The organism is Phocaeicola massiliensis B84634 = Timone 84634 = DSM 17679 = JCM 13223 (assembly GCF_000382445.1).
GTDB lineage: Bacteria > Bacteroidota > Bacteroidia > Bacteroidales > Bacteroidaceae > Phocaeicola > Phocaeicola massiliensis.
This window is the reverse complement of the sequence record NZ_KB905473.1, coordinates 187,802-230,320: the sequence shown is the minus strand read 5'-3', so window position 1 is coordinate 230,320 and position 42,519 is coordinate 187,802. Positions and strand designations below refer to the sequence as shown.

The window sequence follows — 42,519 nt, the reverse complement described above, 5'->3', positions numbered from 1 at the left end:
AACATCTCCAGTGGAGTGGCAGGGGGTTGAAGGTTCTGTTTCATGCCACAAAGATAGTGTTTTTAACTAATTCCCCCAAGTTTTCAAACTGAGCCGTAGGCAGGCTATGTTAATAAACGAAAGTAAGCTATCTTTTGCTAAATCTGCTTGAAGGTGGGTACAGCGCAGTGTTATGCACTACCATCTTGTATGGTTATCGCTTCGGGCTATCGCGTTCAGGAACATACGTCCTACTACAGTGGAACGTAATAACCTGCCGTATAAAACAGCTTAGTCTAAAGGAAGGAAACGCTTGGTCTGCCCGGGAAAACGACTTAGGAGTGCTATAAAGAGAAAAACAGACAGAATCAAGGCATCCATTCCACAATACCTGTCACCGGATGCTGCCTTCTCCAGTTTTCAAACTCTGCATACGTCCGCACTCCGTCCCGAAGGACAGCCTGATAATATTCCACTCCCATGCAATATTCCGTATCCGGCGTTTCATATTTCAAACGCAGAATCGCTTTCCTCGTCTCCTCAGTCAGGACTGCCTTAATCCGTTCAGCCATCTTTTCAAAATAACCGTCATAACGGGAGTGCTTCAATATATGAATCATATCCATCTTCCAGGCACCGTTCTCCGGGTCTTCATACCAGGCATGCCACTCAATACATGCTTCTTCCGTATCCAAAAGATTGTTATAAGTTATCCGCTTGACAAACGGGTTTTCCGCCAGCTTCGCCATCGCCATGAAGCTGCCGGCCGGAGTCAGAGGAGAAGAATAAATATGGAAATCCACATCCCGGTTCTTCACTAATAATCCCATATTCAATGAACCCACCAAATTAATCTCTGCCCCGACAGACTTCCAAATATTCATAACATCGGTCTTGCGTATCACTTCCCATGCTTCCCGCTGATTCTTTTCGGCTAATTCCAATATATGCTCCATAAATCTTTTCTTGTTTTTGAAAATGCAAAAATAAAGAAAAACCGTCACATAGAGGCAGGAAATGTGGTCCTATTCTCCTATACGGCAAATCGGTTTAACCTACATATTTTTTTAGAAATAGAAAACAAAACAATATATGGTAGGTATTATTCTAAAAAACTTTTTTATCTCCTCACAGCAAACAATTCAGCTTCCACCGTCCAATGCTCACCGTCTGTGCGCACCAAACGTTGCCAATGAAAAGAAGTCTGTGTTATTTCGGAGAATACCCAACGCAGATTGTCATTATTTACCACCGTCTGGACAATTCTGTCTTTCTCCCATCTAGCCTCCAATTGGGTGGCTCCTCCCAATTCCGTATATAAAATATCCCAAGCCAACGTATCCGGATTATACATCCGCACCGTTGTCCCATAAGCAGCATCCGGTTGATAATTAGTCAAACGCTCCTTACGTGAAGGACAGATAAAAACGTCTTGAATAGCCGTTCCTTCCAATATCCACTGAAAAATCCACTCTCCTTTGATATGCCTCTCTTCAGCAGTTCCATAACAATCAATCCATTCAAAATCCCATTCTCCCACGAAATGCCCGAAAAGGTTGTGCTCGGCAGGCACAATATTACTTTTGTTTTTGCTGACCAAAGCTTTGATAAATTCTTTCATACTCTCTATTATATATGAAAACAAATATAGAATAATTCCTTATCATTACCCATTAAAAAGTAAACTTTTCCCTTGCCATGAACAAATTATTTATATATTTGTCGGCATTACTAATTATATATCATTTAAGTCACAAAACATGAAAAAGCTATCATTCATTATTACATTTGTATTTCTGTCCATCCTGTTCGTACAGGCCCAACAGGCTAAATACGTTTTCTATTTCATTGGCGACGGGATGGGTGTTAACCAAGTATTAGGTACAGAAATGTATCGCTCCGAACTAAAAGGAGAGATTGGTATCACCCCACTGCTTTTCACACAATTTCCCTTTGCTACTGTTGCCACCACATTCTCTGCCACCAATGGCGTAACCGACTCAGCAGCTGCCGGGACAGCACTTGCCACAGGCAATAAAACCAAGAACGGAACATTAGGAATGAAGAAAGACTTGGAGACTAAAATAAACAGTGTGGCGGCATGGGCAAAAGACAAAGGATGCCGGGTAGGTATCAGCACAAGTGTCAGTGTAGACCATGCTACTCCGGCCGCTTTCTATGCACATCAGGCACAGAGAAGCAGTTATTATAATGTAGGTCTTGATCTGATTAAGGCCAATTACGACTTCTATGCCGGCTCCGACTTCCTTGATCCTACCAATAAAAAAGGAGGCGATGGAAGCTCGGAAAGTCTATATACCCTGGTAGATAAAGCAGGATACAGCGTGGCACGCGGTTATAAAGACTATCAAAAGAAAGCCAAGAAATCAGACAAAATGATTCTGCTGCAACCATCTTCTGCCATCGATGTCAGTGCTATTCCATACGCTATAGACCGTAAGAAAGGTGACATGACCTTAGCCGAAATAACCCGTGCCGGTATCAATTTCCTGTCCAAAGATCTTTCCAAAGGTTTCTTCCTGATGGTTGAAGGTGGAAAAATAGACTGGGCTTGCCATAGCAATGATGCGGCAACCGCATTCAATGAAGTGGTTGACCTGGACGATGCCATCAAAGTAGCTTACGAATTCTACGAACAACATCCCGACGAGACACTGATAGTGGTGACAGCCGATCATGAAACCGGTGGCATCGTATTGGGCAAAGGCCCCTACACACTCAATCTTCAGGCTTTGAAATCACAAAAAGTCAGCGAAAGCGACTATACCCGAATCATTAATAATTTAAGAAAAAAATATAAGAACCAGGTATCTTGGGAAGTAATCAAACAATCACTGAAAGATAATTTCGGTTTTTGGGATAGCATCCAATTAAATGAAAAACAGGAAGCGCGATTAAAGAAAGTATATGATGAATCGTTCGGTGGTCAGAAAGTAGATTTACAGAAGAGTGAATATCAGCAAGACGAACCTTTGGCCTCTGAAGCCAAAAAGATTTTGAATGATATTGCCCTTGTAGGCTGGACCAGCGGCGGACACTCCGGCGGCTATGTTCCCGTATTTGCCATCGGTGCAGGTGCAGAGTTATTTCAAGGCCGGATAGACAATACCGAAATTCCGGTGAAAATAGCAGAAGCAGCAGGCTATCCGAATTAATCGAAAGTAAGATAGTGCGATAATCGTTTTAAGTCTTTCTCGGTAAACTCTTCATAAAGGGATAACTGAGAAAGGCTTTTTAATTTATCCTTCTTTCTCCGAAACTCAATAATAACCCGAGCCTGATAATAGTTAATATAAGGATGTGCACGCAGTCTGTCTAACCCTGCTTTATTGGCATTTATCCGATGAATTGGACCATTTTCTACTTTAAACCAACGCTGCATATCAGAAGTAATCCATTTGAGTTCCTGTAATTGACCTACATCATAGAATCCTCCCAACTGATTCCGATAGGCAACAATAGCCCGTGCAATTCCAATCCCTATTCCCGGAATTTTCTTCAGTTCCGTAGTATCCGCCCGGTTCAAATCAATCAAGGTCCCTTCGGGATATTTATAAAAAGCCAACGTATCACGCTTCTCTACTTCCGCATAACGCAAAGTATCAGATTTCTTCTGAAATGATTCGGATATATAAATATAAGGTTCCAAAATATGAAACTGCTCTTCCGTCATTCCATAAATACGTGAAAAAGCTTCCGCAGTGGCAAACTTTCCACCTGCCTGCCTATACTTTATTATATTGTGAGCAATAAAAGGAGGCAACCCAAGTTGTAAGAACTCGATGGAATCGGTTAAATTAGGTTCGAACGGTGCTAATATCACCTTCCTTTTTACAACCTCTTTCTTTTTGAATGAGGCATTCCTTTTATGCTCGATTGTCTGAATACCGGCTAGGAACCGTTCCATTTCTTCAAATGATTCCTGACCGGTTTCTTTACTCGATTCTTCTATCAGATAAGGAGAAACCAGCCAAACTCCGATTATCGTAACAATCATTCCAAGCAAGAAAACTATAGCCTTGCGTTCTCCTTTAGAGAAATAGAAAAAATCTTTCCACATTATTGCACTAAATCAAGCCCAATTCATTGATGAAAATCAAGGCAATACCAATGGGTGCAATGAATCTCAGAATAAATATATAGACATTAAAGAAACCCGCTTTCAAAGTACCTTCATTGGTCAACTCAGCATAAGAGACCGAACGCTTCAAATACCAGCCGACAAATATACATACCAACATTCCACCCAACGGAAGCATAATTTTGGCAGTAACAAAATCCAGTAAATCAAAGAAACCTTTGTCAAACAGCGTATATTTCTGCATCACACCCAATGACAAGGATGAAAGTGCTCCAATCAATATACATCCGAAAGTTACCATCTTGGCCGCACGCCCACGAGTAAAAGCAAACTCCTCATGCAAAAAAGCTGTAACCACCTCATGCAAAGAGATAGTGGATGTCAGTGCTGCCAAAGCCAATAACACATAGAACAATACAGAAAAAACATACGCCAGGAAAGGTATCCCGCTAAATGCTTGCTGGAAGACATTAGGCAGAGTAATAAATATCAAAGAAGGACCGGCATCGGGCTGAATGCCAACCGAAAATGCCGCAGGGAAAATAATGACACCTGCCAATACTGCAACAAATGTGTCGATGACTCCTACACTCAACGCCGTATTCCCCAACTTTGTCTCTTTTCCAAAATAAGAGGCATAAGTGGAGAGACATCCCATCCCCAAGCTCAGGGAGAAAAAGGCTTGTCCCATGGCACCCAAAAATACATCACCGGTCACTTTACTAAAATCCGGCTTTAACAGGAACTCTAATCCCTTTTCCGCATTTGGCAAAGATAATGAACACACTGCAAGCAGGATAATAAGAATAAAAAGTACCGGCATCAAAATCTTAGAGGATTTCTCAATGCCATCTTTCACCCCTTTTACAATAACAAAATGGGTAAGCAATAGAAAGACCACCAACCAAATCAACGGACGAACCGGGTCCTGAGAGAAAGCTTCAAAAGCCAGAATAAAATCATCCGGTCTTTTGTTCGCAAATTCATTCGTACCTGCTTCCAAAATATATTCCAGTGTCCATCCTGCCACAACAGAATAATATCCCAAAATTAGAAATCCCGCCAATACTCCTAAATAACCTAACCATTTCCAATGAGTACCCGGTGCTAAAACGGAATATGCTTTACCCGTACTCGCCTTTGAATGGCGTCCTACTGTAAACTCGGCCATCATAATCGGCATGCCTAATACAAGGACACACGCCAAATATATTAAAATGAACGCCGCGCCGCCATGATTTCCCGTTTCGTAAGGGAAACGCCATATATTACCCAGCCCTACTGCCGAACCGGCAGCCGCCAGTATCGCTCCTATCTTACTCCCGAAATTTACTCTTTCGCTTTTTTGCATAAAAAACTATCAATTTATTATAATTCGAAACCTATTGGGGTGCAAAAGTATAAAATTAATCGTACTTTTGCGATGAATAACTAAAATTTTAAAGTATGCTATATTATTTTAGAAGATATCCGCTATCCTTGGTAATTATGGCTGTTATCTTTTACTTATCTTTTTTCACTCCTCCGAAAAGTAATTTGGAAGAGATTCCCAACATAGACAAGTTAGTTCATGTCTGTATGTATGGAGGGCTTTGCAGCATTTTGTGGTTCGAATATTTAAGAACCCACAGAATGATAAACTGGAGCCATATTCTATGGGGAGGTATCCTTGCACCGATAGCCATGAGTGGATGCATAGAGCTGATGCAAACTTATCTCACGACCAATAGAAGCGGAGACTGGCTTGATTTTTTAGCTAATAGCACAGGAGTATTGTTAGCTGTTGTGTTCGGATATTATGTGATCCGCCCGTTTTTGTGGCGTAAGTTCTAAAAAGAAACGCCGGCGATTCTTCACGAACAGCCGACGTAATGATAAAAGTCAAAGTTATATAATAAAGATAGAGAGTCAACTTAACGAAAATCCTTCAATTCATTCTGTAATCTTTGACGTGTAAAGAAAATACGGCTCTTTACGGTTCCTAATGGTAATCCCAGCTTCTCTGCAATTTCTCTATACTTGAAGCCTGATACATACATGGCAAAGGGGACGCGATAGTCTTTTGGCAAAGCATTGACTACACGGTGAATTTCTTTTAAATCATAAGCACCTTCGGTAGAATCAAATCCACTTTCTTGCGAAAAGTTCAAGTGAAACAGATTGTCTGTCTGGTCAACAAAAGTCTGATCACGTACGGTCTTACGGTAATTATTAATAAATATATTGCGCATGATGGTATACATCCATCCTTTAAAATTTGTATCGGGAGTAAATTTCTCCTCATTATCTAATGCTTTCAATGATGTTTCCTGCAACAGGTCATTTGCTTCTTCTCTATCAGCTGTCAGTTTAAATGCGAAACGGAATAATTCCGATTGAACATTCAGTAAATGCTGTGTAAAGTCGACTGTCTTCATACCATTTTATTTTTAAGTTGTTATTTTTTCTGTTTTTAATTTCTGTTGCAATATTAACGACTTCTTGTAAAAGAGATAACAGAAAAACTAACAACAAAAGGGGCAAAAACTGCCAAGTAACAGTTTTTACCCCCTAATATAACAGTTAACAGGTGGTTGAGAATTAACTTTTATGCACCTCCCTGACCGCCACCGGTACTACCGGAACCGCTTCCGCCACCTTTCAAATCATCATTATTGATACTACGAGCTGCTTTTTTCACCTGCGCTTTTAGCTCACCAAATCTCCAACTGATATTGATGCCATAATAGCGGTTGGGGGATTTACTCTTGCTCCACGAAATAAAAGTAGAAGTCGTAGTAGAATTATCATAAGTATTATATTTACTAAAGATATTAGACGCATTCATAGAGACCGTCAGGCGTTTCTCTTTCAAGAAAGAACGACTCAGGCTAAATCCATAGTAAGTATAAGATGAACCCTTTCCTTGTAATGAAATATAAGGAGTGCCTCCACCGCCATACACACTAAAACGAATATCCCACGGTAATGTCTGTTGTGCATTACCAAAGAAGTTACCTTGATAACCATGGTTACGAGCTGTGAACTCTTCATTATCACTCTTATAATCAGAGTAAGAGCCACTGGCATTGATAGAGATTCTTGTCTTAGAGCCCGGATTCCAGTTCATCCACAACGAAAGACGTGTGCGGTTTGTATGACCAATATTGCCATAGGTATTATTCTGTACACCGTTCTCCATAAATGAATAACGCTCAATACCATTATTTACAAACGAATAGTTCAAACTTAAGTTCATATTAAACTTTTGTGAGAAAGAACTGTAAGTCATTCCCACTGAATGAGACTTCTCACTATCCAAGTCAGGATTACCATAGCTGATGCTTGTCGGATTACTTGTATCTCTAAACGGATTCAAATACCAAATACTCGGACGACTGATTCGCATGTTATAATTTGCACGAATGGTTTTGGTAGGTGCAAGCTGATAAGTAAAGCTGGCCGAAGGAACTAAATCATCGAAATTACTGTCGAAGTTTCTGTCAGGCATATACTTATATTCCACATCCATAATAGTATGTTCGAAACGTACACCCGCCTTACCGCCAAACTTACCCAATTTCAACTGGTAATCGGCATAAGCAGCCAAGATATCTTGATCTTGATTAAATTTGCTGGTCAAATCATTATCCGGCTGATAGATATTATTGTCATCGGCTTTAAAATACTTACTGTCACTCTGATTTCTACGTAAAATGTACTTAACACCAGCATCTATCTGATGTTGCTTGGTGATTGGATTGGTATAGTCAAGCTGGAAAGTATGTTCATCAGTACGAGCATCATTGTCATAATGCTGATCCCTCAAATAATCCATGCTGTAAGGATAATCCTTCACTTCTTCATATTCTGTATAAGCCTCACTATTATCGGGAGAACCGTTATAACGATATGAGAAAGTCAGAAATTCGCCTTTTTTCTTAAAAGAACGCTGATAGTCGAAATTAAATCCCACACTGGCCCATTCCGATTCATTACGGCTCAACGTATTATAACTGTAAGCATGTTCTTTTTGGGCGTTCAGCATGTTCGTGCTTCCATAGCCATTGTTCTTAAACTTTCCTCCAAACATATTCATAGAAAAAGTAATAAGATTCAGAGTATCAATTTCATAACTACCCTCCATACTGCCATATTGGAAATTGCCTTTATGCTTGGAAGAGCTTTCCGAACTCAAATACTTATAATCATCCGAAGTGAAATCTTCGCGACCACTTGAACTATAAGAACGCGGACTGGTATTATGATTATAAGCATAATTTCCGGTAACAGTAAATTTACCGATCTGAACTGTTCCATATCCGCTGGCATTATAACCGCGATTGCTGACACCACCATTCAAAGTGACTGTATAACCTTCCATTCCGCCACCGGTAGTAATGATGTTCAAGATACCACCGACACCTTCCGCATCATATTTTGCACCCGGGTCAGTAATAACTTCAATAGACTTCACAGAGTTGGCCGGCAAGCTCTTCAATACTTCAGTGGGATTGTTACTCATCATATTATTCGGCTTCCCGTTTACATGCACTTTAAAGTTGCTGCTTCCGTTTACCTGAATTTTATCTTCCCCGTCTACGGTTACCAAAGGTACCTTACGGAGCATTTCGAGAGTAGAATTCGTTTTTGAATCCGGGTCATCTTCAATGCTGTAAGTAACCTTATCAATTTCTGCTTTCACAAGTGGCTTCTGAGCGACCACTTCCACTCCTTTCAGCATTTCGGTTGCTTCTGCCATTTGAATATGACCTAAGTCCGCTACCTTCTTTGTATCAGATACAGTGAATTCTTTCTGTACGGTCCGCTTGCCGACAGAAGAAAAACTAATCAGATAAGTGCCCGGAGAAACGAGACGTTCACTAAACTTTCCATTCGTGTCTGTCACAGCCAGTTTTACCGGTTTGGCCGGATTACTCTTCAACGAAATACGAATGGTTGAATAAGGTTCTCCTTCATTTGATAAAGAATCTACTAAAACTCCTTTTACTGAGAACTGCCCTTGAGGACTTTTTTGAGCGTTTGCATTAAATGTCACACTGACAAAGAGCATGATAAAGATGCATAGAATGTTGTCTTTCATATATTAAAAAAGTGTTTGTTTGGTGCAAATATAGGCAAACTATAATATGTAGTTACTTTTATTACGTTAAATAAACTATAATGTTTCCCATCTACAAAATGGAGTTTTCATAAGGGATGAGTTATAATAACGAACATCTCCGGTTACCTCCTGTCCGATGAAATGGGGCTTTTCATATGATTCATCCTCATATTTCAATTCTACTTCCGCAACAACAAGGCCCTCATTATCACCATAAAATTCATCTATCTCAAATGTATGCTTTCCGCTTTTTACCAGATAACGAGTCTTGTCTATCACACCCGGTTCACACAATTTCATCAATTCTTCCGCTTCTTGCAGAGATATTTCTTTCTCCCATTCATAACGACTCATACCGGATGCATTAGAAGCCCCTTTTATAGTAAGATACCCCTTATCGCCCCGGATACGAACACGCACCGTACGTCCGCGGGCACTACAAATGTATCCTTGTACAATACGACTTTGCGAATATGCCTCCTGCTTATAACTATCATCGACAACCAAAAATTTTCGTTCTATTTCCTGTGCCATCTTATTTCCTTATTAATATAACAAAAAAGTCCCGCACGGATTTTCCGGCAGGACTTCAGTTATTTCTTGCGGTTTTATCCATAGACAGCATACCCTACCATAGTGATCAGAGCCAGTACTATCAAAGCGATAAATATGCCTTTTACTATTTTGTTTGCTTTCTCCTCTTCGCGCTTGCTATGATTAGCTTTCTTATTCTTTCCCATAAATATTTTATTTTAAGATTAAACTTTCTCTTTTGTGACCTTCAAAAGTACAAAGTTTCCGGGAGAAAACAAATAAATTACTTACTTTTTACGCATTCTCCGAACCCGAGAATTCCATGAGATACGCTTTAATAAAGTCGTCAATCTTTCCATCCATCACGCCATTTACGTCCGATGTCTGGTAGTTCGTGCGATGATCTTTCACACGACGGTCGTCAAATACATAACTTCTGATTTGCGACCCCCATTCTATCTTCTTCTTTCCGGCTTCTACCTTGGCCTGTTCTTCCATGCGATGCTGCAGCTCCTTGTCATAAAGGATAGAGCGCAACTGGCGCATTGCATTTTCCTTATTCTTCGGCTGGTCACGAGTCTCGGTATTTTCAATCAAGATTTCTTCTTCTTCTCCTGTATAAGGATCTTTATACTGATAACGCAAACGTACACCGGATTCTACCTTATTTACGTTCTGTCCGCCGGCTCCACCGCTTCGGAATGTATCCCAACTCATACGTGCCGGTTCAATATTTACCTCAATACTGTCGTCAACCAACGGAGTTACGAATACAGAAGCAAAAGACGTCATACGTTTTCCCTGAGCATTATAAGGAGAAACACGTACCAAACGATGCACACCATTCTCACCCTTTAAATAACCATAAGCAAAACTGCCTTCAATGTTCATAGTCACAGCTTTGATACCGGCCTCGTCACCTTCCTGAAGATTGGCGATGCTCAGTTTATAACCGTTTGTTTCGGCCCAACGCATATACATACGCATCAACATGGATGCCCAGTCCTGACTTTCGGTACCTCCGGCTCCCGAATTGATTTTCAGCACACAATCCATTTGGTCGGCTTCCTGACGAAGCATATTTTTCAACTCCAAAGATTCTACAGCAGTGAGCGCTTTGGAATAAGCGACATCCACTTCTTCCTCGGTCACCAAGTCATCTTTAAAGAAATCAAAAGACAATTCCAATTCGTCTGACAAAGTCTTTACCTCACGATATCCGTCAATCCATTTCTGAATCTCTTTTACTTTCTTCATCTGTGCCTCAGCTTTCTTGGCATCATCCCAAAATCCGGGCGCTTGTGTACGAAGCTGTTCTTCTTCCACCTGAACAAGTTTATTCTCAATGTCCAAGTATCTTTCGAGGGCAGCGGTACGTTCTTTTACGTCTTTCAGTTGCTCTATTGTTATCATTTTGAGGAATTTTTCTTTTAAGTTGCAAAGATATAACAATTTAGGCACTGATTACATGGATTTCACTGTTTTTAATGAAAGAACAATGCATTCCGTACAATCCGTGCCTAAAATACAAATGAATCAAATTCTTTATTCTTCGTACATCTTTTCTATTTCGGCAGCATAATTCTTATTCAACACATTGCGCTTTATCTTCAACGTATTAGTCAGTTCACCGCGTTCCATACTGAAAGGATGGGGCAATAAGGTAAAACGTTTAATCTGCTCATAATGTGCGAATTGCTGTTGAAGCGTATCAATTCGTTCCTTAAATAAATCGATAATCTGTTGGTCCTGCAACAGCTCTTCCATAGAAGCATACTTGATGCCTTTCTTTTCGGCGTACTCTTTTACCAATTTATATTCCGGAATGATTAAAGCCGAAACAAACTTACGCTCATCCGCAATAATGGAAATCTGATCGATATATCGGTCCACCACCAACTTAGCTTCGATAGCTTGAGGAGCAATATATTTCCCATTTGAAGTTTTAAACAAATCCTTAATACGCTCAGTAAGGAATAAATGTCCGTCCTTGATATAACCGGCGTCACCCGTATGAAACCATCCGTCTTCAGTAAAGGCAGCCTTTGTTGCCGCTTCTTTCTTATAATACCCATGCGTAATGCCGACACCGCGAAGCAATATCTCATTGTTTTCGCCAATCTTCACTTCCACATGCGGCATAATACGCCCTACAGAGCCTACCACATGATCAAAGTCATTTTCGCAAGACACGGTTGCAGTTGACTCTGTCAATCCATATCCCGCCACCATATTAATACCTACCGACAATATAAATTCCTGAACAGCAGGTGGAATGGCAGCTCCGGCAGTCGGAAAGAAGCGACCATTCTCAATACCGATGGTCTTCTTCAGCAAGCTATAAATAGTCTTCTCATAAAATTTGTATTTCATGTGAAGCAAGGCCGGAGGCGTAAGTCCCTTGCATACATATTCTATATTATGCTCACGACCTACTTTCAATGCATCCAGCATCAGTTTTTTCTTCAGTCCGGTCGTTTCATTGATTTTCTCCTGAACTCCGGAATACACTTTCTCCCAAAAACGAGGAACACTGCACATGGCTGTCGGACGAATCTCCTTGATGGTCTTCTGAATATCCACCGGACGCAAATTGATAGCCAACTGGCAACCCATAGAAATACACCAATAACTCCAGGCACGCTCAAACACATGGGTAAAAGGCAGGAAATTCATCACTACTTCTTGGTCACCCAATTGCGGGAAACGCTCATTGTGTGCCTTGATAGCTCCTTCATAACAAGAATGATGTAACATTACCCCCTTGCTGTCGCCCGTCGTTCCACTGGTATAAAGGATATTGGCAATATCCCCATTACCCGATTCGGCAATGCGCTTGTCCACTTCCGCCTGATGTTGACGAGCTTTGCCCAACTTCAGGAATTCGTCAAAGTAAATCGAAGAGGTATCACGCTTATCGCGCTTTACATCCTTATCAAAAATAATAATCTGCTTCAATTGTGTGCCAAGCGACATCACCCGGAAGGCAACATCATACTGTAACTGTTCACCCACAAAAAGGTAATGGATATCCGCATCCCCCAGCATATAAAGCACTTGGGCCTCCGAGCTTGTGGCATAAAAAGGAATAGTCACTGCACGAATACCAAAAGCGCCAAAATCCACATAAAGGCATTCGGGCTTATTTTGAGAAAAGACACCAATATTTTCTTGTACACCTACACCTAACTCAAGAAGTGCATTGGAAGTCGTTGTTACCGTTTCGGCAAATTGTTTCCATGAGACCGGAACCCAAGTTTCAGTATCATAATCACGATATTTCAGGGCTACACGGTCGCCATATTTCTCAGCCTGACGCTGAATCAGGACAGATAATTGGGAATTGCTCATTATAAATTATTTTAAATACGTGGCAAAGTTATCGTTTAATTTGGAATTATCCATCATAAACAGGCATTAATTTTCCCGACCAATCAAAGAGTTACAAGAATCCCAACTTTAAAATTAGTTGCATACATAACTTAATTATCACTACTTCTAAGCATACTTTACCGGGCAAAAATCGTATCTTTGCCGCACAATAATTATAAAATCGATATGATTGACTTAGCATATTACACTTCAGAAGCAACCACGTTGCTGAATTCGCTAATAGGCATCCCTTCGCTGAGCAGAGAAGAGGAAGCTGCTGCCGATTTTCTTCAAAACTATATTGAAGAGACCGGTATTATGACAGGTCGTTCGGGAAACAACATTTGGTGCATCAGCCCTATGTTTGACTTGAACAAACCTACTATCTTGCTCAATTCGCACATCGATACTGTAAAGCCTGTGAACGGCTGGCGTAAACATCCCTTCACTCCGAAGGCTGAGAACGGAAAAATTTACGGACTGGGCAGTAATGATGCGTGTGCCAGTGTAGTATCTTTATTTCAAGTTTACCGCCATTTATCTACCACCGAACAGGCTTATAACCTTATCTTTTTGGCTTCATGCGAAGAAGAAGTGTCAGGCAAGAACGGTATTGAAAGTGTTTTGCCCCAGCTTCCACCCATTGCATTGGGTATTGTAGGAGAACCAACAGAGATGCAACCTGCCATAGCAGAGAAAGGTTTGATGGTGGTCGATGTGACAGCTCACGGAAAAGCGGGGCATGCAGCACGCAATGAAGGTGACAACGCTATATATAAAGTATTGGAGGATATCCGGTGGTTTCGTGACTATCGTTTTCCAAAGGAGTCTCCTTTATTGGGACCGGTCAAAATGAGTGTTACCCAAATCAATGCCGGAACCCAACACAATGTCATTCCCGATATCTGCACGTTTGTTGTAGACATCCGCAGTAATGAATGTTATTCCAACGAAGAATTATTTAATGAAATCAGCACTCACATCAAGAGTGAAGCCAAAGCGCGTTCGTTCCGTCTGAATTCATCCCACATTGATGCCGGACATCCGTTTGTCAGACGTGCTATTCAGTTGGGCCGTGTTCCATTTGGCTCGCCTACCTTGTCCGATCAGGCTTTAATGAAATTCCCATCGGTAAAAATGGGACCGGGCAAATCCTCACGTTCTCACACGGCCGATGAATATATTATGGTATCGGAAATAGAAGAAGCCATCGGGCTGTATATAGAATTGTTGGACGGGCTGGTGATATAATTAATATGATAGGAAAGGCGTGCCAAAGTAACAACACGATAACAAAATCGGCTTTGACACGCTATACCATCAGAACATATCATTTCATTTTCAGAAAAGCAAAAAAAACAGTTGATACAGTAAGTAAATAACCCAAACAGCTAAAGCCACAAGCAGCAACAATAAATAATTATTCTTTATCCATTTCTTCAAATTAATCATCAAGTATTTAAAACCATTGGCTTCCACTTTAGCAACGTATGCCCGATACTCGCGCTGTATTTCGCTATATTTTTGCTTCCAATCAGATAAGGCACTTTCCACTTCTGCCAACTTCATTTGCATATTCTTTACCCGTACTTTCTCGTCACTCAACTGTTCCTGCAACAAAAACTTTTCTTTCATCAGCTCTTCCATCCACAGTTGTTCTGCCTTCAATCGTTTTTCTTGCAACCATAGTTCTACTTCCCGTTGTTTTTTTTGCTCCAGCTCCTCTTGCTGCCTAACTTTCTTTATTTGTTCTATCTTTTGCAGTTGCTCATTTTCAAAGTCATGCAATCTGATTTGCAAAATTTTAACCGTATCCCTCTCCTTTGACAATTCATACCGAAGCTTTGTACTTAACTTTGTCAACCTCATTACTTCAGCACTTTCACATTCCTTGTGCCTCAACTTGGGATCACATTTCGCCCGTTGCCTCACCTCCCCATTTCTCAGCCTGGCACACACTTCCCTCATATTCCGATTCAGTTTCTCCAGCTTTGTCACATTATCCCGCTGTTCTTCTATAAAATTAAAACTCTTTTTGCAAATACGGTCAACAGTATTCTTGTATATCTTCAATGTAGTCTGAAGTGTATGAGAATATTTTGAAGCAATCAAATCCAGCCGTTCTCCCATACTGAGCGACAAAAAGATACCGCGTTCTTCCTCATTTCTGATAAACAGGGAAAAAGCCTGCACAAATGCCCGATAGACACGGAATAAAATCCTTTGTTGCACTTCAAAAGCAACGTGGGTTTCATTACAAGCCCTCAATTCTACCTCCAGCATTCTGTCAGTATCACGCAGCTGAGCAATGATTTCCTTTTTATCTTCTATCTCTTTATGCAAATCCAGATAGGAAATAAACGAATCCTCGTCTATCAGTTTTACCTTTCTCCCAATTTGGGACGAAGTAACAACTTTCCGTACAATCAAATTACAAATATAATTTTCATCTATTTGATATTTCTCGGATATATGCTTTATAGGTACCCAGTGACTCATAGTATTACATATCATTTTTATAAATCCCATATCAATTCTTCTTAAGAGACAGAAGCTGATGAACAAAGCTATGCATTTTTTAATGCAAAAACAATCTTTTATCAAGAAAATTGTTTAATATTTTAATAATCGGGGTATCCGATAGAAATATGAATTATTTATCAAGAGAGAAAAGTAAATGTTTTCAAAAGACCAAAGAGTTTTAAAAAAAGACTTTGAGATTTTAAAAGAAGACCTTGAAGTTTTCAGAAAAGACCAAGGTCTTTCGAGACGAGAATGGAAACAACATTCTCCTCCGTCAGAAAAGTTGATGCGATGTGCTTTCACACATAACAGATACTTAAATCTCCTATTCATGGGATTTTTGTGTGAAAGCAATTCCTGCTTGCCACAAGCCGGGGAACTTATCTTCCCAACCAAAGCTCGGGGTTCAGCTTCGCTGTCTCTTTACGCAGTTGGAAATGAAGAACCGAATTACCTGAACTATCAGTATGAATAGTGCCAAGTATAGTTTTCGTACTTACTTTACTTCCTTTGGACACAGCTACAGAAGAGAGATTGCAATAAACCGATATATAGTTACCATGGCGCACCAAAATATTATTCAAGCCATTGTATTGGAATATAGCCGAAACTTCTCCATCAAAAATTGCACGTGCCTTTGCACCCGGTTTGCCTTTGATATCAATTCCCTTATTATCCAACTTCACATTACGCAGTCCGTCCACAGCATACTGTCCGTAATGACTCACAATGACATACGGCCCCGTGACAGGCATCGGCAATATTCCGCGGTTACGCTCAAAATTGCCTGACAACCGGTGATCTTCATTATTCAAATTGAATTTTTCCACCGGTGCCACCTTCTTTCCCGAAGTTTTAACACCCGATTTTGAAGTAGAGGCAGTTTCCCCACTGCTCTTTTTATTCGCTTCGGCTGCTTTTGCCGCAGCAGCCTTGCGTGCAGCAGCTTCGGCAGCGGCCTTACGGCGCGCTTCCTCTTCAGCACGCTTACGGGCTTTTTCTATTTCAATCTCTATCAACCGATCTATCTGTGCATTCAGTTGTTGTGCAGAACGTTTTTTCTTGGAAATTTCATTCTGTATTCCTTTCTGCTTCTTCTTAAGATTAGCCAAAAGTGTCTGACGGTCTTTTTCCTGAATTTCAAGCTTGGCTTTTTCTGTTTCTCCTTGCTTTAAAAGATTCTCTTTTGCTTTGCGGGTTTGTTCCAGTTCTTTCTTCTTCGACACTACCTGACGTTGCTTACGCTCTATCTCAAGTCCCTGAAGACGCTGATAGTTGGCATACTCCTGCACATAACGCATACGACGATACGTTTGGCTCAGGTTTTCAGCAGAAAAAATAAACATCAGTTTCTCCTGCACAGACTTATTACGGTACATATACTGCACAGATGCCTCGTATTTCTTCTTTTTCTCCTTCAGGTCCCGCTGCAAGGCGGTCAACTGGCGTTGCAAAGTTGTTATTTCCTTTGCCAGTGTATTCACATCCGTTTCGATGGTATGGATATATCTTCTACGCTCTTCTATCTGCCCGGTGAGCAGAGCCAGATTTTCCAATTGGCTTTTCACATCCTTTTTGGTAGATTGCAACAGAGTCTCCGACTCAGCAATCTGCTGATGCAATTCTTTCCGTTTGTTTTCCAGCTCCCTAATCTTCCGGGTGCTCTGTGCCGACAATGCACTCAGAAAACAACAGGCGATACACAGTAGGAAGATACGTTTCATTTCTTAATGAGCTGTTTGAGCAAATCTTGCAATTCAACTTTATCATATTTCTTGGGCACATCGGTATGGGTTTCCCAATCACTGCCGGTAGACAGACGGGAAAAGTCAAAAGTGGCCGTGACGGGCTTCTTGCCTCCTTCAAAGGAAACAAACATGTGACTCGGGAACTGTTTTTTCTCCAACGGACGGAACTTATCATACTTCCAACGCAATCCGTAAGAAGTGCCTGCCAGTCCGATATGGCTTTCTTTCAGCAACCCTTCATCGGCTGTGGTGCGGAAGCGATAAGCAAACTTCTTTCCGTTCTTCACCTCCAGCACGGCATGCTCGTTTTCGGGATGAACGGTGAATGCCGAAATATCGCGAGCAGATAATGTTGTCTTACCGGGAAGGAAGATTTCGTTCAGAAACAATGCCTGCAGGGAGTGAAAGTCCAAATCTGCCTTTGCCAACCCCTTAAGCTCTGCAAACGATACCTGCACGTAACGCTTGTTCAGGCGGTCCATCACCAATATCCCATCGGGAGAGATTTCGGCGCGCGCCACTTCGATGCCGATAAACGGAGCTGTAAGAGACAATTGTATCACTTCATCACGCTTCATGCGGATAGTGCCGCTTATTTTGGTAGCTCCCTTTCCGTTCAGGTCGACAGCCATTGACATCTTTGCCGTCAAAGCATCCCATGCCGGCGCACGGTTGAGAACCTCAGTCATATACTCCGTTTCCGACAAATTACCGATAGACACGCTCTTTTTCATATTCTTGGTAGAAGAACAGGAAGAAACGAATGCCAGCAATACGGCTCCGAACAAATAAATATAGATACGCTTCATCATTCTGCAAAGTATTTCTTTTGTGCAATCTTCTTCTTTAATAATTTCAATTCCTTCTCGTCACGCGGTTCACTGCCTTCTTGGGGCGGTTCATTGGCAAGCTTCTCGGCTTGTCGCCAATACTCCAATGCCTTTTCCTTTTCGCCGCTCATATAATAAATATCTCCGCAATGTTCCACCACCACCGAACTCTTGTCACCCTCGTTCTGCATGGCCTGATCAATATAAATACGGGCTTCAGCATACTTTCCTTTTTCAAAAAGTATCCACGCATATGTGTCGAGATAAGTTCCGTTTGTCGGCTCAGCCTTGACAGTGCGATAACTCATTTCCTCCGCTTTATCCAAGTGCTCGCGTTCTACCGACAGATAATAAGCATAATTATTGAGAGCACCGATATTATCCTCTTTATAAACCAAAGCCGAATCATAAGCAGCGTATGCCTCGACATTCATTTTCTTGATATGATACAAATCTCCCATAATGGCATAGAAATCTGATACGATATTCTTATCGCTTTTCTCATTTACCTGGTTCACCCCTTTCTTAAAAACTTCGAGTGCCTCGTCAGGCTGTTCTTTCTGATGATAGGCAAGTCCCAGATAATAATAGAATTCCAATGTTTCGGGAGTATACTCCAATGCCGGAGTACAAAGTGCTATCACCTCATCCATATCTTGCTCGCGAATGGCGAAACTCAGAAGTTGCAGGCGGGCAGGAATGTTTTCGGGATCAATCTCAAGCACCTTATGAAGCACAGGAACGGATTCCTTGTCCATCTTCTTGGTCAGCAGATATTGAGCTGCCAACATAGCGATGTCCGCATTCTCCTGTTTTCTTTCGAGCATGGAATTAAACAAACCGGCTATCTTGATACTATCCTTGTCGGTTTGTTCCGAACGAAGGATGAGCTGACGCATGATGTTCATCTTAGTATTGCTCTCCACCCTGTCGTTCAACAGTATAGAGTCCAACTGAGCCTGATACAGACTGTCTTCTCCCTTCTTCTCGTAATAAGTAGCCATAGACAGCATGGCAGGAGCATATCCCGGTTCTTCTTTCAACACCTTCTGGAAGATGGAATACGCCTCTTCTTCCTTTCCGTTGTTCATATAAACATCTCCCAAGATAGTGAGATAGCGCATATCGTATGGATATTCTTTCGCAAGATTCTCGATTTCGGTAAACGCTTGTTCGTCGTTGTCCATCGCCAAATACATGCGGAACTTCTCCATACTGATAGCCTCGGACTTTCCATCACGTTCCTCCAGGCGGTTCAGTGTATTGATTACCTGCTGATAGTCTTTGGTACGGTTATAAAGGTCCACCAACGACATCAATGGTTCCAATCGTTTTGGGAAATGGCTTACCATGTCTTCATAAACATAGATTGCTTTTGCCGCCTCCCCTTTATTCTGATAATAAGCAGCAAGTGTCTGATTATACCAATAATTATTCGGGTCGGCCGCCACTGCCTCCTTCAAAGCCCTTTCACCCTTGTCAGGCTGATTGAGGAACATATAAAATTTAGCTATCTCATATAAAGTCGCCGCCCCCTGCGGATAAATGTCCAAGCAATGGCTATACATTTCAAAAGCGGCGTCAAGGTCACCTTTTTCCTTCATGCGGAGTGCTTCCAGGAAAAAATAATCGTATTTACGTCGCTGTTCGGGTGTCAGCGGGTCTTTCTGCTCTTCTGCCGGCGTTTTTTGGGAAGAAGACGCCTTCCGCATGGTTCCGCACGACATGAGCAGAGCCACAAGGCAAAGCCACAATAGCGGCAAATATCTTTTAGTTGTTTGTCTGTTATTCATTATTCTATTCTAGTTTTTACCGGTATGTCCAAAGCCCCCGGCACCACGTTCAGTTTCATCCAAGACTTCCACTTCCTGCCATTCGGCCTGTTCATGACGGGCAATGACCATCTGTGCAATTCGCTCTCCGTCTTCTATCGTAAATTCCTCCGCCGAAAAGTTAATCAGGATAATACAAATCTCTCCCCGATAATCGGCATCGATAGTACCGGGAGAATTTAATACACCAATACCTTTCTTGAGAGCCAAGCCGCTGCGTGGGCGGATTTGTGCCTCAAACCCCTTGGGAAGGGCAATATACAATCCTGTCGGAACAAGACAGCGCTGCAAAGGTTTTAATACAATCGGTTCGTCCAAATTAGCGCGGATATCCATTCCCGCCGATTGCCCGGTAGCATATTGGGGAAGCTGATGCTTTGATTTATTGATTACCTGTACTTTCATTTTCAAAATTAACTTATCTAATAAGATGCAAATCTACACAATTCAATGGATTTATCTAAGCGTTTACAGTTTTTTAAACGGAGATTTTATACTTTTGCAAACATATAAACCCCGAATTATGAACTGGAAACAATTAATATCAAATAAACGCTTCGGACTGGAAGAGCTGCACGAAGCACGGAAAGACGACCGCTCCGAGTTTCAACGCGACTATGACCGGCTGATTTTCTCTGCCCCTTTCCGTCGTTTGCAAAACAAAACGCAGGTATTTCCATTGCCGGGAAGCATATTCGTGCACAACCGCCTGACGCACAGTCTGGAAGTGTCGTGTGTAGGGCGCTCTTTGGGAAATGATGTGGCCAGCCGGCTATTGCAGAAACATCCTGAACTGGCAGACTCTCATATATCAGAAATAGGCTCTATCGTATCGGCAGCTTGTCTGGCACATGATTTAGGGAACCCTCCTTTCGGACATTCCGGAGAGAAAGCCATCTCAACTTACTTCTCGGAAGGGAAAGGAATAGCCTTGAAAGAAGAGCTTTCATCGATAGAATGGGATGATTTGATACACTTTGAAGGAAATGCCAATGCTTTCCGGCTCTTGACGCATCAGTTTGAAGGAAGACGTAAAGGTGGATTCGTGATGACTTATTCCACCCTGGCCTCTATTGTAAAGTATCCTTTTTCTTCACGTCTGGCAGGAAAAAAATCAAAGTTCGGCTTCTTTCTGAGCGAAGAAGCAGATTTCCAAAAAATAGCTACCGAGTTGGGAATCACCCGGCTGAGCCAAGAAGGAGAACCATTGAGATACGCCCGTCATCCGCTGGTTTATCTGGTAGAAGCAGCAGACGATATCTGTTATCAAATGATGGATATAGAAGACGCTCACAAGCTGAAGTTACTGACCCATGCCGAGACAAAAGAGTTATATAGTTTATTCTTCGATGACAAAAGAAAGCAGCGAATAGAAGAGATTTGCCGGATTGTAACGGATGTTAATGAACAGATTGCCTATCTTCGTTCTTCAGTCATCGGAGCATTGATAAAAGAATGCACCCGGGTATTCGTAGAGCATGAAGAAGAAATCCTTTCAGGAGAGTTTGAAGGGTCACTCATCAAACATATCGGTTCTCCTTTAAAAGAGGCATACCAGCATTGTTCGGAGATTGCTTTTCATAAGATTTACCGTTCGAGTGATGTGCTGGATATAGAACTTGCCGGTTTCCGGGTAATCAGCACGCTGATCGACTTGATGATCAATGCAGTGCGTACGCCAGAAAAAGCTTATTCACAGCTACTTATCAATCGTATGTCAAGCCAATATAATGTGAATGCACCTACCTTGTATGAAAAAATACAGGCTGTACTCGATTATATATCCGGAATGACCGACGTGTACGCGCTCGACCTTTACCGCAAAATAAAAGGCAACAGTCTTCCGGCTGTATAGAAGCCTATTGCAATTGCTTAGCCACGGCCGTGGTTAAGCCTGCTCACCCGGGTGGTTAAAGTTAGTCACGGCCGTGGTTAAACTTAACCACAGCCGTGACTAACGAATATCTTACTTTCATCGACAAAAGAAACAAAAAACAAGAGCATGAAGGCATAAGTATGTGCAACTTATTATATCATCAACTGTTTCTGAGTGGTTTTAATGTATCGGAGAAAAACGACACAGGTTATCCCTAAAAGACATTCGGGCAAGTTTACACCTGCCCGAATACTTCAACTGCCTTCCGGCAATTACCTGTCCGGCCTCACGGCCTCTCTATGTATATACAATTACTTATTTCGTTAAAACAGGATGCGCCCCCGAGGTTATCTTCAATGATTCCGGATGCTGTTTCACAAAAGATTCAATATGACGCACACGCTTCTCTTCCAATATTTCATTGACAGCAATCAAAATACCTGTTTCTTCAACATCACCAAATCCATAATTAATAGCAGTACCAAACATGCGCATCGTCGGAGATAAACTCATATATGCATTTACCAATGGGGGGATATTATAGCCCAACTTACGCACCTCAGTATTAAGCACCTTATAATCCTCCTTGAAAGATTCATAACAAAACAAGTTCTTCAATAGTTCCGGGTCCGTTTCAATTTCCAACGATTTCATCGGAGTAATCAGTTTATCCTTATCGCCAAAATGCTTATTGAGGAAGTAAAGAATCATATCACGTCCCTGACGGTGATAACTGGGATACATTGTCATCTTGCCAAAGAAATACTTCACATTCGGTTTGATAACCGTCAAGGCTCCCAAGCCATCCCATAAATTATCAAGAGCAAACAAACCTTTTGAACCTGCACGTGTCGACTGATACTCCAGCGTCACAAACGAACGTCCGAGTTCGACGGTATAAGGCAGGTATTCTTTCAAGAATGTTTCGGAGAAATTAAACATATGGGCTGTTGCCAAAAGTGGTTTTCCATGTTCATCAAATTGAGCCTCATCGCCTAACAGATAACGATAGCCACCCAATATTTCTTCAGCTTCCGGATTCCATACCACCAACTGCTTATAGGGATTCTCCATAATGTCATACTCATCAATATCCATTGACTTTCCTGTACCTCCTCCCGCAGCACGGAAAGCAATCTCACGCAGACGACCGATTTCCTTCATTACATTGGGGGAATCCTGATAGGTTATGACATAAATCTCATTATGACTTTTATTAGTAAATCTAAGGCGCTTATCCTCTGTTAATTCCGCCTTTAGGATTTCTTTGTTAATTGGTGCAATAATCTCTTCCATATATATTTCTCTCTCCTTTGTCTGTTATAGTTTATAGACAACGTCCTTTACAAACTGCGCCCATTGCGCAGGAGTTTTAGACTTATCAAAAGTTTGCCAGGGAATAGGTTTACCAATGGTCAAGGTAAAAGTTTTATGTCGATTTTTCAACATTTCATCAGCCAAATAAAGCATAGCAATATTAAACTTAATACCTACAAATTTACATAAGTTGGCCAAATTATAGAAAAAATCCGAGTTCCGTCCTTCAAAATGCAGAGGTACTACATCGCGTTGCGTCTCCACGCTTTTGGTTACGAAAGTCTTTTTCCATTCCAAATCTCTTATCACACCATTCTGACGACGCGAACAGAGTCCGGCGGGAAACATAATAATATGATTATCAGAAGAAAAACCCGCTTCTACCATTTTAGGAAAATCTCTGGACTGAGAACCGGTTTTATTGATTGGAATACACAACGGCGCCAAGCCGTGCAGGTTCATCAACAAATCATTAACCAAGTAACGGACATTACCGCCATAGTGCTTCCCAAGAATATATCCTAAAGCAACACCATCTTGTCCTCCCAGCGGATGATTACTCACAAAAGTGCACTTACCCTCTTTAGGCAAGTTTTCCAGACCTTTAATTTCCACTTTAGCATCCAGAAACTCCATACAAGCTTCCAAAAATTCAACTCCGACTTTATCTTTGGAGTCATGCAGAAAGACGTTCAACTCATCCTGATGCACAATACGCTTCAAGTATGAAGTAACAAAGCGGGGAATGTATTTGGATTTCTTCCCTGCTTTCGTCTTTAAAATCTTATCTATGTCAATTAAAAATATAGAGTCGTCAGCCATTTTATAAATGTCTTTTCATTGCAAAAGTAACTTATCTTTTTTTATATTGGCAATTTATGACAGAAAAATGAACCCTTCTCTAAAAAAATTAAGAGTTTTTGTGTCTGAGGCAATACAAAGCGCACTATTTTTGCGCAGTTTAAAAACGAATGTGCAATTATTCAACCTCCTTTTTTCATTTCTCACACAAACCGGATTTCACTCCTTTTTATAAGAAAATTATTAAAATTAAACTTCCTGTTTACCAAGTGTATAGCTACTTTAACAACCTGTTGAAAACTTCTCGAAATATTTTCTTGGTTTTATTGTGGGGAATTGTGGGGAATTGTGTAATTTTACAACCTGAATAATATAATAAGGTATAAACATGAGATTTCTCGGCAATTCGGAAGCAAAAACAGATGCAAAAGGAAGAGTCTTTTTCCCGGCTGTATTCAGGAAGCAGTTACAAACGGCAGCCGAAGAATGCCTGATTTTACGTAAAGACACCTATCAGGATTGCCTGGTTTTATACCCGGAAAGTGTATGGAATGAGCAGATGAACGAACTGCGCAGCAAGCTCAATCGTTGGAACTCCAAACATCAGATGATTTTCCGCCAATTTGTATCAGACGTAGAAATCATCACACTGGACGGTAACGGACGTTTTCTCATTCCCAAAAGATACTTAAAGCTGGCAGACATCCGGCAAGAGGTCAGATTCATCGGAATGGATGACACTATCGAAATATGGGCAAAGGAAATTGCAGACAAGCCGTTCATTGCGCCTGAAGATTTCGGCAAGGAGCTAGAAGAAATAATGGGAAACAACAATAATGAAGGATTAGAATGAGCGAAACAGAACAGATATATCACATACCGGTACTACTGGACGAGAGTGTAAGCGGAATGAACATCCAACCCGGAGGCATCTATGTAGATGTAACATTCGGGGGTGGCGGTCATTCCAAAGAAATACTGAATCGCCTGGATCATACGGGACGCTTGCTCAGTTTTGATCAGGACGAAGACGCCGAAAAGAACATTGTAAACGACCGGCGTTTTACTTTTGTGCGCAGCAACTTCCGCTATTTACATAATTTTCTTCGTTATCATAACATAGAAGGTGTAGATGCCATTTTAGCGGACTTGGGTGTTTCTTCTCATCATTTTGATGATTCGGAACGCGGTTTCTCATTTCGTTTTGAAGGAAAGTTGGATATGCGCATGAACAAACGTGCCGGCATGACAGCAGCCGATGTGGTAAACACTTACGATGAGGAACGACTTGCCGACATTTTCTATCTCTATGGAGAATTGAAGAACAGCCGCAAGCTGGCATCCGTCCTCATAAAAGCACGTGCAGACAAACCAATTGTTACGATTGGTGATTTCTTGGAAATCATTAAACCCTTATTTGGCCGTGAACGCGAAAAGAAAGAACTAGCAAAAGTATTTCAGGCTTTACGCATTGAAGTCAACCAAGAGATGGAAGCATTAAAGGAAATGCTTTATGCAGCTACAGAAGCTCTGAAACCGGGCGGACGTTTAGTGGTTATTACCTATCATTCCCTGGAAGACCGAATGGTGAAAAATATCATGAAGACCGGCAATGTGGAAGGAAAAATGGGACAAGATTTTTTCGGAAATGTACAAACGCCATTCAGGCTGATAAATAACAAAGTAATCGTTGCCGGTAACGAAGAGGTGAAACAAAACCCCCGTTCACGTAGTGCTAAATTGAGAATTGCAGAAAAAAAATAAACGAGATGGAAGAAGAACAAAAGCAAAATACGCAACAGGCCAAGGAAGAGCACACCGCTACTTCTCCTAAACACATGTCTATCCGCAGCATATTAGGAGGAGATATTTTAGCAAACGACTTCTTTAAAAGACAAACTCGTTTACTTATCCTTATTATGATATTAACGGTGTGCTACATTAACAACCGTTATAAAAGCCAACAGGAATTGATTGAAATAGACAAGCTAAAGAAAGATTTAGTAGATATTAAATATGATGCTCTCACCCGTTCATCCGAATTAATGGAGAAGAGCCGTCAGTCACGTATCGAAGAATATATATCGACGGAAGAGAGTCATTTACAAACAGCGACCAACCGTCCTTATCTGATAAAAAAAGACTAAAATTATGATGCCGAACCAAAAGAACATAATGACCCGTTATTCCTTCATCATATTGATGATGGTATTGATAGGTATTGCAATAATTTGCAAAGCCGGCGTCATCATGTTTGCCGAACGGCAATATTGGAAAGATGTAGCCGACCGTTTTGTGAAAGAAAACGTAACCGTTCGCCCAACCCGCGGAAACATTATCTCTTCTGATGGGCAATTAATGGCAAGCAGTCTTCCGGAATACAAAATTTATATGGACTTCAAAGCCGGCGGCCATCTGAAAGACTCATTACTGATGCTCTATATGGACTCCATCTGTGATGGTCTGCACCAGATTTTCCCGGATAAGAGCAAAGCAGAATTCAAATCCCATATATTAAAAGGTAGAAAAAAGGGAAGCCGCAACTACCTGCTTTATCCCAAACGAATATCCTATATACAATATAAAGAGGCTAAACGTCTGCCCGTCTTCAACTTAAACAAATACAAGGGTGGATTTCACGAACAGGCATTCAACCAGCGCAAAAAGCCATTCGGTTCATTAGCCATGCGTACATTAGGCGATATGTATCCCGACATTGAGCAAGGCGCCAAGAATGGTTTGGAACTTTCTTACGATTCTATACTAAAGGGACGTGAAGGTATTACTCACCGCCAAAAAGTGATGAACAAATACTTGAACATAGTAGATATACCGCCTGTTGACGGATGTGATATCATTACGACAATCGATGTCGGTATGCAAGATATCGCAGAAAAAGCATTGGTCGATAAATTGAAAGAAATTAATGCAACCGTAGGAGTTGCTATTTTAATGGAAGTTCAAACCGGAGAAATCAAAGCTATTGTCAATATGACCAAATGTGCTGATGGAGTATACAGAGAGATTCGCAATAATGCGGTCTCCGATATGATGGAACCCGGGTCTACTTTTAAGACAGCCTCTATCATGGTAGCTCTTGAAGACGGAAAAATAACACCCGACCAAACAATTGATACCGGAAACGGTGTTTATAATATGCATGGCGCCCGTATGAAAGACCATAACTGGCATCGTGGAGGATATGGCGTAATCACTACTACGCAAACATTAATGTATTCTTCCAATATTGGTGTGTCACGGTTAATAGACCAAAACTATCACGACCATCCTGAGAAGTATGTGCAAGGCTTATATAAATTAGGTATAGCGTCCCCACTTCATTTGGATATCCCGGGAGCAGGTGATCCATTTATCCGTATGCCCAACAAAAACAATTGGTCAAAAACAGCATTGGCATGGATGTCTATCGGATATGAGACACAGATTCCTCCTATCAGTACGGTAACTTTCTATAACGCTATAGCAAACAATGGTGTGATGGTTAAACCTAAATTTGTCAAGGCGATTATGAAAGACGGACAAGTTGTGAAAGAAATTCCGACCGAGGTTCTTAATCCGGCAATAGCTTCTCCCAAAACAATTCAAGAGATACAAGTTATTCTTGAAAAGGTGGTTAGCGAGGGATTAGGACGACAAGCAGGTTCCAAACAGTTTCATGTATCAGGAAAAACAGGTACAGCTCAAGTATCTCAGGGAAGATCGGGATACACCAATGGTATGCGCCAATATTTGGTTAGCTTCTGCGGCTATTTCCCCTCCGAATCTCCCCGATACAGTTGTATCGTAGCCATTCAGAAGAATGGCTATCCGGCATCGGGAGGCGGTATGGCCGGCCCTGTATTCCGCAATATTGCCGAGCGTGTGTTTGCAAAACATCTTGCTCAGGACTTACAAGGTGCGAAAGATTCAACTTCTATCTTAGTTCCTGACGTGAAACATGGGGATATAGGAGCTGCAAACTATATACTGAATCAGATTGATATAAGAACCACCGGTCTGTCAAACAGCTATTCAATTGACAAACCGGTTTGGGGGAACGTTACGACAAATCCCGACAATGTAATGTTCAGCAAAAAAGAAATAAATAATAAACTGGTACCAAGCGTAATCGGCATGGGCGCCAAAGATGCTGTTTACCTATTGGAGAGTATCGGTTTGAAAACCCGTCTAAGCGGAATGGGTAAAGTCAAGTCGCAGAGTATTCCTGCCGGCAATACCATACGCAAGGGACAAACCATACAATTACGATTAAATTAATATAGAAGAAAGATATGAAACTGGAAGAGATTATCAAAGGTATAACCGTAAGCGAGATCATTGGCAATACTACCAAAGAGATTTCAGGAATCAATATAGACTCACGTCTTATTGAACCGGAACATGTGTTTGTAGCTGTAAAAGGTACGCAGACAGACGGACATGCTTATATCACAAAAGCAATAGAAAAAGGTGCCGTTGCAGTGGTGTGCGAGACTCTTCCCGAAACATTGAATGAAAATATTACTTATATCAAAGTAGGCGATACAGAAGATATTGTCGGGAAACTGGCTACTGCCTTTTATGGTGACCCAACATCAAAACTGGAGTTGGTAGGCGTTACCGGGACAAACGGTAAAACCACCATTGCCACCTTATTATATAATATGTTCCGCAAATTCGGTTATAAGGTCGGCTTAATATCCACAGTTTGTAATTATATTGACGATGAAGCAGTTCCCACAGACCATACTACTCCTGATCCCATTACATTAAATCAATTATTAGGCCGTATGGCAGACGAAGGTTGTAAGTATGTCTTTATGGAAGTCAGTTCACATTCTGTTGCCCAAAAGCGTATCGGAGGTTTAAAGTTTGCCGGAGGTATTTTCACCAATTTAACGCGCGACCATCTGGATTATCACAAAACGGTTGAGAATTACCTGAAAGCCAAGAAAGCATTCTTTGATGGCTTGTCGAAAAGTGCTTTTGCCCTAACCAACCTGGACGATAGAAACGGCTTGGTTATGACACAGAATACCAAAGCGAAAGTCAGCACCTATTCTCTCCGCAGCCTTAGTGACTTTAAAGGCAAAGTACTTGAAGACGGATTTGAAGGAATGCTGCTGGACATTAACAATGTAGAAGTCAACGTGCAATTTATCGGACGTTTTAACGCTTCTAATTTATTAGCCGTTTATGGCGCAGGCTGTCTGTTGGGAAAGAAACCGGAAGATGTTCTTCTTGCTTTAAGTACACTACGTCCTGTTGCCGGACGTTTTGATTCCTTGCGTTCACCCAAAGGCTATACAGCTATCGTCGATTATGCACATACTCCCGATGCACTAGAAAATGTATTGAATGCCATCCACGAGGTATTGAACGGGAAAGGAAAGGTGATTACGGTTGTAGGTGCGGGCGGCAACCGTGATAAAGGCAAACGTCCCTTAATGGCTCAAGAAGCAGCCAAGCAAAGTGACAAAGTCATCATCACGTCAGACAATCCCCGCTTTGAAGAGCCACAGGATATTATCAATGATATGCTTGCAGGATTGAATAAAGAAAATATGCGTAAGGTCATCAGCATAGCAGACCGAAAAGAAGCTATCCGTACAGCATGCATGCTTGCCCAAGCCAAAGACGTTGTGCTGGTTGCCGGAAAAGGGCATGAAAATTATCAGGAAATAAAAGGTATAAAGCACCATTTTGATGATAAGGAGGTATTGAAAGATATATTTGCTAATGAATAAACCAACAAGAAATGCTATATTATTTATTTAATTTTTTAGAGCAGTGTGATTTTCCCGGAGCTAGAATGTTCGGTTATGTATCATTCCGTTCCTTGATGGCTGTCATCCTCTCATTGTTGATATCTGCCATCTTCGGAGAATATTTTATTAACTTACTGAAACGGAAACAGATTACAGAGACCCAACGCGATGCTTCTATCGACCCTTTTAATGTAAAAAAAGTAGGCGTTCCTACAATGGGAGGAATCATTATTATTGTTGCTATCCTTATTCCCTGTCTTTTATTGGGGAAACTGGATAACATTTATATGATATTGATGCTGATCACTACTGTTTGGCTAGGCACATTAGGATTTTTGGATGACTATATCAAAGTTTTCCGTAAAGACAAGGAAGGCTTGCACGGCAAGTTTAAGATTATCGGTCAGGTTGGTTTGGGATTAATCGTAGGATTGACTCTCTATTTAAGCCCTAACGTAGTTATCCGTGAGAATGTGGAAATACAAAAAGGAGGAGAAATAGTGGAGATTGTCCATAAAGCTCAAAATGAAAAGTCAACAAAGACAACGATACCATTCTTTAAGAACAACAACTTGGATTATGCCGATTTTGTCGGTTTCCTAGGTGACCATGCCCAAACTGCCGGATGGATATTATTCGTTTTAGTAACCATTTTTGTTGTAACGGCAGTTTCAAATGGTGCCAATTTGAACGATGGCATGGATGGAATGGCAGCCGGAAACTCCGCCATCATAGGTCTAACACTTGGAATTCTAGCATACGTGTCCAGTCACATCGAATACGCCGGATATCTTAATATAATGTATATCCCCGGCAGCGAAGAACTGGTTATATTTATATGTGCATTTATCGGTGCACTCATCGGTTTCCTTTGGTACAATGCATTCCCGGCACAAGTGTTCATGGGCGATACGGGAAGCTTGACCATTGGTGGTATCATAGCGGTATTTGCAATTATTATCCATAAGGAATTGCTTATACCCATCCTTTGCGGAATCTTCTTGATAGAAAACTTATCGGTCATTCTTCAAGTAAGATATTTCAAAAGCGGGAAAAAGAAAGGACATATCCAACGCATTTTCAAGCGTACACCTATCCATGACCATTTCCGCACTACATTAGCACAACTAGACCCTAATTGCAGCTATGTTTTTACAAAACCCGGCAATGTATTCCATGAATCAAAAATCACAGTACGTTTCTGGATTGTCACCATCGTACTGGCTGCAATTACAATTATTACATTAAAGATAAGATAAACAAAAATTGATTATGGCTAAGAGAATTGTCATATTAGGAGCCGGAGAGAGCGGTGCGGGAGCAGCAGTTCTGGCTAAGAAACAAGGTTTTGATACATTTGTTTCAGACATGTCTATGATTAAGAGCAAATACAAAGATATGCTGAACGAACGAGGCATTGCATGGGAAGAAGGAAAGCATACGGAAGAGTTGATACTAAATGCTGATGAAGTAATAAAAAGCCCCGGTATCCCTAATGATGCCCCGATGATTTTGAAACTGAAAGCACAAGGAACCCCTATTATCTCTGAAATAGAATTTGCGGGACGTTATACAAATGCAAAAATGATTTGTATTACAGGCAGTAATGGCAAAACCACCACTACTTCCCTGATTTATCATATCTTTAAAAAGGCAGGACTGAATGTCGGTCTGGCCGGGAATATAGGGCAAAGCCTTGCTTTCCAAGTGGCTGAATACAATTATGATTATTATGTAATTGAGCTGAGTAGCTTCCAATTGGATAATATGTATAAATTTCATGCCAATATTGCGGTGCTGATGAATATCACCCCGGATCATTTAGACCGGTATGACCATAAGATGCAGAATTATGTGGATGCAAAATTCCGTATCATACAAAATCAGACGGACGAAGATGCCTTTATTTTCTGGAATGATGACCCGATTATTCAGCGTGAGCTACATAAATATGGAATTCACGGACACTACTATCCCTTTGCCGAGCAAAAAGAAGAAGGAGCAGCAGCCTATGTTGAGAAAGACAAGGTATGCTTCACCAAACCGATTGCTTTCAATATGGAACAAGAAGAGTTGGCCCTGACCGGTACTCATAATTTATTCAACTCCATGGCAGCCGGTATTTCTGCTAACCTGGCCGGCATTCGCAAAGAATGTATCCGCGAAGCCTTAGGAGACTTCAAAGGAGTGGAACACCGCCTGGAAAAAGTATGCCGCGTAAAAGGAGTAGACTATATCAATGACTCAAAAGCCACCAATGTCAACTCTTGTTGGTATGCATTACAAAGCATGAAGACAAAAACAGTCTTGATTTTAGGCGGAAAAGATAAAGGTAATGATTACAATGAAATCGCCGACTTGGTAAAAGAGAAATGTGTAGGACTCATTTATATGGGATTACATAATGAAAAGCTGCATGAGTTCTTCGACCCATTCGGACTTCCCACAGCTGACGTTCAAAGCATGAAAGATGCTGTGGACGCAGCCTATCGCATGGCAAAGAAAGGTGAATCAGTACTGTTGAGCCCTTGTTGTGCCAGCTTCGACCTTTTTAAAAGCTACGAAGACCGCGGCGAGCAATTTAAAGACTGTGTAAGAGCATTGTAAAAGAGGTAATCTTATTTATTTCAACGTATAAACTGAAAATTAAATAGCATGGACCTGATAAAAGACTTATTCAAGGGCGACAAAGTAATCTGGATTATCTTCCTGTTTCTTTGTTTGATTTCCATTGTAGAGGTATTCAGCGCTGCCAGTACGCTTACTTATAAAAGTGGAGACCATTGGGGGCCCATCACCCAGCATAGTGTTATCCTGATGGTAGGTGCTTGTATTGTGGTACTGGTGCATAACATTCCCTGCAAGTGGTTTAGGGTTCTTCCCTTCTTCTTATTACCTATATCAGCAGTTTTATTGGTATTCGTAATGGGGATGGGTATCATTACAGGTGACCGTGTGAACGGAGCAGCCCGATGGATGACTTTTTTCGGCATCCAGTTTCAACCGTCCGAGCTTGCAAAAATGGCTGTTATTATCGTTACTGCTTTCATTCTTTCCAAGTTTCAGGAAGAAGACGGCGCCAACCCGAAGGCATTCAAATATATCATGTGGATTACCGGTATCGTATTCATATTGATTGCTCCCGAGAACGGTTCAACAGCCATGTTACTGTTTGGAGTCGTTTTTCTGATGATGATTATCGGTCGCGTACCATGGAAGCAACTTCTCAAGCTGATTTCTATCGTAGGAGTCATTGCCGTCATATTTATAGGAATGATTATGGTAACACCCGCAAAGCAATATCGTGATATACCGATGATGCATCGTGTAGAGACGTGGCAGAATCGTATTAAAGGGTTCTTCGAAGATAAAGAAGCGGTTCCGGCCGCCAAATATGATATTGACAAGAATGCCCAGATTGCCCATGCCAATATCGCCATTGCCTCCAGCAATATCATTGGTAAAATGCCGGGCAACAGTGTCCAGCGAGATTTCCTTTCGCAAGCATTTTCCGATTTTATTTTTGCTATCGTCATCGAAGAGCTTGGGTTGTTGGGAGGCGGCTTTGTTGTCGTACTCTACATTTGGTTGCTGATGCGCGCCGGAAAGATAGCTCGAAAAAGCGAAAAAGCTTTTCCCGCATTTCTTGTCATGGGTATTGCCATTTTGCTAGTTTCTCAAGCTATGTTGAATATGATGGTGGCAGTAGGTCTTTTCCCTGTTACAGGACAACCATTGCCTCTCATCAGTAAGGGAGGTACCTCTACTTTAATCAACTGCGCCTATATCGGCATGATTCTCAGTGTCAGCCGATATGTAGCAGAGAAAGAAGAACAAAAGAAACAGGAAGAAGAGACTACTGCCGAAGTCAAGTTGCAAGCAGCTACCCAAATTTTGCTGGAACACGCACGAGGCCTGGTAACAGCAGAAGCAGCGGGCAAACCTGGAAACGAAGATACGCTTTCGGAGGTTTCAGAATCTATTCCGACAGACGAAACAATACCGACAGAAGCTTCCGAAAACAATAAATCAGTCTAAGACTGAACATATTAGGAGTTTATTCATAACTTTGCATCAAAATAGAGCAAGAAATGGAAGAGAATTTAAGAATTATCATCAGCGGAGGAGGAACCGGCGGACATATTTTCCCTGCCGTATCCATTGCCAATGCCATTAAAGAGCAACATCCCGAAGCGGAAATCCTGTTCGTAGGTGCTGAAGGCAGAATGGAAATGCATCGTGTTCCCGCTGCCGGTTATCCGATAAAAGGTTTACCCGTTGCAGGGTTCGACCGTAAGAACTTGCTGAAAAATATATCCGTTCTTTACAAACTGGCAAAGAGCCAGTGGAAAGCACGCAAAATAATCAAAGAATTCCGTCCTCATGCAGCAGTCGGAGTTGGTGGATATGCCAGCGGCCCTACATTGAAAGTAGCCGGTATGATGGGAATCCCCACCTTGTTGCAAGAGCAGAATTCTTATGCCGGAGTTACGAATAAGCTGTTGGCAAAAAAAGCCTGCAAGATATGTGTAGCATACGACGGTATGGAACGTTTCTTCGAAAAAGATAAAATCATCCTGACCGGTAATCCTGTACGCCAAGGGTTACTCAATCATACTATCAGTCGCGAAGAAGCCATCCGTTCCTTTGGGCTTAACCCCGAAAAGAAAGTTGTCCTTATTTTGGGAGGAAGTCTTGGCGCACGTACTATCAACCACTGTATGATGGAAGGACTTGAAAAGATACGCACATCAGGTGTGCAGTTCATCTGGCAAACCGGTAAGATTTACATTGATGAAGTTCGTGCAGCCGTGGCTAAAGCAGGGGAACTGCCCATGCTTCATGTTACCGATTTCATTAGCGACATGGCATCGGCATACAGTGCTGCTGACTTGGTAATCAGCCGTGCCGGGGCCGGTTCTATCTCTGAGTTCTGTTTATTGCAGAAACCGGTCATTCTGGTACCCTCTCCCAACGTAGCAGAAGACCATCAAACCAAAAACGCATTGGCGCTAGTCAATAAAAATGCAGCGCTCTACATAAAAGATGCTGCTGCCAAAGAAGCTTTGTTGGATAAAGCAATTGAAACCGTCCAACATCCTGAATTGCTAAAGAGTTTAAGTACAAATATTGCAAAACTGGCCTTTACAGACTCTGCAAATGTAATTGCACGCGAAGTCTATGAATTGGCTGATGATTATAGAAAGAGAAATGAATGTTAATACACTAAAATCAGTTTACTTTATCGGTGCCGGAGGCATCGGTATGAGTGCATTGGTACGTTACTTCTTGTCAAAAGGCAAGAATGTAGGTGGCTATGACCGTACTCCAAGTGAACTGACGGAAAAGTTGATAGAAGAAGGAGCAGCTATTCATTACGAAGACAGCTCAGACCAAATACCCGCATCATTCCGTGACGCATCAAGCACTTTGGTCGTATATACTCCTGCTATTCCCGAAACACATAAAGAGTTTACCTATTTCCGTGAAAATGGATTCGAGATACAGAAACGTTCGCAAGTATTGGGCATGTTAACTCGTGCCGGAAAAGGTCTTTGTGTAGCCGGCACACACGGCAAGACAACCACTTCGACCATGACAGCCCACTTGCTTCATCAATCCCATGTAGGCTGTAACGCTTTTCTGGGAGGTATCTCAAAAAATTACGGAACTAATTTACTGTTGTCCGATACCAGTGAATATGTAGTCATCGAAGCTGATGAATTCGACCGTTCCTTTCATTGGCTTTCACCTTATATATCGGTAGTTACTGCTACTGATGCCGACCATTTGGACATCTACGGCACTAAAGAAGCCTATTTGGAAAGCTTCCGCCATTACACTTCTTTAATTCGTCCGGGGGGAGCGCTTATCATGCGCAAAGGCATTGAATTGCAACCCGATTTACAAGAAGGAGTACAACTATATACCTATTCTAAAGAAGAAGGTGACTTTCATGCAGAGAATATCCGTATCGGAAGCGGTGAAATATTCTTTGACTATATTTCGCCATTGGGCAATATTGATGATATTCAATTGGGGGTGCCCATTGCCATTAATATTGAAAATGGAGTGGCAGCTATGGCATTGGCCCAAATGAGCGGTGTCACCAATGAAGAGATAAAAGAAGGCATGAAAACTTTCCGTGGAGTAGACCGTCGTTTTGACTTTAAAATCAAGAACGACAAAGTAGTATTCCTGAGTGACTATGCCCACCATCCGTCTGAAATCCGTCAAAGTATTCTTTCCATGCGTGCTTTATACCGGGACAAGAAACTGACTGCAGTATTTCAGCCGCATCTCTATACCCGTACACGTGACTTCTACCAAGACTTTGCCGATAGTCTGTCATTGCTGGATGAAGTAATTTTGGTGGATATCTATCCGGCACGAGAGAAACCTATTCCCGGAGTAAGCAGCCGATTGATTTACGACAATCTGCGCCCCGGCATTGAGAAATCCATGTGTTCAAAAGAAGAGATTCTAGATGTACTGAGAAATAAGAATATAGAAGTATTAATCACTTTAGGTGCAGGAGACATTGAAAACTATGTTCCCCAAATCTGCGAATTACTGAACAAACAATGATTAAACGAATTTTCATACTCCTGTTCTTGTTACTGATAACAGCTTACCTTATAGTAGCAGTTACAGTCTTCAATACCAAGCCTGCAGATCAGACTTGCAAGGGTATGGAATTGATTATCAATGACAGTATCGACCATGGTTTCATCACCCAAAAAGAAGTACTCCGCTTACTTAACAGTAAGAAACTGTCTCCCATAGGGAAAAAAATGGGAGATATCAATACCCGGCTTTTGGAAGATGAACTCAGCAAGCACCCATTGATTGAAAATGTGGAATGCTACCGCACTCCCGGCCGTAAGATAGGCATCGAAGTTACGCAGCGTTTGCCTTTATTAAGGGTAATGGCTGCCAACGGAGACAATTATTACATTGACAGCAAAGGAAAAGTGATGCCGATACCCAACAGTTCGGCCCATGTAGCTGTTGTTACCGGTAGTGTAGACCGTGACTTTGCCACGAAAGAATTATATAAGTTAGGTATCTTCCTACAAAATCATCCTCTATGGGAGGCCCAAATTGAACAGATAAATGTCACTCCTGCCAAAGAGCTGGAACTGGTTCCGCGCGTTGGAGAACATATTATTTTCCTTGGGAAACCCGGCGATTATGAGGAAAAGTTTGAAAGACTGAAGATTTTTTATAAAAAAGGTCTGAACCAGGTGGGCTGGAACAAATACAGCCGCATCAGTTTGGAATTTAGCAATCAGATTATTTGTACCAAAAAAGAGAAGTAAGATATGGCAGCAACAGATTTTATTGTAGCAATAGAATTGGGGTCTTCAAAGATCACAGGTATTGCAGGAAAGAAGCATCCGGACGGAAGTATACAAGTACTGGCCCTCGCCAGCGAACCTTCGTCTGATTTCATCAGAAAAGGAGTTATTTATAATCTGGACAAGACCGCACAAAGCCTTACTTCGATTATCAAGAAACTGGAATCGACATTAAAGGCTTCTATCGGAAAGGTATATGTAGGCATCGGCGGACAATCGCTCCGCACTATCCGCAACACGGAAGTACGCCACTTGGAAGAAGAAACTAAAATATCACAAGAGTTAATTGACTCGCTGATGGACAGCAACCGCGAAGTACCCATCATCGACCAAGATATATTGGAGGTAGCCCCGCAAGAATATAAAGTAGGCATCAACTTGTTAGCAGATCCTGTCGGTGTTCCCAGTGACCATATCGAAGGGCGCTTCCTCAACATCATTGCCCGTAGCAGTGTTAAACAGAATATCGATAAATGTTTCCACCAGGCAGGAATAGAAATTGCAGACTATGTCATCTCGCCATTGGCACTTGCCAATGCAGTACTGACCAACAGCGAAAGACGTTCCGGGTGTATGCTCATCGACTTTGGCGCAGATACAACCACAGTTTCGGTTTATAAAAACAATATCCTCCGCCATCTGGCAGTTATTCCTTTGGGTGGCAGCAATATTACCAAAGATATTTGCAGCCAGCAAATAGAAGAAGAGGATGCCGAAGAGTTGAAACTAAAATATGGTAACGCCTATATCGACCCGTCAAAAGATGAAGAAGAAACACCCAACTATGCCATCGACGGAAAATGCAGTATTGAAGCCCACCTATTGGAAGATATTGTGGAAGCGCGTGTCAACGAAATATTGGCAAACGTATGGAATCAGATTGTGCTCTCCGGCTACGATGACAAATTATTGGCAGGAGCCATTGTCACCGGTGGTGCAGCCAACTTGAAAAATATGGAAGAAGCCTTCAGCAAACGAACCAAACTGGAAAAGGTGAGAATGGCAAAAGACTCCCAACTGAGCCTTAAAGGAGGAATTGAACTGAAAAAAGACGGAATGTCCAACACCATCATTGCACTGCTGGCTGCCGGAAAAGAAAACTGTTATCGCCCTGAACATCCGAGAGAACCGGCTCAGCCCATTCAAACCGGACTCTTTACCGAAGAAGGAGAAAGTGCAGAAGAAAAAAGAAGAAGACTGGCACAGGAAGCTGAAGAAAAACGCAGAAAGGAAGAAGCTGAAAAGCAACGCATTGCCGACTGCGAAAGCTTTATAAAGAAAGCCATCGAATTAAAGAATGCCGAAAAATATAAAGAAGCATTAGCTGCTTTGAGCAAGGCAGAACTACTGGATGTAGAAACCAAGAATGCTCAAATACGAGAATTGGAGAAAGAAATCAAGCAATTGAAAAAAGGCAGCAGCCTTTGGTCAAAGCTCGGTAAAAAAATTACCACACTCTCTGATGACCTGTTGAAAGAAGATTAAAAGAAACAAGTAAATTACATCACCTTATATAATATAGTAAGATTATGTCTGATGAAACTATAATGCCATTCGATTTCCCACAAGACAACCCGACTATCATTAAAGTAATCGGTGTGGGTGGTGGCGGCGGCAATGCCGTAAATCACATGTATAAAGAAGGTATTCACGATGTAACATTTGTAGTGTGCAACACAGACAATCAGGCATTGGCCGAATCGCCTGTTCCCGTCAAGCTGCAACTGGGTAAAGAAGGACTGGGGGCAGGAAATCGTCCTGCACGTGCACGCGAAGCCGCCGAAGAAAGCATCGAAGATGTAAAACATATGCTGAACGACGGCTGTAAAATGGTATTTATCACTGCCGGAATGGGGGGAGGAACCGGAACCGGTGCTGCACCTATCATTGCCAAAACAGCCAAAGACATGGATATCCTTACCGTGGGTATAGTTACTATACCCTTCTTGTTCGAGGGTAACCGCAAAATAGACCAGGCACTGGACGGTGTGGAGCAAATGAGCCAGCATGTAGATGCTTTGCTGGTCATCAACAATGAACGCCTGCGCGACATCTACTCCGACTTCAGTGTCATGAATGCTTTCGGAAAAGCAGACGACACCCTTTCTGTAGCAGCAAAAAGCATTGCTGAAATCATCACTATCCGCGGTACCATCAACCTCGACTTCAATGATGTGAAAACAGTATTGAAAGACGGTGGTGTGGCCATAATGAGTACCGGATACGGTGAAGGAGAAAATCGTGTGAGCCAGGCCATCAATGATGCGCTGCACTCGCCGCTGCTGAACAACAATGATATTTTCAACTCAAAGAAGATTCTGTTCAACATTTCTTTCAGCACCAAAAGCGAACTGATGATGGAAGAGATGAACGAAGTGCATGATTTCATGAGTAAGTTTGGCAAAGATGTGGAAACCAAATGGGGACTTTACATCGACGAATCTCTGGAAAACAAAGTGAAGTTCACTGTACTGGCAACCGGCTTCGGCATCAAAGACGTACCGGGCATGGACAACATGCTCAACAAACGCACCATCGAAGAACAAAAGAAACTGGAAGAACAAGAAGAAGAAGAACAGCGCAAGGATGAACGCCGTGGAGACTACTACGGTCGCGACACTTTCAAAAACAGCAACAAGAAAAAACGCCACAACATCTATATATTCAGTCTGGAAGACCTTGATAATGATGACATCATCAGCATGGTGGAAACAACTCCCACTTATCAGCGCACCAAGACCGTGCTTGAAAGCATCCAATCCAAAGCCATAGCCGAAGAAGAGGAAACATTCAATAACAACGATACCGAAAACGGTGGCATAACAATAACATTTTAACAACTAAAATTATAGAGAATATGGATTTATTTGACGTAATCAGCAACGATATCAAAGAGGCTATGAAAGCCAAGGATAAAGTGAAATTAGAAACTTTACGCAATGTGAAGAAATTCTTCCTCGAAGCAAAAACCGCTCCGGGAGCCAATGATACACTGACCGATGATGCTGCTCTGAAAATTATGCAGAAATTGGTAAAACAAGGCAAAGACTCTGCTGCTATTTACACCGGACAAGGCCGTTCCGATCTGGCAGAAACCGAACTGGCCCAGGTAGCCGTTATCGAAGCCTATCTGCCGAAACAGATGGGGGCCGAAGAATTGGAAGCTGCTTTGAAAACAATCATTGCAGAAGTAGGCGCAACCGGCCCGCAAGATATGGGTAAGGTAATGGGCGTGGCTACCAAGCAACTGGCAGGCAAAGCAGAAGGTCGAGCCATTTCCGCTAAGGTAAAAGAGCTGTTGGCATAAAGTCTTTAAACAGCATAGAAAAAAGACGGAAGCGTTTGCCTAAAAGCGGCTGAAGTCTTTGAAAAAGGCAGAAGAGTTTTTCTGAAAAGACCTTGGTCTTGTGTAAGAAACACTCTTCTGTCTTTTTTATGGCCGGTTTGTATTCTTGGGGATTCAACATATCCAGCCGGCACCAGTCACCGGATGTTGTCTCCTCCGGTTTTCAAACGCTCTGCATATGTTTAGAACTCCCTACGTTGTTTCATTAGCCGGAATAAGCGTTTGCATCCCTTCGATTAAGCCTGTCTGTCAGTCGAATTACTACAGTCTCCGGCAGTGGACTGTATAGTCCGTTACCGTAGACTGTACAGTCCGTTACAGTGGACCGTACGGTCTGTTGCCGTGGACTGTAATAATCTTCCGTTTAAAAGACTTTGGCTGACCCTAAGAAACAGCTTACTCTTCCTTTGTCGGTGATATGACATATAAATCCCCAAGAATAATGACTGCCCCGTTTTCCTTTACTTCGTATTTGAATCCGCAGAAAAATATCGGTTTTCAGGCAAAGAGTTCTTTCAACACATCCAATGATTTAAGCAAAGGGAAATCAGGCAAATGCAAGCGATAATAATCATTGATAATGGTAAGACAACGGTTGCGCTCTGCGCGACTCATGGCAAAAAGGTGCATCGTCTCATAATTCATCCGCATCAGAATATTAATACGAGAAGCCTCATCCGGCTTCAGAAATGCACCATGCGAAGGCTGTATGGGAGTAAAACAAGCATTGAGCAAATCAAAGAAACATCCCTCATCATAATCTTCTGTATTAGGATAGAGACCGAGAAAACGGGAAAAGCGCATCAAAAATACCAAATGAAAATTGGCAAACCCATGCTCACATCCATCCAACCAACGAATAGAATGCTCCAGATAAGCAAAAAGCGGCCTGTTCTCCGCCTCCTCACGCAATGCCCGATAAAGAAACTCGGCAAGAAACATGGCTATGGCCGATTTATAAGGGTCATAGGGCAAGGTATAAAACGGATACCATGATTTAGCCTCCTTAACAGGATAAAGGTTGGTATTCGGGCGATAGTCTGCCTCAAACTCCACCATGGCAAGAGGCTGAAAAAGCACTGACTTCACCGTCGACTTACGCGAACGGGGAATTTTCACCAGGAATGAAGCCCGCCCCGTGTGCTGCGTATAGATATCGACAATGTTCGAAGTATCATTATACTTTAGACTATGAAGTACGATCCCAACTGTTTTTTGCAACATATTCTTCCATTATTAAGCCTCTATCATGCACAAAAGTAGTCATTTTCGGGTAAAACGAACAAAAAACTAAAAAAAATCACTCGAATATTTTGGAGATTAAAAAATAGTTTCTACCTTTGCAACCGCAAAAGAGAAAAACACTCTCCGACGCAAACGCCAAGCTAAGGCTGGCAATTAAAGGCCCGGCCCCTTCGTCTATCGGTTAGGACGCAAGATTTTCATTCTTGAAAGGGGGGTTCGATTCCCCCAGGGGCTACAAATAAAAAATAATAAAAGAACAAAACTAAAGATTAGTCGAGATGGCAAATCACAAATCATCACTAAAGAGAATCAGACAGGAAGAGAAGAGAAGACTTCATAACAGATATTATGCTAAAACAATGCGTAATGCTGTTAAAAAACTTCGTGAGACTTCTGATAAAGCAGAAGCTGTTGCAATGTATCCGGGCATCCAAAAGATGTTGGACAAGTTAGCTAAGCGCAACATTATTCATAAGAATAAAGCTTCTAACCTGAAGTCTAAATTGGCTGCTCACATTAGCAAGCTCGCTTAAGCAAAGTCTTAAACCAAAAGATAAAATAGGCTGAATCATGTGATTCGGCCTTTTGTCGTTTCAGAAAACAAGAATCCAAAATGCTCCGGCATTATTACAGCCAAGCCATAAATTTAATTTTTTTATCCTCCAAGACTCCTTCTGGCTCAGTTTGAAAACTTGGGGGAATTAGTTAAAAACACTATCTTTGTGGCATGAAACAGAACCTTCAAACCCCTGCCACTCCACTGGAGATGTTGAGCTTGTTC

The 42,519-nt window shown here is 41.7% G+C and carries 37 protein-coding genes and 1 tRNA gene; 20 read left to right on the top strand and 18 right to left on the bottom strand.

The features are described from left to right. Positions 1 to 347 precede the first annotated feature (347 nt). Positions 348 to 935, bottom strand: coding sequence for a hypothetical protein (locus tag HMPREF1534_RS05240; RefSeq protein WP_005942597.1), 588 nt, complete (start codon positions 933 to 935; stop codon positions 348 to 350). A gap of 164 nt (positions 936 to 1,099) precedes the next feature. After that, positions 1,100 to 1,600, bottom strand: a complete 501-nt coding sequence (locus HMPREF1534_RS05245) for a hypothetical protein (RefSeq protein ID WP_005942594.1) — start codon at positions 1,598 to 1,600, stop codon at positions 1,100 to 1,102. 139 nt (positions 1,601 to 1,739) lie between these two features. On the opposite strand from HMPREF1534_RS05245, the gene HMPREF1534_RS05250 reads away from it, so the two are divergent. Further along, entirely contained in the window at positions 1,740 to 3,155 is a 1,416-nt protein-coding gene (locus HMPREF1534_RS05250) for an alkaline phosphatase (RefSeq protein ID WP_005942591.1), read from the top strand. Here the strand turns inward: HMPREF1534_RS05250 and HMPREF1534_RS05255 are convergent. Both HMPREF1534_RS05255 and HMPREF1534_RS05260 read right to left on the bottom strand, forming a co-directional pair. After that, positions 3,152 to 4,060, bottom strand: a complete 909-nt coding sequence (locus HMPREF1534_RS05255) for a helix-hairpin-helix domain-containing protein (RefSeq protein WP_005942588.1) — start codon at positions 4,058 to 4,060, stop codon at positions 3,152 to 3,154. The two genes, HMPREF1534_RS05250 and HMPREF1534_RS05255, sit on opposite strands and share 4 nt — an antisense overlap. A 7-nt stretch (positions 4,061 to 4,067) precedes the next feature. Beyond that, positions 4,068 to 5,432: a sodium-dependent transporter gene (locus HMPREF1534_RS05260; RefSeq protein WP_005942586.1), complete on the bottom strand. Its 1,365-nt coding sequence runs from the start codon at positions 5,430 to 5,432 to the stop codon at positions 4,068 to 4,070. Between the two features lie 95 nt (positions 5,433 to 5,527). Between HMPREF1534_RS05260 and HMPREF1534_RS05265 the strand changes: the two genes are divergently transcribed. Continuing rightward, positions 5,528 to 5,914, top strand: a complete 387-nt coding sequence (locus HMPREF1534_RS05265; protein WP_005942583.1) for a VanZ family protein — start codon at positions 5,528 to 5,530, stop codon at positions 5,912 to 5,914. Between the two features lie 80 nt (positions 5,915 to 5,994). On the opposite strand, the gene HMPREF1534_RS05270 is transcribed toward HMPREF1534_RS05265, so the two are convergent. The 6 genes from HMPREF1534_RS05270 to HMPREF1534_RS05290 form a co-directional block, all read right to left on the bottom strand. After that, entirely contained in the window at positions 5,995 to 6,498 is a 504-nt protein-coding gene (locus HMPREF1534_RS05270) for an RNA polymerase sigma factor (RefSeq protein ID WP_005942581.1), read from the bottom strand. Positions 6,499 to 6,668: 170 nt separating this feature from the next. Further along, complete coding sequence (locus HMPREF1534_RS05275; RefSeq protein WP_005942578.1) at positions 6,669 to 9,164, bottom strand: outer membrane beta-barrel family protein; 2,496 nt, start codon at positions 9,162 to 9,164, stop codon at positions 6,669 to 6,671. A gap of 75 nt (positions 9,165 to 9,239) precedes the next feature. After that, positions 9,240 to 9,719 carry a CYTH domain-containing protein gene (locus tag HMPREF1534_RS05280; RefSeq protein ID WP_005942575.1) on the bottom strand — a complete coding sequence of 160 codons (480 nt, stop codon included), beginning with the start codon at positions 9,717 to 9,719 and terminating at the stop codon, positions 9,240 to 9,242. A 74-nt stretch (positions 9,720 to 9,793) separates the two neighbouring features. Continuing rightward, positions 9,794 to 9,925, bottom strand: coding sequence for a hypothetical protein (locus HMPREF1534_RS21030; RefSeq protein ID WP_005942573.1), 132 nt, complete (start codon positions 9,923 to 9,925; stop codon positions 9,794 to 9,796). A gap of 88 nt (positions 9,926 to 10,013) precedes the next feature. Beyond that, positions 10,014 to 11,132, bottom strand: coding sequence for a peptide chain release factor 2 (gene prfB / locus HMPREF1534_RS05285; protein WP_005942570.1), 1,119 nt, complete (start codon positions 11,130 to 11,132; stop codon positions 10,014 to 10,016). Between the two features lie 132 nt (positions 11,133 to 11,264). Beyond that, positions 11,265 to 13,070 carry an AMP-dependent synthetase/ligase gene (locus HMPREF1534_RS05290; protein WP_005942567.1) on the bottom strand — a complete coding sequence of 602 codons (1,806 nt, stop codon included), beginning with the start codon at positions 13,068 to 13,070 and terminating at the stop codon, positions 11,265 to 11,267. Positions 13,071 to 13,277: 207 nt separating this feature from the next. Here HMPREF1534_RS05290 and HMPREF1534_RS05295 point away from each other — a divergent pair, with 207 nt between their 5' ends. After that, on the top strand, positions 13,278 to 14,342 hold the full coding sequence (locus HMPREF1534_RS05295) for a M20 family metallo-hydrolase (RefSeq protein WP_005942564.1): 1,065 nt from the start codon (positions 13,278 to 13,280) through the stop codon (positions 14,340 to 14,342). A gap of 90 nt (positions 14,343 to 14,432) precedes the next feature. Here the strand turns inward: HMPREF1534_RS05295 and HMPREF1534_RS05300 are convergent, their stop codons facing one another. The 5 genes from HMPREF1534_RS05300 to dut form a co-directional block, all read right to left on the bottom strand. Beyond that, positions 14,433 to 15,620 carry a hypothetical protein gene (locus HMPREF1534_RS05300; RefSeq protein WP_018452452.1) on the bottom strand — a complete coding sequence of 396 codons (1,188 nt, stop codon included), beginning with the start codon at positions 15,618 to 15,620 and terminating at the stop codon, positions 14,433 to 14,435. Between the two features lie 374 nt (positions 15,621 to 15,994). Continuing rightward, entirely contained in the window at positions 15,995 to 17,338 is a 1,344-nt protein-coding gene (locus HMPREF1534_RS05305; protein ID WP_005942555.1) for a murein hydrolase activator EnvC family protein, read from the bottom strand. After that, on the bottom strand, positions 17,335 to 18,174 hold the full coding sequence (locus HMPREF1534_RS05310; RefSeq protein WP_005942553.1) for a DUF4292 domain-containing protein: 840 nt from the start codon (positions 18,172 to 18,174) through the stop codon (positions 17,335 to 17,337). The genes HMPREF1534_RS05305 and HMPREF1534_RS05310 overlap by 4 nt, the downstream gene beginning before the upstream one ends. Further along, positions 18,171 to 19,985 carry a tetratricopeptide repeat protein gene (locus HMPREF1534_RS05315; protein WP_005942551.1) on the bottom strand — a complete coding sequence of 605 codons (1,815 nt, stop codon included), beginning with the start codon at positions 19,983 to 19,985 and terminating at the stop codon, positions 18,171 to 18,173. Before HMPREF1534_RS05315 ends, HMPREF1534_RS05310 begins: the two co-directional genes overlap by 4 nt. A gap of 9 nt (positions 19,986 to 19,994) precedes the next feature. Then, on the bottom strand, positions 19,995 to 20,429 hold the full coding sequence (gene dut / locus HMPREF1534_RS05320; RefSeq protein ID WP_005942548.1) for a dUTP diphosphatase: 435 nt from the start codon (positions 20,427 to 20,429) through the stop codon (positions 19,995 to 19,997). 118 nt (positions 20,430 to 20,547) lie between these two features. Between dut and HMPREF1534_RS05325 the strand changes: the two genes are divergently transcribed. Further along, positions 20,548 to 21,879, top strand: a complete 1,332-nt coding sequence (locus tag HMPREF1534_RS05325; protein ID WP_018452450.1) for a deoxyguanosinetriphosphate triphosphohydrolase — start codon at positions 20,548 to 20,550, stop codon at positions 21,877 to 21,879. A gap of 336 nt (positions 21,880 to 22,215) precedes the next feature. Here the strand turns inward: HMPREF1534_RS05325 and HMPREF1534_RS05330 are convergent, their stop codons facing one another. After that, positions 22,216 to 23,196, bottom strand: a complete 981-nt coding sequence (locus HMPREF1534_RS05330) for a GNAT family N-acetyltransferase (protein ID WP_005942543.1) — start codon at positions 23,194 to 23,196, stop codon at positions 22,216 to 22,218. 24 nt (positions 23,197 to 23,220) lie between these two features. Beyond that, a complete protein-coding gene (locus HMPREF1534_RS05335) occupies positions 23,221 to 24,039 on the bottom strand; it encodes a 1-acyl-sn-glycerol-3-phosphate acyltransferase (RefSeq protein WP_005942540.1) in 819 nt (272 codons plus the stop codon). A 367-nt stretch (positions 24,040 to 24,406) separates the two neighbouring features. On the opposite strand from HMPREF1534_RS05335, the gene mraZ reads away from it, so the two are divergent. The 14 genes from mraZ to HMPREF1534_RS05405 are packed head-to-tail and all read left to right on the top strand — an operon-like array spanning position 24,407 to position 40,454. Further along, positions 24,407 to 24,871 (top strand): division/cell wall cluster transcriptional repressor MraZ, encoded by a 465-nt coding sequence (mraZ, locus tag HMPREF1534_RS05340; RefSeq protein ID WP_005942537.1) that lies wholly within the window; start codon positions 24,407 to 24,409, stop codon positions 24,869 to 24,871. Beyond that, positions 24,868 to 25,782 carry a 16S rRNA (cytosine(1402)-N(4))-methyltransferase RsmH gene (gene rsmH / locus HMPREF1534_RS05345; RefSeq protein ID WP_005942535.1) on the top strand — a complete coding sequence of 305 codons (915 nt, stop codon included), beginning with the start codon at positions 24,868 to 24,870 and terminating at the stop codon, positions 25,780 to 25,782. The genes mraZ and rsmH overlap by 4 nt, the downstream gene beginning before the upstream one ends. Before the next feature lie 5 nt (positions 25,783 to 25,787). Beyond that, positions 25,788 to 26,165, top strand: coding sequence for an FtsL-like putative cell division protein (locus HMPREF1534_RS05350; RefSeq protein ID WP_005942533.1), 378 nt, complete (start codon positions 25,788 to 25,790; stop codon positions 26,163 to 26,165). Between the two features lie 4 nt (positions 26,166 to 26,169). Further along, complete coding sequence (locus HMPREF1534_RS05355) at positions 26,170 to 28,296, top strand: penicillin-binding protein (RefSeq protein WP_005942530.1); 2,127 nt, start codon at positions 26,170 to 26,172, stop codon at positions 28,294 to 28,296. Between the two features lie 14 nt (positions 28,297 to 28,310). Continuing rightward, entirely contained in the window at positions 28,311 to 29,765 is a 1,455-nt protein-coding gene (locus tag HMPREF1534_RS05360; protein ID WP_005942528.1) for a UDP-N-acetylmuramoyl-L-alanyl-D-glutamate--2,6-diaminopimelate ligase, read from the top strand. An 11-nt stretch (positions 29,766 to 29,776) separates the two neighbouring features. Continuing rightward, positions 29,777 to 31,045 (top strand): phospho-N-acetylmuramoyl-pentapeptide-transferase, encoded by a 1,269-nt coding sequence (gene mraY / locus HMPREF1534_RS05365; protein WP_005942526.1) that lies wholly within the window; start codon positions 29,777 to 29,779, stop codon positions 31,043 to 31,045. Positions 31,046 to 31,058: 13 nt separating this feature from the next. Further along, positions 31,059 to 32,393: a UDP-N-acetylmuramoyl-L-alanine--D-glutamate ligase gene (gene murD / locus HMPREF1534_RS05370; protein ID WP_005942524.1), complete on the top strand. Its 1,335-nt coding sequence runs from the start codon at positions 31,059 to 31,061 to the stop codon at positions 32,391 to 32,393. 48 nt (positions 32,394 to 32,441) lie between these two features. Beyond that, positions 32,442 to 33,824 (top strand): FtsW/RodA/SpoVE family cell cycle protein, encoded by a 1,383-nt coding sequence (locus tag HMPREF1534_RS05375; RefSeq protein WP_005942522.1) that lies wholly within the window; start codon positions 32,442 to 32,444, stop codon positions 33,822 to 33,824. A gap of 53 nt (positions 33,825 to 33,877) precedes the next feature. Further along, positions 33,878 to 35,008 carry an undecaprenyldiphospho-muramoylpentapeptide beta-N-acetylglucosaminyltransferase gene (gene murG / locus HMPREF1534_RS05380; RefSeq protein ID WP_005942520.1) on the top strand — a complete coding sequence of 377 codons (1,131 nt, stop codon included), beginning with the start codon at positions 33,878 to 33,880 and terminating at the stop codon, positions 35,006 to 35,008. Further along, positions 34,998 to 36,374, top strand: coding sequence for a UDP-N-acetylmuramate--L-alanine ligase (gene murC / locus HMPREF1534_RS05385; protein WP_022507399.1), 1,377 nt, complete (start codon positions 34,998 to 35,000; stop codon positions 36,372 to 36,374). Before murG ends, murC begins: the two co-directional genes overlap by 11 nt. Continuing rightward, positions 36,371 to 37,108 carry a cell division protein FtsQ/DivIB gene (locus tag HMPREF1534_RS05390; RefSeq protein ID WP_005942516.1) on the top strand — a complete coding sequence of 246 codons (738 nt, stop codon included), beginning with the start codon at positions 36,371 to 36,373 and terminating at the stop codon, positions 37,106 to 37,108. The genes murC and HMPREF1534_RS05390 overlap by 4 nt, the downstream gene beginning before the upstream one ends. 3 nt (positions 37,109 to 37,111) lie before the next feature. Further along, complete coding sequence (gene ftsA, locus HMPREF1534_RS05395; RefSeq protein WP_005942514.1) at positions 37,112 to 38,632, top strand: cell division protein FtsA; 1,521 nt, start codon at positions 37,112 to 37,114, stop codon at positions 38,630 to 38,632. 44 nt (positions 38,633 to 38,676) lie between these two features. After that, positions 38,677 to 39,984: a cell division protein FtsZ gene (gene ftsZ / locus HMPREF1534_RS05400; protein WP_005942512.1), complete on the top strand. Its 1,308-nt coding sequence runs from the start codon at positions 38,677 to 38,679 to the stop codon at positions 39,982 to 39,984. Between the two features lie 20 nt (positions 39,985 to 40,004). Continuing rightward, entirely contained in the window at positions 40,005 to 40,454 is a 450-nt protein-coding gene (locus HMPREF1534_RS05405) for a GatB/YqeY domain-containing protein (protein WP_005942510.1), read from the top strand. 537 nt (positions 40,455 to 40,991) lie between these two features. Here the strand turns inward: HMPREF1534_RS05405 and recO are convergent. Beyond that, positions 40,992 to 41,717 (bottom strand): DNA repair protein RecO, encoded by a 726-nt coding sequence (recO, locus tag HMPREF1534_RS05410; RefSeq protein WP_005942508.1) that lies wholly within the window; start codon positions 41,715 to 41,717, stop codon positions 40,992 to 40,994. 184 nt (positions 41,718 to 41,901) lie between these two features. Between recO and HMPREF1534_RS05415 the strand changes: the two genes are divergently transcribed. Together HMPREF1534_RS05415 and rpsT are read left to right on the top strand one after the other, a co-directional pair. Then, positions 41,902 to 41,973: transfer RNA gene (locus HMPREF1534_RS05415), tRNA-Glu, on the top strand. A 43-nt stretch (positions 41,974 to 42,016) separates the two neighbouring features. After that, entirely contained in the window at positions 42,017 to 42,271 is a 255-nt protein-coding gene (gene rpsT, locus HMPREF1534_RS05420; RefSeq protein WP_005942507.1) for a 30S ribosomal protein S20, read from the top strand. The last annotated feature ends 248 nt before the right edge of the window (positions 42,272 to 42,519 follow it).

What these genes read in the sequence shown, in the direction of transcription:
- HMPREF1534_RS05330 (WP_005942543.1), bottom strand. Translation starts at nt 23,196, where the DNA reads ATGGAAGAGATTATTGCACCAATTAACAAAGAAATCCTAAAGGCGGAA.
- recO (WP_005942508.1), bottom strand. Translation starts at nt 41,717, where the DNA reads ATGTTGCAAAAAACAGTTGGGATCGTACTTCATAGTCTAAAGTATAAT.
- HMPREF1534_RS05295 (WP_005942564.1), top strand. Translation starts at nt 13,278, where the DNA reads ATGATTGACTTAGCATATTACACTTCAGAAGCAACCACGTTGCTGAAT.
- HMPREF1534_RS05245 (WP_005942594.1), bottom strand. Translation starts at nt 1,600, where the DNA reads ATGAAAGAATTTATCAAAGCTTTGGTCAGCAAAAACAAAAGTAATATT.
- HMPREF1534_RS05280 (WP_005942575.1), bottom strand. Translation starts at nt 9,719, where the DNA reads ATGGCACAGGAAATAGAACGAAAATTTTTGGTTGTCGATGATAGTTAT.
- rsmH (WP_005942535.1), top strand. Translation starts at nt 24,868, where the DNA reads ATGAGCGAAACAGAACAGATATATCACATACCGGTACTACTGGACGAG.
- HMPREF1534_RS05310 (WP_005942553.1), bottom strand. Translation starts at nt 18,174, where the DNA reads ATGATGAAGCGTATCTATATTTATTTGTTCGGAGCCGTATTGCTGGCA.
- HMPREF1534_RS05315 (WP_005942551.1), bottom strand. Translation starts at nt 19,985, where the DNA reads ATGAATAACAGACAAACAACTAAAAGATATTTGCCGCTATTGTGGCTT.
- HMPREF1534_RS05390 (WP_005942516.1), top strand. Translation starts at nt 36,371, where the DNA reads ATGATTAAACGAATTTTCATACTCCTGTTCTTGTTACTGATAACAGCT.
- HMPREF1534_RS05360 (WP_005942528.1), top strand. Translation starts at nt 28,311, where the DNA reads ATGAAACTGGAAGAGATTATCAAAGGTATAACCGTAAGCGAGATCATT.
- mraY (WP_005942526.1), top strand. Translation starts at nt 29,777, where the DNA reads ATGCTATATTATTTATTTAATTTTTTAGAGCAGTGTGATTTTCCCGGA.
- HMPREF1534_RS05300 (WP_018452452.1), bottom strand. Translation starts at nt 15,620, where the DNA reads ATGGGATTTATAAAAATGATATGTAATACTATGAGTCACTGGGTACCT.
- HMPREF1534_RS05240 (WP_005942597.1), bottom strand. Translation starts at nt 935, where the DNA reads ATGGAGCATATATTGGAATTAGCCGAAAAGAATCAGCGGGAAGCATGG.
- prfB (WP_005942570.1), bottom strand. Translation starts at nt 11,132, where the DNA reads ATGATAACAATAGAGCAACTGAAAGACGTAAAAGAACGTACCGCTGCC.
- HMPREF1534_RS05350 (WP_005942533.1), top strand. Translation starts at nt 25,788, where the DNA reads ATGGAAGAAGAACAAAAGCAAAATACGCAACAGGCCAAGGAAGAGCAC.
- HMPREF1534_RS05335 (WP_005942540.1), bottom strand. Translation starts at nt 24,039, where the DNA reads ATGGCTGACGACTCTATATTTTTAATTGACATAGATAAGATTTTAAAG.
- HMPREF1534_RS05355 (WP_005942530.1), top strand. Translation starts at nt 26,170, where the DNA reads ATGATGCCGAACCAAAAGAACATAATGACCCGTTATTCCTTCATCATA.
- murC (WP_022507399.1), top strand. Translation starts at nt 34,998, where the DNA reads ATGAATGTTAATACACTAAAATCAGTTTACTTTATCGGTGCCGGAGGC.
- HMPREF1534_RS05290 (WP_005942567.1), bottom strand. Translation starts at nt 13,070, where the DNA reads ATGAGCAATTCCCAATTATCTGTCCTGATTCAGCGTCAGGCTGAGAAA.
- HMPREF1534_RS05270 (WP_005942581.1), bottom strand. Translation starts at nt 6,498, where the DNA reads ATGAAGACAGTCGACTTTACACAGCATTTACTGAATGTTCAATCGGAA.
- murD (WP_005942524.1), top strand. Translation starts at nt 31,059, where the DNA reads ATGGCTAAGAGAATTGTCATATTAGGAGCCGGAGAGAGCGGTGCGGGA.
- HMPREF1534_RS05255 (WP_005942588.1), bottom strand. Translation starts at nt 4,060, where the DNA reads ATGTGGAAAGATTTTTTCTATTTCTCTAAAGGAGAACGCAAGGCTATA.
- HMPREF1534_RS05375 (WP_005942522.1), top strand. Translation starts at nt 32,442, where the DNA reads ATGGACCTGATAAAAGACTTATTCAAGGGCGACAAAGTAATCTGGATT.
- HMPREF1534_RS05405 (WP_005942510.1), top strand. Translation starts at nt 40,005, where the DNA reads ATGGATTTATTTGACGTAATCAGCAACGATATCAAAGAGGCTATGAAA.
- HMPREF1534_RS05325 (WP_018452450.1), top strand. Translation starts at nt 20,548, where the DNA reads ATGAACTGGAAACAATTAATATCAAATAAACGCTTCGGACTGGAAGAG.
- HMPREF1534_RS05250 (WP_005942591.1), top strand. Translation starts at nt 1,740, where the DNA reads ATGAAAAAGCTATCATTCATTATTACATTTGTATTTCTGTCCATCCTG.
- ftsZ (WP_005942512.1), top strand. Translation starts at nt 38,677, where the DNA reads ATGTCTGATGAAACTATAATGCCATTCGATTTCCCACAAGACAACCCG.
- HMPREF1534_RS05305 (WP_005942555.1), bottom strand. Translation starts at nt 17,338, where the DNA reads ATGAAACGTATCTTCCTACTGTGTATCGCCTGTTGTTTTCTGAGTGCA.
- murG (WP_005942520.1), top strand. Translation starts at nt 33,878, where the DNA reads ATGGAAGAGAATTTAAGAATTATCATCAGCGGAGGAGGAACCGGCGGA.
- HMPREF1534_RS05265 (WP_005942583.1), top strand. Translation starts at nt 5,528, where the DNA reads ATGCTATATTATTTTAGAAGATATCCGCTATCCTTGGTAATTATGGCT.
- ftsA (WP_005942514.1), top strand. Translation starts at nt 37,112, where the DNA reads ATGGCAGCAACAGATTTTATTGTAGCAATAGAATTGGGGTCTTCAAAG.
- HMPREF1534_RS05260 (WP_005942586.1), bottom strand. Translation starts at nt 5,432, where the DNA reads ATGCAAAAAAGCGAAAGAGTAAATTTCGGGAGTAAGATAGGAGCGATA.
- HMPREF1534_RS05275 (WP_005942578.1), bottom strand. Translation starts at nt 9,164, where the DNA reads ATGAAAGACAACATTCTATGCATCTTTATCATGCTCTTTGTCAGTGTG.
- rpsT (WP_005942507.1), top strand. Translation starts at nt 42,017, where the DNA reads ATGGCAAATCACAAATCATCACTAAAGAGAATCAGACAGGAAGAGAAG.
- HMPREF1534_RS21030 (WP_005942573.1), bottom strand. Translation starts at nt 9,925, where the DNA reads ATGGGAAAGAATAAGAAAGCTAATCATAGCAAGCGCGAAGAGGAGAAA.
- dut (WP_005942548.1), bottom strand. Translation starts at nt 20,429, where the DNA reads ATGAAAGTACAGGTAATCAATAAATCAAAGCATCAGCTTCCCCAATAT.
- mraZ (WP_005942537.1), top strand. Translation starts at nt 24,407, where the DNA reads ATGAGATTTCTCGGCAATTCGGAAGCAAAAACAGATGCAAAAGGAAGA.